The 57,671-nt window shown below is 50.7% G+C and carries 41 protein-coding genes and 1 pseudogene (2 of these 42 running past the window's edge); 13 read left to right on the top strand and 29 right to left on the bottom strand.

What is annotated here, in order from left to right; translation table 11 throughout:
• On the top strand, positions 1–3,318 hold the 3' portion of the coding sequence (locus MN202_RS10230; RefSeq protein WP_335736020.1) for a hybrid sensor histidine kinase/response regulator. Its footprint begins 87 nt before the window's first position; the window shows 3,318 of its 3,405 coding nt (coding positions 88–3,405); the start codon falls outside the window, past its left edge; the stop codon is at positions 3,316–3,318.
• 13 nt (positions 3,319–3,331) lie between these two features.
• Here the strand turns inward: MN202_RS10230 and MN202_RS10225 are convergent, their stop codons facing one another.
• The 6 genes from MN202_RS10225 to MN202_RS10200 all read right to left on the bottom strand — a co-directional run bounded on the left by MN202_RS10225 (position 3,332) and on the right by MN202_RS10200 (position 10,481).
• Complete coding sequence (locus tag MN202_RS10225) at positions 3,332–3,937, bottom strand: hypothetical protein (RefSeq protein WP_335736019.1); 606 nt, start codon at positions 3,935–3,937, stop codon at positions 3,332–3,334.
• Positions 3,938–3,970: 33 nt separating this feature from the next.
• Positions 3,971–5,803: a hypothetical protein gene (locus MN202_RS10220; protein WP_335736018.1), complete on the bottom strand. Its 1,833-nt coding sequence runs from the start codon at positions 5,801–5,803 to the stop codon at positions 3,971–3,973.
• Position 5,804: 1 nt separating this feature from the next.
• Positions 5,805–6,887 carry a TolB family protein gene (locus MN202_RS10215; protein WP_335736017.1) on the bottom strand — a complete coding sequence of 361 codons (1,083 nt, stop codon included), beginning with the start codon at positions 6,885–6,887 and terminating at the stop codon, positions 5,805–5,807.
• Positions 6,888–6,889: 2 nt separating this feature from the next.
• Positions 6,890–7,243, bottom strand: coding sequence for an IPT/TIG domain-containing protein (locus MN202_RS10210; RefSeq protein WP_335736016.1), 354 nt, complete (start codon positions 7,241–7,243; stop codon positions 6,890–6,892).
• A gap of 213 nt (positions 7,244–7,456) precedes the next feature.
• Positions 7,457–8,098, bottom strand: coding sequence for a response regulator transcription factor (locus MN202_RS10205; RefSeq protein WP_335736015.1), 642 nt, complete (start codon positions 8,096–8,098; stop codon positions 7,457–7,459).
• 67 nt (positions 8,099–8,165) lie between these two features.
• Positions 8,166–10,481 (bottom strand): TonB-dependent receptor, encoded by a 2,316-nt coding sequence (locus MN202_RS10200; RefSeq protein ID WP_335736014.1) that lies wholly within the window; start codon positions 10,479–10,481, stop codon positions 8,166–8,168.
• Positions 10,482–10,637: 156 nt separating this feature from the next.
• Here MN202_RS10200 and MN202_RS10195 point away from each other — a divergent pair, with 156 nt between their 5' ends.
• The 4 genes from MN202_RS10195 to MN202_RS10180 all read left to right on the top strand — a co-directional run bounded on the left by MN202_RS10195 (position 10,638) and on the right by MN202_RS10180 (position 16,010).
• Entirely contained in the window at positions 10,638–11,939 is a 1,302-nt protein-coding gene (locus tag MN202_RS10195; RefSeq protein ID WP_335736013.1) for a GntP family permease, read from the top strand.
• An 8-nt stretch (positions 11,940–11,947) separates the two neighbouring features.
• Positions 11,948–13,105: an E22 family MetX-like putative esterase gene (locus MN202_RS10190; protein WP_335736012.1), complete on the top strand. Its 1,158-nt coding sequence runs from the start codon at positions 11,948–11,950 to the stop codon at positions 13,103–13,105.
• Between the two features lie 180 nt (positions 13,106–13,285).
• Complete coding sequence (locus tag MN202_RS10185) at positions 13,286–15,163, top strand: hypothetical protein (protein ID WP_335736011.1); 1,878 nt, start codon at positions 13,286–13,288, stop codon at positions 15,161–15,163.
• 94 nt (positions 15,164–15,257) lie between these two features.
• A complete protein-coding gene (locus MN202_RS10180) occupies positions 15,258–16,010 on the top strand; it encodes a substrate-binding periplasmic protein (protein ID WP_335736010.1) in 753 nt (250 codons plus the stop codon).
• Between the two features lie 16 nt (positions 16,011–16,026).
• Here the strand turns inward: MN202_RS10180 and MN202_RS10175 are convergent, their stop codons facing one another.
• The 5 genes from MN202_RS10175 to MN202_RS10155 form a co-directional block, all read right to left on the bottom strand.
• A complete protein-coding gene (locus MN202_RS10175) occupies positions 16,027–17,067 on the bottom strand; it encodes an ABC transporter ATP-binding protein (RefSeq protein WP_335736009.1) in 1,041 nt (346 codons plus the stop codon).
• Complete coding sequence (locus MN202_RS10170; protein WP_335736008.1) at positions 17,067–18,707, bottom strand: ABC transporter permease; 1,641 nt, start codon at positions 18,705–18,707, stop codon at positions 17,067–17,069. Before MN202_RS10170 ends, MN202_RS10175 begins: the two co-directional genes overlap by 1 nt.
• Positions 18,708–18,745: 38 nt before the next feature.
• Positions 18,746–19,768, bottom strand: a complete 1,023-nt coding sequence (locus MN202_RS10165; protein ID WP_335736007.1) for a Fe(3+) ABC transporter substrate-binding protein — start codon at positions 19,766–19,768, stop codon at positions 18,746–18,748.
• Between the two features lie 148 nt (positions 19,769–19,916).
• The gene (locus MN202_RS10160; protein WP_335736006.1) at positions 19,917–21,284 is read right to left on the bottom strand and encodes a 5-methyltetrahydrofolate--homocysteine methyltransferase; all 1,368 of its coding nucleotides are present in this window, start codon (positions 21,282–21,284) and stop codon (positions 19,917–19,919) included.
• A 65-nt stretch (positions 21,285–21,349) separates the two neighbouring features.
• Complete coding sequence (locus MN202_RS10155; RefSeq protein ID WP_335736005.1) at positions 21,350–23,764, bottom strand: TonB-dependent receptor; 2,415 nt, start codon at positions 23,762–23,764, stop codon at positions 21,350–21,352.
• 200 nt (positions 23,765–23,964) lie between these two features.
• Between MN202_RS10155 and MN202_RS10150 the strand changes: the two genes are divergently transcribed.
• On the top strand, positions 23,965–24,339 hold the full coding sequence (locus MN202_RS10150; RefSeq protein WP_335736004.1) for a MerC domain-containing protein: 375 nt from the start codon (positions 23,965–23,967) through the stop codon (positions 24,337–24,339).
• A pseudogene (locus tag MN202_RS10145) lies at positions 24,326–24,442 on the top strand (GTP-binding protein); the annotation flags it as partial. The gene MN202_RS10150 and the pseudogene MN202_RS10145, both read left to right, overlap by 14 nt.
• Positions 24,443–24,545: 103 nt before the next feature.
• Here the strand turns inward: MN202_RS10145 and MN202_RS10140 are convergent.
• From MN202_RS10140 to pabC, 10 genes are all read right to left on the bottom strand, one after another.
• Positions 24,546–25,325: an aldolase gene (locus MN202_RS10140; protein WP_335736003.1), complete on the bottom strand. Its 780-nt coding sequence runs from the start codon at positions 25,323–25,325 to the stop codon at positions 24,546–24,548.
• Positions 25,326–25,339: 14 nt separating this feature from the next.
• Positions 25,340–26,053 carry a TenA family transcriptional regulator gene (locus MN202_RS10135; RefSeq protein WP_335736002.1) on the bottom strand — a complete coding sequence of 238 codons (714 nt, stop codon included), beginning with the start codon at positions 26,051–26,053 and terminating at the stop codon, positions 25,340–25,342.
• A gap of 95 nt (positions 26,054–26,148) precedes the next feature.
• Entirely contained in the window at positions 26,149–28,626 is a 2,478-nt protein-coding gene (locus MN202_RS10130) for an AMP-binding protein (protein WP_335736001.1), read from the bottom strand.
• 11 nt (positions 28,627–28,637) lie between these two features.
• Positions 28,638–30,860: an aminodeoxychorismate synthase component I gene (gene pabB / locus MN202_RS10125; RefSeq protein WP_335736000.1), complete on the bottom strand. Its 2,223-nt coding sequence runs from the start codon at positions 30,858–30,860 to the stop codon at positions 28,638–28,640.
• Positions 30,861–30,924: 64 nt separating this feature from the next.
• Positions 30,925–33,576, bottom strand: coding sequence for an aminotransferase class III-fold pyridoxal phosphate-dependent enzyme (locus MN202_RS10120; protein ID WP_335735999.1), 2,652 nt, complete (start codon positions 33,574–33,576; stop codon positions 30,925–30,927).
• A 127-nt stretch (positions 33,577–33,703) separates the two neighbouring features.
• A complete protein-coding gene (locus MN202_RS10115; protein ID WP_335735998.1) occupies positions 33,704–34,843 on the bottom strand; it encodes an acyl-CoA dehydrogenase family protein in 1,140 nt (379 codons plus the stop codon).
• A 42-nt stretch (positions 34,844–34,885) separates the two neighbouring features.
• Positions 34,886–35,215: a DMT family transporter gene (locus tag MN202_RS10110; protein ID WP_335735997.1), complete on the bottom strand. Its 330-nt coding sequence runs from the start codon at positions 35,213–35,215 to the stop codon at positions 34,886–34,888.
• Between the two features lie 90 nt (positions 35,216–35,305).
• Complete coding sequence (locus tag MN202_RS10105) at positions 35,306–36,625, bottom strand: condensation domain-containing protein (RefSeq protein ID WP_335735996.1); 1,320 nt, start codon at positions 36,623–36,625, stop codon at positions 35,306–35,308.
• Positions 36,626–36,713: 88 nt separating this feature from the next.
• Entirely contained in the window at positions 36,714–38,390 is a 1,677-nt protein-coding gene (locus MN202_RS10100; RefSeq protein ID WP_335735995.1) for a class I adenylate-forming enzyme family protein, read from the bottom strand.
• 108 nt (positions 38,391–38,498) lie between these two features.
• Positions 38,499–39,317, bottom strand: coding sequence for an aminodeoxychorismate lyase (pabC, locus tag MN202_RS10095; protein WP_335735994.1), 819 nt, complete (start codon positions 39,315–39,317; stop codon positions 38,499–38,501).
• Between the two features lie 1,036 nt (positions 39,318–40,353).
• On the opposite strand from pabC, the gene MN202_RS10090 reads away from it, so the two are divergent.
• Both MN202_RS10090 and MN202_RS10085 read left to right on the top strand, forming a co-directional pair.
• Positions 40,354–42,705 (top strand): efflux RND transporter permease subunit, encoded by a 2,352-nt coding sequence (locus MN202_RS10090; RefSeq protein WP_335735993.1) that lies wholly within the window; start codon positions 40,354–40,356, stop codon positions 42,703–42,705.
• Positions 42,699–43,502, top strand: a complete 804-nt coding sequence (locus MN202_RS10085) for an outer membrane lipoprotein-sorting protein (protein ID WP_335735992.1) — start codon at positions 42,699–42,701, stop codon at positions 43,500–43,502. Before MN202_RS10090 ends, MN202_RS10085 begins: the two co-directional genes overlap by 7 nt.
• Before the next feature lie 57 nt (positions 43,503–43,559).
• Here MN202_RS10085 and MN202_RS10080 read toward each other — a convergent pair whose 3' ends face one another.
• The 3 genes from MN202_RS10080 to MN202_RS10070 all read right to left on the bottom strand — a co-directional run bounded on the left by MN202_RS10080 (position 43,560) and on the right by MN202_RS10070 (position 46,507).
• Positions 43,560–44,654, bottom strand: a complete 1,095-nt coding sequence (locus MN202_RS10080; protein ID WP_335735991.1) for a hypothetical protein — start codon at positions 44,652–44,654, stop codon at positions 43,560–43,562.
• 459 nt (positions 44,655–45,113) lie between these two features.
• Entirely contained in the window at positions 45,114–46,214 is a 1,101-nt protein-coding gene (locus MN202_RS10075) for a hypothetical protein (RefSeq protein ID WP_335735990.1), read from the bottom strand.
• Positions 46,215–46,303: 89 nt separating this feature from the next.
• A complete protein-coding gene (locus tag MN202_RS10070; protein ID WP_335735989.1) occupies positions 46,304–46,507 on the bottom strand; it encodes a hypothetical protein in 204 nt (67 codons plus the stop codon).
• A 374-nt stretch (positions 46,508–46,881) separates the two neighbouring features.
• Here MN202_RS10070 and MN202_RS10065 point away from each other — a divergent pair, with 374 nt between their 5' ends.
• The gene (locus MN202_RS10065) at positions 46,882–49,035 is read left to right on the top strand and encodes a TonB-dependent receptor (protein WP_335735988.1); all 2,154 of its coding nucleotides are present in this window, start codon (positions 46,882–46,884) and stop codon (positions 49,033–49,035) included.
• 8 nt (positions 49,036–49,043) lie between these two features.
• Complete coding sequence (locus MN202_RS10060; protein WP_335735987.1) at positions 49,044–50,459, top strand: PepSY domain-containing protein; 1,416 nt, start codon at positions 49,044–49,046, stop codon at positions 50,457–50,459.
• Positions 50,460–50,655: 196 nt separating this feature from the next.
• On the opposite strand, the gene MN202_RS10055 is transcribed toward MN202_RS10060, so the two are convergent.
• Entirely contained in the window at positions 50,656–50,958 is a 303-nt protein-coding gene (locus MN202_RS10055) for a helix-turn-helix domain-containing protein (protein WP_335735986.1), read from the bottom strand.
• Positions 50,955–51,323, bottom strand: coding sequence for a type II toxin-antitoxin system RelE/ParE family toxin (locus MN202_RS10050; RefSeq protein WP_335735985.1), 369 nt, complete (start codon positions 51,321–51,323; stop codon positions 50,955–50,957). The genes MN202_RS10055 and MN202_RS10050 overlap by 4 nt, the downstream gene beginning before the upstream one ends.
• A gap of 273 nt (positions 51,324–51,596) precedes the next feature.
• Between MN202_RS10050 and MN202_RS10045 the strand changes: the two genes are divergently transcribed.
• A complete protein-coding gene (locus tag MN202_RS10045; protein WP_335735984.1) occupies positions 51,597–52,925 on the top strand; it encodes a sensor histidine kinase in 1,329 nt (442 codons plus the stop codon).
• Positions 52,922–53,443, top strand: coding sequence for a response regulator transcription factor (locus MN202_RS10040; RefSeq protein WP_335735983.1), 522 nt, complete (start codon positions 52,922–52,924; stop codon positions 53,441–53,443). Before MN202_RS10045 ends, MN202_RS10040 begins: the two co-directional genes overlap by 4 nt.
• Before the next feature lie 6 nt (positions 53,444–53,449).
• Here MN202_RS10040 and MN202_RS10035 read toward each other — a convergent pair whose 3' ends face one another.
• From MN202_RS10035 to MN202_RS10025, 3 genes are all read right to left on the bottom strand, one after another.
• Positions 53,450–54,499, bottom strand: coding sequence for a DUF4785 family immunoglobulin-like domain-containing protein (locus MN202_RS10035; RefSeq protein WP_335735982.1), 1,050 nt, complete (start codon positions 54,497–54,499; stop codon positions 53,450–53,452).
• 2 nt (positions 54,500–54,501) lie between these two features.
• Positions 54,502–55,551 carry a hypothetical protein gene (locus MN202_RS10030; protein WP_335735981.1) on the bottom strand — a complete coding sequence of 350 codons (1,050 nt, stop codon included), beginning with the start codon at positions 55,549–55,551 and terminating at the stop codon, positions 54,502–54,504.
• Between the two features lie 374 nt (positions 55,552–55,925).
• Positions 55,926–57,671, bottom strand: the 3' portion of a protein-coding gene (locus tag MN202_RS10025; RefSeq protein WP_335735980.1) for an insulinase family protein. It continues 1,134 nt past the right edge of the window; only the last 1,746 of its 2,880 coding nucleotides appear in the window; its start codon lies off the right edge, out of view; its stop codon occupies positions 55,926–55,928.

Below are 57,671 nucleotides of genomic sequence, written 5' to 3'. Positions count from 1 at the left end.
TTTGGCCGGCGGGTAAACAGCAAGCATCCGCTGGCGCCCTGGGTTTTCAGCTTTGCGCTGTCTATTTACTGCACCTCCTGGGCATTTTACGGCGTGTCAGCCCAGGCAGTGGTGAATGGCTGGTGGATGCCGCCCACCTATATTGGCTCTTTTTTATTATTTGGCTTCGGTTTTAAACTAATCGCCCGCATTGCAATTGCCTGCCGCCGTTACCGCATTACCTCTGTCGCCGACTTTATCGCTACCCGTTTTGGCCACTCGCGCACGCTGGCCGTGCTGACCACGCTGATCCTGTTAATGTCGACTATTCCGTACATTGCGCTGCAATTGCACGCCGTCTCCACCAGTATTAATACCTTGGTTGGGTCCGCACCCGGCAGCCAGTGGTTTAGCGATACCGGCTTTTATGTCAGCTTATGGATGGCGGTTTTTGCGCTGCTATTTGTCAGCAAAGGTGCCAAAGCGCATCAACCCAACCCCGGCCTGATGACCGCCATTGCTTTTGAATCACTGGTCAAACTGCTGGCATTACTGGCCATTGCCGCCTTTGTGTTTTGGGGCATGTACGATGGTATCGGTCAGATATTCCAATTAGCACAGCAACATCCGGCGGTAGCTCAGGTGCAGCAACAGGGCTTACCTACCCACGCTTACTGGCTGCATGTGTTGCTGGGTTTTGCCGCCACCCTGTGTCTGCCGCGCCAGTTTCATGTCAGCTTTGTTGAAAATCAGCATCTGGGCCACTTACGCAGCGCGCGTTGGATCTTCCCGCTGTACTTATTGTTAATGGGTATCTGCACTTTACCGCTGGCATTGGCCGGCGTGATGCTGCTTGGCGGCAACGCTAATATCGATCTGGTGGTGTTGCAACTGCCATTGGCAGCGCAGCGCACCGACATTGCCCTGCTGGCTTACCTCGGCGGTTTTTCTGCTGCTACCAGTATGGTAGTGGTAGCCACTGTGGTGCTGGGCATAATGATCACCAATGAACTGCTGGCGCCACTGATTTACCGTGCACCGGCCAGCCAGCTGCATAGCGTCAACAGGGTAAAAGTAGCAACCTTGCGCCGCATTACCATGCTAATAGTGATGGCACTGGGATATCTGTATTACCGCTGGATTGGCACCGACACCGGCTTAGCCCAACTCGGCCTGATGGCCTTTGCGCTGGTAGCCCAGCTTGCGCCGGCGCTGATCCTTGGCTTGCTAAGCCGTGACATTAACCGCCAGGGCGCAATTGCCGGTTTAACCGGCGGTGCACTGATCTGGGCCTATGTTATTTTACTGCCCGAGCTAAACCGCGCCGGGCTTATCAGCTTGCCGCTGCCGTCTATACAAGGCTGGCTGCAAACCGAGCTGGACGCCATTACGCTGGGGGTACTATTAAGCCTTAGCATTAACTGCGCGCTGGTGTTGTTAATCAGCCGCTTTAGCAACACCCGGGTGGCGGAATGGCTGGAAAGCGGCCGTTTTTTACGCACTCAGTTATCGCAACACAGTACCAGGCCACTTAATCTCAGCGTGCAGGATTGCTATTTATTAGTAAAACGCTTTGCCGGTGAAAAAGAAGCCCGCCGCTTGTTGCAGCGCAACCTGAAAGAGCCACATGAGGTACAGCAGCTGGCACCAGCCAACTTGCTACAGGCCGCCGAGCGCAGCTTAGCGGCCGTAGTCGGCGGGGCTTCTATGCGGCTGATTATGGATGCCAGCAGCCGCCACGCCGCACTGCCGCTGGAATCGGTGGCCCGCTTTGTTGACGAAGCCAGTCAGGTATTTCAGTTTAATCAGGCACTACTACGCGCCACTATCGACAACATCAGCCAGGGCATTAGCGTGGTGGATGCCGACTTACGGTTGATTGCCTGGAACCAGCGTTATATCGATATGTTCAGCTACCCGCCGGCACTGGTAGAAGTGGGCCGGCCGGTCGCCGATGTGATCCGCTTTAATCTTAAACGCGGTTTAATTGACAGCGAAAACATCGAAGCCGAAATAAACAAACGCCTGAGCTATCTGCGCCAGGGTAGTGCTTATAAGTTTCAGCGCCGCCAGCAAGATGGCCGGGTACTGGAAATGCAGGGCAACCCGCTACCGGGCGGTGGCTTTGTTACTACCTATACCGATGTCAGCGCCTTTATCGACACCCAACAACAGCTGGAGCAACGCGTAGCCGAACGCACCGCTGCGTTACAGCAATTAAACCAGCAACTGCAACTGGCCCAACAAAAAATAGAAGCCAGTACCCAGGCAAAAACCCGCTTTTTTGCCGCCGCCAGCCATGACTTAATGCAGCCCTTTAATGCCTCAGCGCTGTTTGCCAGCTTGTTGCGCGACAAGCAAAGCACGCCAGAGCTGAAACAGTTAAGCCAGAATCTGATTAACTCGTTAAACTCAGCCGAAGAGCTGCTCGGTGCCATACTGGAGCTGACCAAACTGGATTCGGGCGTTATCAAAGCAGTGCCACAGGCAGTAGCGGTCAGCAGCCTGTTAGACGATTTAGCGCGGGATGCCGGCGTACTGGCGCAGGAAAAAGGCGTGCAATTTCATTATCTGCCAAGCAATGCGGTAATTGATACCGACCGTAAATTGCTAAAACGGGTAATCCAAAACCTGTTGGCCAATGCTATCCGTTACACCGGCTCAGGCCGCATAGTGCTGGGGGTGAAACGCCGCGGCAGTAGCTTGCAAATTTGCGTGCTGGACAGCGGATGCGGCATAGCGATCGAGGATCAACAGCGTATTTTTGAAGAGTTCCAGCAAGGGCCACAGCAAGACCAGCGGGGCCTGGGGCTGGGGCTGGCAATTGCCAGTCGTATCAGTACTATTTTGGGGCATCCGTTGCAGCTGCATTCTGTACCGGGTAAAGGCAGCTGCTTTAGTGTCAGCGTACCGAAATCATCGGCAACCTGCCGCTTACAGCCGGGCTTAAACAATGATATCAGCGCCAGCTTCAGCGGTAAAAAAGTACTGCTGCTAGACAACGAACCGCAATTGCGCACCGCTGTTGCCGAGTTACTGCGCAGCTGGCAAATATTGGTGGTGGCCGTCGGCCAACCGGCTGAAGCGCTGCAAGCCTTACAACAGGGCTTTGTACCTGACGCCTTGTTATTTGACTATCATCTGGATAATGGCGCTACCGGTATTGACGTGGCGCGGCAGTTGGCAGAGCATTTTGCGGTCTCGGCACCGGTAGTGATCCACTCAGCCGATCACAACGAGCAAACCCGCGAAGCGGCGCTCAGCGCGGGTTATTATTTTTTGCTAAAGCCATTAAAAGCAGTGGCGCTGAAAAAGCTGTTTCAGCGCCTGCTACGTTAATCTGGCTTGCCGGTTAACACCGCCTGCTAAAGCGCCGGCTTAGCGGCAGTAGCACTGCCAGTGCAAATAACCACAATGTTGACGGTGCCGGAATATCAGTCGCGCACTGCCCCTGTCCAACGCCGACACAGGCACCCCGGGCCGATAAATCCAGACTCAGCCCGTCACGCCCTGTGACATTAAGCTCAAAGTCCGGGTCGGTACCGAAATTAAGCAGGCTAACACCGTCCGTCAACGCCAGAAAACTGACCGTAAACAACCGCACCGGCTCGGTTTGTCGTAACGCCAGCTCAGCATCACTGAGGAAAGACACCATAAAAGTGCTAACGTCACCAACGCTAACAGTGGCGTCATAAAGCGCATCTGCTATCGGATCATCGGCAAAGTTCGCCAAATCAAAAAACACATCTGTGGCTTGTAGGATGCTGCCATCAAATAACAATAACAAATCCCAACCCGATACCACTTCGCCAGCCAGACCAGACACATAGATATCCACCGACAGGGTGTCGGCCACCGCCACTTGTTGCTGTACCGGTGAGATATAAATCAGGGCGGCTCTGGCCGGCACTGCAACGAGCAGCAGTGCTAGCATTGCCGGAAGCAGAAACTTAGTCATAATAGTATCCTTCTATTTATGTTACACATCGGTTTAGGGCGCTACGGCGCAGCGCGGTAGGCTACACTTCAACGCACATAAACGGGCGTCGTTTACCGTGATCTTTCCGTCGTCGTTTTGATCACGCACATCATCTGGCAGCGGCACCTGACCAATACCTGCACGTACCAGTGCTACGTCAGCAGAATCAGTAGCGCCATTGCCATCAACATCGCAACCGGCGTCTACCGCTGCAATCGTCAGATCAAACAGTATCGGGCTATCTCCCTGCTCATTACCATTAAGACGGCTTTGCACCTGAATAAAGCGGCCACTGCTTGCCAAAGCTGTGCCTTTAGTGGTTGGCTGATAACTGACTAACGCCAGGCCGGCCTGGCTTTCGGCCGTGCGAAACGCCACCTGCACCCCGGTATCAGCTGGTGCTAGATCGTTCCAGTTTATATTGTCCCAGGCGGTGCCGCTGCTGCCACTGTCATATACCACTGTCCAGGTGCCAGTAGGATTAGTTACGTTACGCGCCACCAGACCGGTGGCATCGCTGTAGGTATAGGGCATATTGCCGACAGGAAACACACCAAGCGGTGCGCCGTCGCTGCCACGGTACTTCTGGATACGGCCGGCACTGGTAAAACCGATTTGCAGCACATCATTGTTGGCATCTACCTGAATACCGACAGAGCTGCTGCCACCTGCCTGCAACGGCGCCTGCCACAACAAAGTGCCGTCAGGTGCAACTTTACGCACTGTTGAGGTGCCCGCAATAATATTGCCACCACCATCTACTACTATGCCTGCAGTACCAACCGTCATATTCGGAATAGCGATATTGGTATCGGTGGCCGGATCAAACTGGCGATTACCGCTGCCCAGGTAAACCTTGCCATTACCCAGTGCGATACCATAATTGGACATGCCACCAAACGACGAAATAGTATAGGGCCCGGTGTTACTCTGCGTATTGGTAATTTTACCCAGCACACTGGATAACGATGCACTCCATAAGGTGCCACTGGCATCGATCAGGCAGCCGTATGGCGTCCAGGAACCTGCAGTCGGCTGACCGTCAGTGGGCGTTGTAGATACCGGGCCAAAAATGGTAGAACCATCTGCCGAACTGATTTTGTAGTAAGTACGATCGTTAAACAGCCCAACCCATAAGTTGCCATCGGTGCCAATACACATGGCCCGGCCCAACCTGCCAGTTGGCCGCAGGGGCGCAGCTACACCGTCAGGCACCCGTTTCGCCCAGGCAATCCGCTCATCCTGAATTTCATCGTCATCAATAATACCGTTGCCATTAGTGTCAGCCATAGGCTGCATTTCACTGGCATCAATAATCCCATCATCATTGGCATCTACCGAGGTGTCCATCACGCCGTTGCCATTACGGTCAACAAAGCCCTCCGCCAGTATTTTTAATACGACACCGGCACTAGTGGTACCCTGGTTAAAGTGGCGGTTAAGTACGTAGGCGTTACCATTAATATCAACCGCAGTACGCGATGGGGCTGGCCCGCTATAAGCATTACCCAGATGGTTGAAATGGCCTGGCTGGCCCGCCGGGCCAAACCAGGTACGGTAACGGGCTACTTCTTTGTTTAAATTGGTGTCAAACTTAGACACCGTATCTTCACCGGCATTGGCTATCCAGGCTACCGGGAAAGTAGTGCCTACCGCATTCAGTTGTAGCTGATCGCCGTTGGGTGCATCATAGTTAACGCCATCGAGTGCACCCTGGGCAAAATCAGCGTCCAGCGTGTAGGTTTTATTGGCTGCCAGCGCGGCGCTGCTGTAGCTGCAAAGTGCTGCCAGCAGCAACGGATAGACTACTCCCTTGCCAGCCGGCCTGATCAGTTTAGTGTTCATATTACAGGCCTCCTGTTAATCCAGACGCTACAGTTTGCGACGTGCGCACTGCAGCAGGCTGGGGTACCTGATCCATATCATGTGATTGATTTTCGGTAAGCCGTACTGCGCGTTTGGCTACTAAATCGTAAATATAAAGTTGTGCAGTACCACTGCGTAAGCTGGTGAAAACGACGTTTTTACCATCTGCTGACCAATGTGGGTTGTAATCTTCATGCGGATGCCGGCTCAGATTAGTTACCGCTGAGCCATCAGCATTCATTACAAAGATATCCATCCGGGTTAATCCGGGGTCATCACGGCTGCTGGCAAACACTATCTGACGGCCATCTGCAGACCAGCGCGGGGTTTCATAGGCAGCGGGTGTATCGGCGGTTAGATTCTCCGACTTCCCGCTGTGTAAATCGGTTCGAAACAACGCCAGATGGCCACGCATATCAGCAACATAAACCACATAGCGGCCATCTGGTGAAATTGCCGGATGAGCCTTATGCCGCTTAGACACCTGATGACTGATATTTTTCAGGCCAGTACCGTTTCGCTGCACTAACCAAACATCAGTTTTACCGTCGTCATTGGCACCGACAAAAACCAGTTGCTCGGCATCGGCAGACCACAGCGGTGCATCGGGGCCCTTTTCCAGGCCGTTGGCCGCTATTACCTGCACTGAGGCCTCACCCAGTCGCTGAATATGCAGCTCGACCCCGGCTTTGCTGTTGTCGCGGGCCAGATAGGCGATAGCGCTGCCATCAGGAGCCCAGGACGGTGCAGTTTGCCACAGAGCACTTTGGTTTAACCGGCGTAAGTTTTGGCCATCAGCATCTATCAGATAAATAGCCGACTGACCATCCCGTACCGAGCTAAACGCTAATTGGCGGCCGTCCGCAGACCAGGCTGGCTGGGTATTAACAGAGTTGCCATGGGTTAACGCCCGTTCGCTATTACCCTGGCTGATATAAATATGGGCATTGCCGTCCCTGATAGAGACAAATGCCAGCCCCTGCTGCACTGCAGCGGCAAGAGCAGAACTGCCCCACAACGCCAGCACAACAGCAGCACCGCGCAGATAATGAATGTATGCCATGACTAATCTCCCGCCGGATGTACCAGCACGAAAGATGTGACAACCAGCTGATTATCACTGTCATGTACCCGTACTTCATATTTTCCCGGGCTGGCTGTAACTAATTGATAGGATAAGCTGCCATCGTTGGCAGCAGTTACCAGCTCCTCACTGCTATTACTGTCTCGTATCGTTACCACAGTAAAAGTAGCGCCAGCTTCGAAGTGCTGACCGTTCAATGTCACCAGATCACCGGCTACAGCTTGTGATGGTCCGGAAAGCACCGCTTTGGCTGCGGCTAAAGCATTAGCAGTCACCAGTAACATTAAGCATAGTGTCGCTGCGCAGATGCGCTGTTTTGTGCAGGGGTTTTCCATTGCTAGCTTCTCCTCTTGTACCAAGCAGAAACCCGCATCACACCTTGATATGCAGGGAATACAACGATACTAGGCAATGCATAGTTCGAGCCAGCATTAGAAGATGCTGTTTTATTTAAAATTAATTTAGCAATGGCGGCTATATACGTAATCAAATGTAAAGCCAACTGACAAAATCAGTGTAAATAGCAGCGTAATAAAGAGGGTGCAACCCTATTGCGGCAGGCGCAGTTTTTCAAACAGTATGCCGGCCAGGGTACGGTTGTTAACATTCAGCTTGCGTAAAATCGCTGACACATGCTGTTTGATGGTGGTTTCCTGCACATTCATTTCAAAAGCTATCTGCTTATTCAGCAAGCCATCAGCAATCATTTTTAACACCCGAAACTGCTGCGGGGTAAGTTGTTCCAGCCGGCTGGCAAAATCATCATCTATCAGGGCTTTGGCGCTATGTACATCCTGTACCAGACCGGCAGGCAGCCAGCTGTCGCCGTTTAACACCGCCGCTATAGCCTCTGATAATAATTCCAGCGGTGCCGATTTCGGGATATAGGCTGCAGCGCCCAGGGTTAGCGCTTGTTTAATAATAACCGGGTCTTCTTCCGCCGATACCATAATAACCGGCACGTCCGGGTATTCTGTACGCAGCGCGGTTAAGCCGGTAAAGCCGTCAGAGCCGGGCATACGCAAATCAAGGAAGATAAAGCTGGTGTCGGGGTGCGCACGTAGCAAGGGCCACAGCTGCTGCATATTCTGCGCTTGCAACAGTTTTGCATCGTTGCCGAGAATATTGGCACAGGCTTGTGATAAAGCCACCCGAAACAGCGGGTGGTCGTCAGCAATTAAAACTATCATAGATCCGGTTCTGAGCCTTTTGGCTCATAATGTACCGGGGCTTTCGCCCCGGCAAGTGTTTTGTTAATCAGAAACGGTAACCGACACTCAGACTAACAGTGCGTGGCGCACCGTAGTAGCCAATCAGCGTATTGTCGCCACCCAGGCCTGGTATATATTGGCCAGGATTTGCTGGATCCGGCGCGATAAAAGCATAGTTTCCAACCAGATATTCTTCATCAGTCAGGTTTTTACCATGCAACGCTATACTCCAGTGACCATCATTACTGAACCAGGTTACACCCAGATTTAATAAACCGTAACTATCCTGGGTTAGCAGGTTATCCAGCTCGACCAACGAATAGCTGCTGCGGTAATTGTAGTTACCGTTAATAATCACATCACCAAAGTCGGTCAGCATATTGTAGCTAAAGCCCACATTAGCCGTGGTTTCCGGGGTATTGGTTACCGAAAAGCGCTCTGAAATATCGACAGCACCAGTACCAGGTACAAAGGTAATGGCTTCTTCAAAACTGGCGTCAATTAAGCCCAGATTGGCGTATATCTCTAACTCGCGGCTGGCTTTCCAGGTTAATTCCAGCTCCAGGCCGGTAGCTTCTGAGCGGCCAACATTACCCAAACGCTGGTTTAATGCCGACGCGTCGTTTTCGTCTGGTATAACGGCAATGTACTGGCGGTCTTTGTGATCCAGCATAAACAAGGTGGCATTTATCCGCAGCCGATCGTTCCAGTCGCTTTTCATACCGATCTCAAACGAATTTACGTCTTCCGGATCGGCGGCTGGTTCAGCAACGGTTGCCCGAGGGTTAAAGGTGCCGGATTTAAAACCCTGACTGTAGCTGGCAAACAGCATTAAATCGTCAGAGTGCTGATATTCCACTCCCAGTTTTGGTGTAACCTTGCTCCAGCTTGCGCTGTCATCCAGTACCACTGGCGTGGTTAAGCCATCAGGGCGCACATAACCGGGGATCCAACCTGACTCAGGATATACAGTGGCAAAAATCAGGCCGTTGCGTACCACGGCATCTTTTTCATCTTTGGTATAGCGCAAGCCAGCGGTCACAGACCACTTGTCGTCAATATCGTAGCTGCCCTGAGCATATAACGCGGTACTGTCACCATTGCTGCAGCCACTGACCTCACGGGTTAGCCCCGGCGTGCCAAAAGCGTTTTTACCGAGTTCTTCTAAAATAGCGTCAAACACACCGCAAGAATCAGCCGTGTAGTAGTAGGCACCAGACACCATTTTAAAGCCATCTGTCTGATAGTTTAACTGGAATTCCTGAGTAAACTGTTCATCATCATAAATTGCCGGTACATCAAAGATACGAATAGACGTATTGTCAAAATCGATATTAGTCGGCGAGTAACTTTCGCGCTGCGAGGTGATGGACTTAAAGGTCCAGTTATCATTAATATTCCAGTTTACCGTCAGGCTTAAGCCATCCGTTTCCACTTTGTTCCAGGTCGGTAAGCTGGTGTACGAGTCATAGACGCTGTCGGGTACCGGCGCATCAGTCAGCAAACTGGGTAATAAGCGATAACCACCTTTAGAGTTAGAACTATCTTCAGTTTTATCGTAGTTCAGGCGGAAAAACAGTGCATCGGACGGCCGGTATTCCAGCGTCATCCGGTAGGCTTGCAAGTCTTTGTTATAGTTCTCGCCATCCTGTCCCGGCAATGCCGACGTCAGAAAGTTACCATAGCCATCGCGTTGTAAATTGGCATAGCCAAAACCAAAGTAAAGCTGGTTATCAATCAGCGGGATCTGGCCAGTCAGTTTTACATCGCCCTGTTTATAAGAGCCTGCGGTCAGATTAACAGCAAATTCAGTATCGCCGCTCATTTCTTTGGTCACGTACTTAACTGCACCACCGATGGTATTTTTGCCATACAGCGTACCTTGCGGACCACGCAGCACTTCAATGCGCTCTACGTTCAAAATGTCCAGTACCGCACCCTGAGGTCGCGCAACATAGACATCATCAATATAAATACCGACGCCCGGTTCATAGCCCCAGAGAGGATCTTCCTGACCTACACCACGGATAAAGGCGGTCAGGGTTGAGTTAGTGCCACGGCTTTGTTGCAAGGTGGTGTTGGGTGAGAATTGTTGTATTTCAACCACAGTAGATATACCACGCTCAGCAATATCTGCTGCGCCAATCGAAGTAACCGCCACTGGTACCTGCTGCAGGTTTTCAACCGTGCGCCGGGCGGTGACTTCAATCCGTTCCAGTTTAACGTCGTCTTGCTCTTTTGCGGTTTCCTGCGCCAGAGCTGATGCAGCAAAGCAGCTGCTGATAGCCAGTGCCACCAGGCTGGGCTTTAACAGGGTACGACTAAACTTGTGCTGAGCATCACTATTATTGTTATAGGCCATTATGGCTCTCCTGCTGTTGATTTGACTTCATCTGGTCATTATTGCTGTAGTCTTACTGTAGGCTTAAACGCAGAAATTTTAACCTGTACCTTAGTACTATGGTGATGACAGCTGTCCTGTATCAGACTAAACCAAAATGCGAATAAGGATAACAAGATGTTGAGTCTTCTGGGATTACTGGCCGGGTTAGGTCTGCTAATCATACTGACTATGCGTGGCTTTAACCTGTTTATCACTGCGCCGCTGTGTGCTTTGCTGGTAGCGGTAACCAATGGCATTCCGTTCTGGCAAGTCAGCGACAAGCTGGATTTTGTGCATGGCTATATGGCAGGCTTTTCCGGCTTTGTCGCCGCCTGGTTTTTAATGTTTTTGTTAGGCTCATTGTTCGGTAAGCTGATGGAACATACCGGCGCGGCCGATGCGGTGGCGCTGGCCATCGTTAACAAGCTGGGGCAAGGTAAAGCGGTATTGGCAGTGGTGCTGGCCTGTGCGGTACTGACTTATGGCGGCGTCAGTGTGTTTGTGGTGGCGTTTTCGGCCTACCCGATGGCAGTCAGCTTATTTAAAGGTGCCAATTTACCACGGCGTTTTATTCCGGCGGCGCTGGCACTTGGCTCGGTGACCTTTACCATGACGTCGGCCGGCTCGCCGGAAATTCAAAACTGGATCCCAATCCCCTATTTAGGCACCACGCCTTATGCCGGCTGGCAGGTTAGTATAGTGGTAGCTATTTTTATGGCGATTGCCGGCTATGCCGCGCTGATGTGGATGCTAAAACGCGCTATTGCCAAGGGTGAACACTTTAGCCAGCGCAGCAGCGATCCGGTACTTAGCGAGCGCGCCTTGCCACATCCGTTAATGGGCATTATTCCGCTTGGTGTTGTGCTGTTACTGTCTTTCTTACTGCATGACAGACTGCAGCAGGCAGCACTGATTGTCGCATTGTCCGGCGGTGTGGTAAGTCTCTATTTACTTAACTTCCGCTTTTTGCACAACCCAGCCGCAGCCACCAATGAAGGTGTGCTGGGTGCGCTACTGGCCATCGGTAATACCGCCGCTGTAGTCGGTTTTGGCTCAGTGGCAAAACTGACTCCGGCCTTTAGCAGCGTAGTGGATTATATGACGCACCTGCCCGGGCCTGAGCTTTTGGGTGCCGCAGTGGCAGTAAGCGCCATTGCCGGCTTAACCGGCTCAGCCTCGGGTGGCCAGGCCATTGCACTACCTGAACTGGCACCGCATTATTTGGATCGTGGCGTTGATGCCGAGCAACTACACCGTGTGGTTGCTATCTCGTCCGGCGCGTTAGATTCGTTGCCGCATAACGGCTATGTAGTCACCACTATCCGTGCTATTTGTGGTGAGAGTCATCAAAATGCTTACTGGCCGGTGGCCGTGGTCAGTGTGTTGGTGCCGCTACTTGGCACGGCACTGGCTATCTTGTTATTTCAATGGTTTTAGGAGCGGTTATGCGCTGGCTTTCAGCTTTACTCATCTGCGTTACTGTTACCCTATCAGCTGAGCCGTTACTGGTAGAAAAACAGCGCTTTACGCTGGATAAATTTACCACCGAAAATGGCCAGCTTATTGCCCCGGTTAATATCGGCTGGGAAGCCTACGGCAAACTGAACAGCGATAAATCCAATGCGATTTTAATTACGCATTTTTTTTCCGGCAGCAGCCATGCTGCCGGTAAATACCAGCCGGATGATGCAACGCCCGGCTACTGGGACGCCATTATCGGCCCGGGCAAAGCGATAGATACCAATAAGTTCTATGTCATTAGCAGCGACACCCTGGTCAATGCCAATGTATTTGATAAAAACGTCATCACCACGGGCCCGGCAACGAACAATCCGGCCAGCGGCAAACCTTATGGTTTAAGCTTTCCGGTTGTGACCATCGGCGATTTTGTCGAGGTGCAAAAAGCCCTGCTCGACAGTTTAGGCATAACTAAGCTACATGCTGTAATAGGCCCGTCGATGGGCTCATTTCAGGCCATTGAATGGGCGGTGCGCTACCCGGACAAGGTAGAGCGCTTGATCCCGGTGATTGGCAGCGCCTATATCGATAATTACAGCGCGATAAAGCTGCAGCGCTGGGCCTACCCAATTTTACAGGACCCGGCCTGGCATAACGGTGACTACTACGCTAAAGGCCAACCCTGGCAAGGCTTAACTACAGCTTTGGCCTATATAACTCAGGACGCACTGCACCCGGATGGATTTAATCCGCGTTATCCGCCCATCAGCAGTGATACCGCCATACATCAACGTATTGAAGCGCTGCCGCTGGCCTGGCAGCAGTTACTGGCACAAGCGCGGCTGCGGGCCGAAAAGCAAGACGCTAACCATATATTGTATTTAGTGCGTGCCTCACAACTGTGGCGAGCCGGCATGGGCGATAACTGGCAGCAGGCGCTAAACCGGATAACCGCCAAAACGCTGTTTTTACCGGCCAGCGGCGATTTACTACTGCCACCGGCGCTGAGTAAACACAGCGCTGGCGCCATGTCTGCCGCCGGTCGCCAGGTGCAATATGCCGAAATTCCCGGCAGCTTTGGCCACCTTGACGGTGTGCTGGGCATAAGCGCTGTGGCGCAACAGATTGAAGCCTTACTTAACTAAGCTCGCGCAGTTTTTCCTGACGGGTGCTGCAGGTATTGAGCGCCCTTTTTTACCTGCAATTAATTTATTCGCCAACTGGTCAATTTTCCGCTAAAACTATCCAACCGGGCATTGCAAAATGGCCGCAGTCAGGCAAGATAGCATCAATTACAACAACCTGATTTTTAAAAGGAAGTAATCATGGCCTATGATTATGGCAGTGAGTCGTTAGGGATCCGCAACCCGTTTAAAATTGAAGGCCTGCTACGGGCAGTGCGCGGTTTGCTGGTTAGCCTGTTGGGTATTTACCCGTTATTACAGGTCGTCACTTTGGTACAGCAGGATAAAACCCTGGCCTGGATTTACGCCGCAGTTGGCTTTGCCTTACTGGCCGGCGGGCTGCGCGCCTTGGGTGGCGGTATTTTTCAGATGCTGCGTTTTTTTGTTGGCCGCAGTGTGCCTACCTCACTGGCGGAAAACTTCAGTAAATCCGAGCGCGAAACGGCCAAATTTGAACAGCCGCATTATAAAAGTACCGACTTGGAAGAAATGCTGATGGGGCGTAAAAACAAAACCTTTGTCGAACCCGTCGGCTTTATTTCGCGCCTGGTGCATACCTTAGTACCCAAACTGATTTTTCTGCCTTATCCGTTACGTAATCTGGCGCAACGCTTTGCCGGTGCCCTTATAGCTACTGTCGTGGCTTTAGTGGCCTATGCATTAACGGCCTTTGTTTGCCTGACCGGCCTGGCCGGCAATACCGGTGATATCCTGTTGCCGTTTTTCTCCTTCTTGCTGATGGTGTATCTGGTCCTAAGCTGGCGCAATGCCAGTACCGTTTACCGCCAGGCTGAGCGGCGCATTGAAACCCAGGGTAACCTGCAATTGGCCAAAATAATGGCCTTTGCCATACTGGCACCGGTAGTGCTTGGGCTGATAATCAGTTATTTACTGCAACAGCGCGATATCGCACTCTTTGTCGTTGATATGCAAGACAGCGAGCTGCAAACCTTTGCCGTTATGCCGCAATTGCTGCTGGTATTACTGTTTAGCGCGCTCAGTGGCGCACTGATTTTTTTGCTGTTAAAACAGCGTACTGCGCTGGTACAGGCGCAAACTAAGGTATCGGAATATCGTGCCAACTGGCAGGAAAACATTCACCCACGCGAGTTGTTTGTTAATATCGACAACATAGTAATGGCCAACCGGCGTTATAAGGAAATACCCAACCGGCTGTATCGCGAGCTTAACCCCAACCTGAATGAACAATCTGAAAGTAAGGGTAATTTCAGCGGCGAAGTAATGATTGAAACCCAGCCAGCCTATGCGCCACTGCAACACACCGCTTTGTTTAAGCAGTTGCGGCTGTGGGCCACCCTTGCAGCCCAGCTGTTGCTGTTAATCGGGCCTTTTATTTTGTTTTACCTGCTGGGCGAAGCACAATTAATACTGCAAATAGTACGCGATTTCAGTGCCATACAGCGGCCTGGCGATGCTGCAGTATCACAGTTTGTTGTGGCACTGTTCAATGAAAGCCAGTTTATTATCAGCTTGGTGTTCAGCTGGTTAATTTGTCACAGCTTTGGCCGCCTGCTGCAAAACTACAGCCATACCTTCTGGGCCGAGCTTAATTTTGACTCTCTGCTGGTCTATTTAAAATGCGAAGGCACCTATACCCAAAGCAAACTGACCACCGGCAAAGGCATTTACGACTCAACCTCGTCAGAAAACTATGTGATGCGTTCATCACTGACGCCCTGGATCATCAGTTCCCGCATTATGAGCAGCACCTTCGCTGATAGCGGAGCGAAAAACGTTGAGCACCCACGGCATATTCTGGAAATGCACGACAACCCGCAGGAGATGCAAGCCATACTGGATGACATTCAAAGCTTCCTGTCGGAGCGTGAAACCATTGCCAATATTAAAAATGCGCAGGATATATCCAATACTGAGCAAATTTACCAGATTAATCAGCAGTCACGCGCCATGCCGTTAACACCGGATCAGGCCACCCTGGCCAGCCCGCAGCAAGATGCGGATGCCAGCACAAGCTTGCAACCACCGGCCAAAGAGTAACATTAGTGGGATCAGCCCTGGCTGATCCCACTTTTCATTAGCATTTTTATAACTTCATGCCACACTTAGCAGTAGCGAAATTAAGGACTACTGCATGAAAACCTTAGCGTTAATCTGGCTGTTGTTTTTCGTATTTGTTAACCGGCCTGCACCGGCACACGGCGAAACACTGTTGCTGGCCAGCAGCAATTATTATCCGCATTATGCCGCCGATATACCACAGCAAGGCGCGGTAAGTGAAGTTGTACGGCAAGCCTTTTTATTGCAGGGCATTGATATACAGATAGAATTTATGCCCTTTGCCCGCGCTCTACGACAAAGTCAGCAGGCCGACTACATTGGCCTGGTGGCCGCCTGGTACGACGATGCCCGCGCCCGGCATTTTTACTATTCGCAGCCGTTATATGCCAATCAGATCGTATTTTTTAAACGCAAGCAGCAAAGCATTGGCTATCAACATTATGCCGATCTGGCGGCTCAGGGCTTACGGCTGGGCTTGGTACAGGGGTATTTACAACCTCAGGGGTTATTGCAAAGCCAGCCTAATCTGGTGCAGGTGGCAACCGACGAGCAGGCATTTATGATGCTGGCTAAAGGCCGGGTAGATTTAGTGCCGGCCGATAAACTTAACGGGTTATATTTGCTGGAAAACAAGTTGCCGCAGTACGCCGGGCAATTAGACTGGCTGACACCGGCACTGGAACTGCGGCCGATGTATTTACTGTTATCAAAACAGGATCCGCGCGCCGAAACCCTGATGCAGCAGTTTAATACCGGCCTGACCGAGCTGCGTCAATCGGGCCAGTATCAGCGCATTCTCGATACCCTGTTGCCCGAAGGCTACTAAATTTGCCGGCCTGTGGTTAACTTAAAAGCGGAAATAACACTAAGTGATCTAAATCCAGCCGGATGCCAATTTGCTCACCTATCGCATGGTTATGATGGCTAAGCGCCAGACATTGCACCTGTTCACCGGTTTGCAGCTTTAGCTGATACAAAATATGCGAACCGCGAAAGGCCTTGTCCAGCACTTGCGCTGTTACACCGCTGTTATCGTCATGCACTATATCATCCGGCCGGATCAGCACATCCACGCTGTCGCCCACCGCTAAATCTGCGTTGTAGCGCTGCTGAAAAATACCCAGGTTAGTGGCAACCTGCGCACCATCGACCACTGTCCCCGGCAGCAATACCCCACGGCCGATAAAGTCGGCCACAAAACGGTTGGCCGGCTTATGATACAACTCATAGGGCGTGGCCCATTGCTGCAGCCGGCCATGTTGCATCACACCTATCATATCGGCCATAGCAAAAGCTTCGTTTTGATCGTGCGTCACCAGCACTGCAGTAATATGTAACTGCTGTAATATTTGCCGGATCTCACGCGCTAAGCCCTCGCGCAGCTCGGTATCCAGGCTGGAGAAAGGCTCATCCAGCAGTAATACCTTAGGCTGTGGTGCCAGTGCCCGCGCCAGAGCGACCCGCTGTTGCTGACCACCGGATAACTGATGGATATAACGCTGGCCCAGATCAGGCAAGCCAACCAGCTGCAACAGCTCTCTGACCTTGTTGAGCTTATTGGCTTTGGTTAACCCTTGCAGGCCAAAAGCAATATTGTCCGCTACCGACAGATGCGGAAACAGCGCGAAGTCCTGAAACACCATACCGACATGTCGCCGCTCCGGCACCTGCTGCACCGTGCTACTGCTGACGATTTGTTGCTGCAGCCTGATGCAGCCCTGCGCCACGGCCTCAAAACCGGCAATAGCCCGCAGTAAGGTCGTTTTGCCGCAGCCCGACGGGCCGACTAGACAGCCAATCTGACCCTGCGCCAACGATAAACTGATGTCTTTCACTACCGTATGGCCACTGTAGGCCACGGCCAGCTGTTGTAATTCCAGCATCAGGTGGGTCCTTTTTCAGGTGATTCAACCGAGCGCGCCAGCAAGATCACCGGCAGTAAACTGACTAATACTATTGCCAGTGCCGGTAAGGCGGCATCGGCCAGACGCTCATCAGAAGCCAGCTCGTAAGTGCGTACCGCCAACGTATTAAAGTTAAACGGCCGCAATAGTAAGGTAGCGGGCAGCTCTTTTAATACATCGACAAATACCAACAGTAACGCCGTCAGCACACTGGAGCGCAGCAAGGGTACGTGCACCTTGCGCAATACCTGTGCCGGCGAATAGCCTAACGAGCGGGCAGCGTTATCCATACTGGGTTTTATCCGTTGCAGGCCAGCTTCAACGCTGTGTAACGACACCGCCAGAAACCGCACACTGTAGGCCAGCACTAACGCAAATAAAGTACCGGAGAAAATCAGCCCGGTGCGCAGCCCAAACCAGCGCTCTGCCAGCAGGTCAATCTGGCCATCCAGCCAGGCCAGCGGCAGCATGACACCAATGGCGATAACAGTACCCGGCACCGCATAACCCAGCGCAGCAACCCGCACCGGTGCCCGCACCAAAATATCCTGCCGTAAGCGCTGGCCATAGCCAAACAACAACGCCAGCACGACCGATATCAGCGCAGCCATAGCGGCCAGTTTAAAGCTGTTCCACACTAACCCAGTAAACTGGCTGTTTAAGCTAACCTGATAATTACTTAGCGCCCAGCTCAGCAACTGCATGGCCGGAATTAAAAAGCCAAACAGCAGCGGCAACAGGCACAAGCTAAAAAACAGCCATTGTTTAGGCCGGCCTGGCTTACGCCTGGCAGTACTATGCGGGCGCAGGCCCTGATGATAGTAGCGGATTTTGCGTCTGGACCATTGCTCTAGCAGCAACAACACCAGTACAAAGCCGGTTAACAAAGCCGCCAGCTGAGCCGCAGCGGCCTGGCTGCCCATACCAAACCAGGTACGGAAAATACCGGTAGTAAAGGTTGGCACACCAAAATATTGCACAGTGCCGTAATCAGCAAACGCTTCCATCATTGCCAGCGCCGTGCCGGTAATAATGGCAGGCCGGGCCAGCGGCAAGGCCACTTGCCAGAAATGCTGGCGTGGCGTTAAACCCAGTGTACGGCTGGCCTCCAGTAATGAGGATGACTGCTCACGAAAGGCGGTACGTGCCAGCATATAAACATAAGGATACAGCACCAGAGTCAGCATCAGGATGGCGCCGCCTAACGAGCGGATTTGCGGAAACCAGTAGTCGCCATAGCGCCAGCCGGTTAGCTCGCGCAACAGGCTTTGCACCGGCCCGGCAAAATCCAGCATACCGGTGTAGGTGTAGGCAATAATATAAGCCGGCATAGCCAGAGGTAGTAGCAGCAACCACTCCAGATAACGGCGGCCAACAAATTGGTATTGGCTAATTAACCAGGCGGTGCCGGTGCCAACCGCTAAAGCGCCGGCACCGGTGCCAAACGCCAGCAGCAGCGAGTTAGTGACATAGTCGGCCAGTACGGTCTGGCGTAAATGCAGCCAGATCTCGGTTTGTGGCGATAGCAAACTGGCAAAAACCATCAGCACCGGCAATGCCAGTACCGCTGCAGGCAGCAATACAGCCCAGCGCCAGATATCTGTCCAACCCGACTTCATCCGGCGCTTAGTCCTTTACAACATATTGACTTCAAATATTATTTCCAGCCAGCGCGATCCATTACCCGGATTGCCTCGGCGTTTAATTCGCCCAATTTGTCCAATTGTAACTGGTCTGCTTTAAATTCACCAAAACCTTGTAAAATGGCACTGGCTTTAACACCGGCACGCACCGGATATTCATGGTTGGTTTCAGCATACCATTGCTGCGCATCAGCGGTTGTCATGTATTCCAGCAGCTGAATGGCTGCGGTTTTGTTAGGCGCATATTTTGCTACGCCAGCGCCGGAAATATTGATATGAGCGCCACGATCAGCCTGATTTGGCCAAAATACCTTAACTTTTTTTGCAATGGCTTTTTGCGCCGGATCAGCCAGCATGCCGCCTAAGTAATAGGTATTGGCAATGGCGATATCACAGACACCGGCCGCAGCCGCTTTAATCTGGTCACGGTCGCCGCCTTTGGGTGGCATGGCAAAGTTGGCCACCAGGCCTTTAGCCCAGCTCTCTGCCTTTTCGGCACCGTCATGGGCAATCAGGCTGGCCGTCATCGACTGGTTATAGATATTGTCTGATGAACGGATACAAATACGGCCTTTCCACTGCGGGCTGGTTAACGCTTCATAAGTCGATAAGTCTTTCGGGTCCACCTTGCCCGGCACATATAAAATTGGCCGCGCGCGCATGGTCAGGCCAAACCACTGGCCGCTAGGGTCGCGCATCTCCGCCGGTATGGTGCTGCTTAACACATCAGACGTTATTGCCTGTAACACGCCCTGCTGCTTGGCACGATATAAACGACCGACATCAGTACTAATTAATAAATCGGCCGGGCTGTTACGACCTTCGCTGGCCATGCGGCTAATCAGCTCGTCCGGCTTACCGGTAATCAGGTTAACTTTAATGCCGGTTTGCGCGCTGAACTTGTCCAGCAGCGGCTTAATCAGCTCTTCCTGCCGCGCTGAGTAAATATTCACTTCGCTGGCTTGTGCTGCAGCCAGATTACACAATGCGGTTACCACGGCCGCGCCGACTAAACTTAATGCCTTAACTGATTTCATCACCAAACTCCTGAAGGAAAGGGGAAACGCAAAAGATGGGCTATCTAAGCATAAATACGAATAATTCTCAACGAGATTGAGATTAGTCTAATAAAAAAAGCCGTTAAACTTTCTTAACGGCTTTTCATTTGCAACTAATGCAGGGTTTTTAGTGATCGTGCGCTTCGGCAGCTTCTGCGATACCTAACCACACCAGCTTGTGCGGGATAAAGTTCAGCTGTTTTGTCGCGACCACTTCAGCATCGGCAATATCGACAGTCAGCAGGGTGCTGTCGATTGGGTTAGTCACATAGACTTTGTCATCACTGGCTGAGATCGCCAGTTCAAAGCGGCTGCCATTTGGCATAGTGCTGACATCAGCGCTGGTTAGCTGTACTTTAGCGGCAAACTCAAACGCCGGCTCTGCTGCTGCCCCTTCGTGCTCGTGGCCATGATAGTTAAGAATGGTTAAATAGCCCTGATTATCCAGCAGCACAAACTTTTCGCCTTTATCGGCAAAACCGTAGCCAATAATGCCGGCACCTTCGCCGCCCTGCCAGTCTACCAGCTCCATTTCGCCATCTTCTGCATGAATAGCAAACATGCTGCTACCGGCAAAACCGACCAGATGTTCGGCATGCTCAGCACCCACCAAAGTACCAATGCGCATGGTGTCGCTAAAATCATCGGTGTTGGCAATTTTACTGGCGGTAAAGGTTTCACCTTCCTGCGCTATGACCAACACGCCGTCAGTACAGCCAAAAGCAATCACATGCTCGTTCTGCGCACTGCCATGCAACCCCGGGCAAGTCTCGGTAAACACCATTTCTTCATGGAAATGATCATCATGCGCATGATACAGCCCTACTTTATCAGGCAAAGTGGTAGCACTATTGGCATCGCGGATAGTCGACAGTACGTATTCGCCACGGGCCTGGGCAGCACCATGCATATGCGTCGTGTAATGCAGTACCGGGTAGCCGTTGCTGTCGGTGGTGATATCGGCATCGGTAATAACTGCCACTGCCGCCGGCGTGCTGCTATTGCCATCGCCGTCAAAAAATACTGCGGTCTGGCTGTCGGTGCTGGTAATGTGGGTAGGCCGGCTTTCAGATAACACAAAGCTGCTTAATGCCGGTGCTTGCTGGTAGTCGTGCAGGTGATCAACATGATCTTCCTGGAATAAACCACCGTCAACAAACTCGACCCGATCTGTGGTGCGTTGCACCACCAGCGCGTAGCGCTTACCGGCTGAAGCTGCCAGCGCAGAAGGCGTGTCAGCTACCGCAAAGCTGTCCAGCAGGCTGCCATCTTCCATCTCATACACTGATACCAGGTTGGAATCTTTGGCGGAAATTACCAGCCGGCCGACGCTGCTAATCTCATCATGATCGTGATCATGGTCGTCACCATCATCGCCAGCGATAGGCTCTTTTTCGACAATATTCGTTGTGCTATCACCGCAGGCGCTAAGTAGCGAGCTGGCAACCAGCAGCGCAACCAGACTTAATTTATTTTGTAACTTGGGCTGAAACATGAAAATCTCCATATTAAATAAAAAATTGCCGCAGGCCAGGAACCAGGCTTCCTACGGCAAAAAACTTAAAAACTGCCGCGCAAACCCAGTGCCACAGAGCGGCCAGGCAACGGCGTTAAATCCTTTAAGAATGAGGTGTGCACCCGCGCCTCTTCGTCGGTCAGGTTTTGCCCTTTCAGATAGGCGGTTAGCAGCTGGCCGCCGAGGGTAAAGCGGTAACTCGCACTGGCATCAAGCAGGGTGTAACCGTCGGTCGCGCTTTCCAATGCAGCCGTTCGATCCTGTTTAAAGTAGCGGGTGGCGCGCAGATCAGCACTGTAAGCATCCTGCTCAAAGGCCAGCTCGGCACTGATACGCAGCGGTGGCGTACGCGGTAACTCGCCGCCCTGCTTTAAACGGGCACGGATATAGTCGCCCTGCAGGGTTAACTTAAACGGCTCATTGATTTGCCAGATATACTGGGCTTCAAAACCATGTAGCCTGACGTCGGCAGCAGTAAACAGATATACCGGCAACTCGCCGCCATGGTCATGGCCATCTTCCTCAGCATGGTCGTGGCTATGGCCAGACTCAGCAAACAAGCCGGTATTATGCTGGTAATAGTAGTTATCTATCTGATTATAGAAGGCATTTAGCACAAAGCCGGTATCACCGTTGAACTTACGCAGCGTAATATCCAGGTTATTCGCCGTTTCCAGTTTCACCGGCTGGCTATTTAATACAAACTCGTCGTCGTCCAGAGTAAACAGTGCGCCGACTTCATAAGATTGCGTACCAATATGCGCACCAAACGACAGCAATTCAGAGGCTGACGGTGCCCGCTGAGAGCGTGATAGTGACATGCCGAGGTTATAACCTTCAGCAAAATCCCACACTGTGCCAGCCGATAAGCTGTATGGCGTAAACTTCTGGCTGACATCAAATACCCGGATCATTCCATCTGCGTGATCATGGTCATGGTCGTGATCATGCTCTGCTTCGTCATGGCCATGCGCAGCAATATCCGGTAGACGCATATCAGTGGCGTCAATAGTGACGCGTTCAACCCTGGCCCCCAACTGCACCAGCCAGTGGCCAAAATGACGCTCTTCCACCCAGGCCAGCGCCAGCGTTTTGCTTTCAGATGGCGGGGTAAAGGCTTCTTCGCCAATGGCTTCGAAGTCGCTGAATTTATAGTGAAGGCTTAAACCGCCACGCCAATCGTTAATGGTGCGGTGTAACAGCTCAATACGCGCTTCATAGCTGTCATTGGCGAAGGTGGTGCCAACAACACCGTTTTCAATTTCAGCATGCAGATAGTCGGTATAGGCTAAACGGGTATTAACGGCGCGGATCAGGCTATTGTCGAAGTTAAGTTCGCTCAGTAACTGCCAGCGGTTTTGCGTTAAGTCGGCAAATACCTGCTCTGCGTCGTGTGCTTCGCCCTCTTCTTCTTCATGCGCATGCTCTTCATGGTCATGCCCGCCGTGAGAGTGGCCAGGTATGCCGTACTCGCGCTCTAAGCGACCGTAAGACATACCAACATAGCCATTATCCAGCAGCCAACTGCCGCCGATAGTCGCACCTTTGGCGGTTTGGCCTGAGTTTTCAACTTTGCCTTTTTCAGCGCCTTGCTCCGGCATACTTTCGGCAAAGCCCGGAATACTGTAGTTGTCACTGTCGCGCCAGAAGCCATCAACATAAACCGCAAACATATCTGTTCCGTTAACAGCTGATCCCGCTACCAGTTTTTCATTATTTACCGACTCACGCTGCAGCATCCACTCAGCACGAGGTGCACTGTTGGTTGGCACCCGCTCATCAACCACATTCACCACACCACCTATGGCGCCGCTGCCATAAAATAATGTCGCCGGGCCACGCAGTACTTCAATCTGGGTCGCGGTGCTGGCTTCGCTGGCAACACCATGATCGGGGCCAACCCGTGACGCATCACCGGCATCCAGGCCATTTTGTGTGATCAGCACGCGCGGGCCATCTAAACCACGGATGATCGGGCTACTTGATACACCGCCATAAAAGTTTGAGTGCACGCCAACTTCATTTTTTAGCGTATCGCCCAGCGTCGCCGCCTGACGCATTTTCAGTGCATCACCAGCCAGCACGTTTACCGGCATCGAAGACTCGGTAGCTGAGGCATGAAACGGACTGGCTTTAATGTCGATGGTTTCAATGGTAGTAGAAAGCAGCACCACGCTGAGGTTATCCAGCCCGGCTGCCGGCACATCTACATGCACATTGCGATGGGCAAAGCGGCTCGCTTCAATATGCAGCTCTGCTTCACCGGCGTTGATATTGGCCAGCACAAAACGGCCATTGTCATCAGTGCGGGTTTCGCCATTGCTGCCCATCAGCTGTACCCGGGCATTCGCCACCGGTTTACCGGCAGCATCCGTTACTGTGCCTGTAATACTGTCGGCATAAGCCGTTGATGTTAAAGCAGCAAACACTGCTGCGGTTAACAGAGTCGGTTTAAACATTGTCACTCCATGTTAGCCATTTACTGTTACAACCTGATCAGTCGATTTGACGACTTAAGTGTTACGTTATAACATATTTCGAATGTTGTGATGTTATAACATTTTCATGGCAGGCTGCAATGCTTACGATAAGAAAACCACTACACACGGTGAATAACATAAACGGCAGAGATGCCCTCTGCGCTATTAAGCGAGGTTGTATGAAAGATCTGATAGCGGCCACTTTATCCGGCCTCTGTGTTGTGCATTGCCTGGCCACACCGCTGCTACTGGCGCTGGGAAGTTCCGGTTTGCTACTCGGGTTATTTAGCTCTGAGTGGTTTCATTATCTGATGCTGTTACCCATCAGTGTGTTACTGGCCTGGAGCCTGCCCGGCGGCTGGTGTGTACACCAGCGTAAAGCTCCTTTTATGTTGGGTTTAAGCGGGTTTTTACTGTTAGCCGCGGCACTGTTTGCTCCGCATGACGCCGAAACAGCGCTATCCGTTAGCGGTGGCTTACTGCTGGTGAGCGCGCATTTGTATAACCGTAAACTGCTGCATAAACTGCAAGGGCTTCAGCATGCTGCCAACTAACACTGCCTCTGACACACGTCTGCCGGTTACGGTGCTATCCGGCTTTTTAGGTGCCGGTAAAACCACCTTACTAATCCATGTGCTGAATAACCGCGACGGCTTAACTGGCACTTGGTGAAGCGCAGTGGCAACAGTTGCCTAATCCCTTTATGCAGGAGCAACTGGCATGACTGCGTTAGCCGGTAAGCTAGCGCAATCGTGCCAGATTAAATATGCAGATTTAGCATGCGGGCGGTACGTCGTGCATAGTAAGCAAAGCCTGCTTTAGAGCGTTTGTCTTGTAAAATCCAGTCATGCGCTTCTTTAGCTAAAGCCGGGTCAATGTCTTTTATCGGTGCTACTGCTTCGGCCAATAACTGCAGTCGTGCCGCCCTTTCACACTGGATCGCCAGCATACAGGCTTCTTCAATTGACTTACCAGCCACCACCAGGCCATGGTGACACAGCAGTGCGGCACGCTTATCAGCCAGCACAGCCGTTATAATTTCGCCCTCTTCATTACCTACCGGCACACCGGGCCAGTTGGCTAAAAAGGCCACATCGTCATACAGCATACAGCTGTCCATATGCGATATTTTTAGTGGTACCCCGAGCATTGATAGCGCTGAGATATGCGGCGGATGGGTATGAATCACGCAGCGGACATCCGGCCTGGCGCGATATATCCAGGAATGAAACCGGTTAGCCGGGTTGGCCATACCCTCGCCTTCGATAACCTGCAGATCCTCATCTACTGTTAGTAAATTGTCGGTGCTGATCTCATCAAAACCAAAGCCAAAAGGTTGGGTATAGTATTGCGCCGGGTTTTCACATCTTGCCGTGATCTGTCCCGCTAAACCAGAATCATGGCCCTGTGCAAACAGGATCCGACAGGTCAGTGCAACTTTTTGCTTGTCACTCCATAAACCTTCAGGCAAGTTTTGCGCTATATCTGCCCGGCTTTTGGCCATAATCGATTGCTTATCCATACTCAGGGTACTGTTCATTGCGGTCCGGCTCTTTAAGAAAACTCAATATTAGCAGCATTTAGTTTGGCGACGCTGCCAGCTTGTTGCTCAATAGCAGTAAAGAAATCCAGCCGCGCATTTATCAAGGCTTCACCCGCCTGGATCATATTCTCCAGCTGAAACTCATTCGACCCGGCTATTTCCAGCATAATGTCGTTCAGTGTTTCAGCATGCCCGTCGTCACATTCAATATGCAGGATAAAGAAATGGATTTGTTCATCGGCAATGCCATGATGTCTGAAACCCGACACCAGGCTACTGTACAGCACCGGCACTATAGCTTCAGCACCAATGCACAAAGCACCCAGCCCAAAGGCCGGATTAGGCTCGCGGCAATGGGCAAACATAACATCAACCAATGCCTGGGTTTGCTGGTTAATTTTGCTCGAATCGACTTCAATGTCAAAAGACTGCAGCATGTCTTTATAAATTACATGATGTGGTGTCGGGCTATCCGGCGCCAGACCAAGTTCTTCAAAAAGGTTCTCTGCCAGCGTAAGCACCTGATTATTATTAGGAAGATTTGACATCATCGCACAAAGATAACGGGTAAAATAAGCGCTGTAAAAGCCGTGTTGCAATAAAAAGCTTTTCAGCTCGGCCAGTGAAACCGAGCCGTCACGACAGCGCTTTAAGAATGAGTGCTGATATAACTTATCAGATAGCCGTTTAATAGCTAAGCTGAGCTTTTCGATACTTTGAGCCATTTACTCTCTCCATTCATTTTTAATCTGTTTAATTGGCGATCTAACCAGCAAACACTACGCTGCTGATATAAAGCACATTTTTCCATTTACTGCGGCTAAACTGCATTAATATCGGCACTGACATCCAGCCATAGGGCTTTTAGTTGCTGCCGTTGCAATTTACCTGTTACTGTTCTTGGCAAGGCTGCGACATACTGAAACAAATGCGGGTATTTCCAGCGTTCCAGGTGTTGCTTGGCGTACTGCTTTAGCTCGTCGGTAAATTGGGCATGGTCTGTGCGCTGTGTTACCACAAAGGCTTTGGTGCGGGTGGTGGTTTCATGGTCGCCAACGGCTATTACTGCAATTTCTGTCACATCAGGATGGCGGATCAATACCGCTTCAATATCCTGTGGCGACACCCATTGTCCCGACACTTTAACGACGTCATCAGCGCGGCCAAAGAAGCGAAAATAGCCGTCGTTATCGCGTACAAACATGTCATTGGTGCAATACCAGCCGTTACTAAAGCGCAACCTGGTGGCTTCGGTGTTGTTTTCATACCGGCTGGGTAACGTCGGGCCTTTTAGCCATAACGTGCCGATATCGCCCGGCGCGCAGATAACGCCGCGTTCATTAATTATTTTGGCGGTAAAACCCGGTACTATTTTACCGGTGTCACCAAATTGCCGGTTAGCGCCGGGTATGTTAGTAAGATAGGTACTGAATGCTTCTGTCGAGCCTAAACTGTCTAAAATAGTGGCGTTGAATTTTGCCTGCCATTTTCTGTTTAACTCAACGGGCATCCGATCACCGGCCGATACAAAACAGCGTACAGCGCGAAAATCATCATCATGGATACCGGCGTGATTTAACAGAAACTGATAAACCGTTGGTACCGCATAAATAATTGTCGGTTGATACAATTTAATGGCCGCGACAATTTCATCCATCGAAAGCGTAGCCGGTGATATAACAGCCGTGGCGCAATTAAACAGCGCGTTAAAGCAGTTATGCAGCCCGAAAGCGAAGCTCATCTTCGACACCGAAAATGCCCGGTCACTGCTATTAATATGCAGCACCTGGGCAGCATAACGCTCTGCTGCCACGACAAAATCCTGCTGCCGGTGCAGTATTAACTTCGGTACCCCTGTGGTGCCCGATGTAAACATACCAATGGCGTAATCAAAAGGGCTTGTCCGCGCCGGCAACCATGACGTTGTCATGCTGGTGCTAAGCTGCAGCGGAGCAATGGCGGTCAGTTCCGAGACAATCGTTGTCTGCTCGGTAAATTGCCCGGCATGGGCCTGAAACTGCCGGATAAACTCCTGGTCGGCAAACACATGCGTCACCGCTGCCGACTCCAGAGCATGGCTAATGGTCTCTTGTTTAAACAGCGGATTAACAATGATGGCAATGCAACCGGCATAGATTAACGACAGTACTGCTACGGCAAAATTCGGGCTGTCGTTGGCAATAATGGCAACACGGCTGCCAGGGGTAATATTAAGCCGGGCAATGTTGCTAACGCAGTTCAACACTGAAGCTGGCAGATCGCCATACTGCAGCTGAGCATCGGCATGACAGATCGCAATTTTATCGGCATTGATTTCGCTGGCGACAGTACAGATTTTGTCAGCAAAATTAAAAAACGAGACATTGTCTTTTTCTTTGGCAAACAACATAGCATCTTCGGTAATGTCATCACGCCAGGCCGACGCTTTAGCTATATCGCTGTGTAGCATAGTGAGAAAATTACGCCGCTGTTCAAACTCGTCAGCTGTGTCTTTACTGGCAAGCGATATCTCTGCAGTCACCAGGCCTGCATTTGCAATCAGTTTGGCAAAAAGCTGCTCCTGGCTGTTTAACTCTTCTGCAGTGCTATCTATAAAGGCAACATCGATATTCAATGCAGTAGCAACAGTTGCAATAAACTGTTTCAGCGGGATCTTGTACTGGTATTGCCGGCTATTAGCAGCCTTATCGGACAGCATTGCGTTCAGATCAGCGGCAAAAGTTGAGAAAAACAGATAGCTGGTATCAGCAACAAACAAGCGGACTTTTCTGCCGTTTAGCGCCGCAGCAAAATCTACCATAGCAAAAATATAGCGATTCAACGCCGTATCAATGCTGTTTAAGGCGTTGCCAACCGGGCTTAGCAGGTTGGCAAACGCCACTTCCTTAACATCGATATCCTGGCTGGCCGCGCCCGGCTGCGCTGTGCCATAGCGGTAATTGATTATGTTGCCCGCGCCGGCTGCGTCAAACCCGCCGCTCGGGTTAGCTGCAACCAGCCAACTCATCGTCTGCGTTAACGGCAGCTGCAACCCTGCCACTTTTGGCCCCAGCTGCGATAGCGGCTCGCCAGGTTCAAGTAGGCTATCATGTTGACAAATAGCCAGTTTTTCTAGCTGTTGCTGGTTTATCAGCTGGCCGTTCTTGGTGGCAATCTCCTGCAGACAGCGCTGAATGTCTGGCAGTTGCAGAGGGTCGGCCGTGGGCTGCGCCAGCATTAACGTCAGCTGCTGCGTGGTGTTATCCGTTAGCAAGGCTAACAGCAGCCTGGCAGACAGGTAATGTAGTTCTGTAAACACGAAATGATGTTTTAGCACGCCTCTACCCCTTGTTGTTGTTGCTGACTTTGCTGGTCAAAAGCAGGCGATAGCACGGCAACGTTATCCTGTACAGGCGCTACCACAGGTGGTCTGGTCTCGGCACCAACAATGTTGTAACGGTTTTCATCACCGGTGGCGTATTTTGCAATGGTGCGCAGCAGGGCCCGCGCCTTGATCAGTATTTCTTCAAACTCTTCATCGGCATTCGACAGCCAGGTAATAGCACCGCCAACACCAATTTCGAGGTTGCTGCCCTGCACAACCAGAGTTCTTATCGCAACATTAAGTTCAGCCGCACCATTTAACGACATATAGCCAATAGCACCGGAATAAATGCCGCGCGCGGACGATTCCAGTTCATCTAATATTTCTAATGTTCGGGTTTTGGGTGCCCCTGTCATAGAGCCGGGCGGAAAGGTGGCAGCGAATAAACTTGCCAGCGATTCATGCTCATTTAGTCTGCCCCGCACCGTTGAAACCAGCTGGTGCACAGAGGCATAAGTTTCAATTTGCATCAGCTTGGGTACCCAAACCGAACCGGCTTCACAAACCCGGTTTAGATCATTGCGCAGTAAATCCACAATCATCAGATTTTCAGCATGATCTTTTTCGCTCTGTGCCAAATCGGTTATCAGTGCCGCATCCTCAGCCGCCGTGGCGCCGCGCTTTCGGGTTCCTTTAATCGGCTTGGCTTCAACCACCGCATTACGGCCAACACTGACAAATTTTTCCGGCGAAGAGCACAGGATGGCAAAGTCCGGGCTATGTAAGTAAACCGACCGTGGCGCCGGGTTAACCTGGCGTAGAACAGTGTAAAGGGCCAGGGGCTCGACATCGAGCGTAGCGCGCAGCCGGTTTGTTAAACAGATTTCGTAACTTTCTCCCCGCCGGATATAGTCCATGCAGCGGCTGATTTTGCTGGTGTATTGCTGATAGTCATCCTCAAGATAAAAGCGGATGTCCTGCTGCGACCGCGCCGTGTTGACGGCTGACACAGTACCCTTTTCAGCTGCAGGCATAGTCGCCAGACATTGGCTAACTGTGCTCAGCCATTGCTCAGATGCCGCAGCCGCATGGTGCGGGCTGTGTTCTTTTTCGAGAATAACGGCGTAAACCAGTCCGGTTTTATGATCAAATGCAATAAATCTGTCGACAAAGATACCAGCGGCGTCCGGCTGTTTTGCAGCGTATTTATTGCTTACAGCTTCCGTCTCGGCTTTCAGTTCGTACCCCTGAAAGCCAACCAGACCGCCACAAAAATCAAATGGCAGCTCTTCTGCCCCGGCCACGGTTGCGGCTAGTGTCTGCTTAACAAAAGCGCAGTAGTCACTGTGCAGTTCATGTTGTTTGCCATGGGCATTGAGCAACACGGTTTGCTTTTTCATATCGTATGAAAACCAGAACGACTCCGGACCGCTTGCATCGCCGATAAAAGAAAACCTGGCCTCGGCATTGTTAACAGAGCTGGAGTCGAGCCAAAAGCTGTACTGCGAATCACCGTACAGCCGTTGAAACACTTCCGCCGGCTGCAATGTGCTGTTTAACTGCTGATAACGACAGCGCCAGGCCACAGGCGGAACGGTGACTTGCGGCAGGTCAAGCTGCTCAGTTGACGCCCGCTGCAAACTGCTGCGGTTTACATTATGCTGCTGCACCAAGGTCTTAAAGTTTTCGATCAGCTGGCGACCACAATCAGTAGAGATCGATTCAGGATGAAATTGCACCCCCCACATCGGCCGGTGCCGGTGTTCTATCGCCATGATCATGCCATCTTCGGTAAAGGCAGTGGCAATTAACTCTGCGGGTAACGGTTGACAGGCGATCAGCGAATGATAGCGCACCACCGTTAAAGGATTGGGTAAATTGCTAAAAACACCGCTGCCACCGTGTAATATCTTACTGCTTCGGCCATGGTAAGGCATGCCGGAAAGCTCAACGGTCCCGCCCAGACTCGCCACAATAGATTGATGGCCTAAACAGATCCCCAACAGCGGTTTGCTGGTGTGTTTTATGATCTGCTCACAGATGCCAATATCACTCTTGTTATTGGGCGTGCCAGGTCCGGGTGAGATCACTATGGCGTCGTAGTCTTCAAAATCGACATGGGTATCATCGTTTCTTACCACCACCGGCAAGACGGCAAAAACTTCACTAACATACTGATACAGGTTAAATGTGAAGCTATCATAGTTATCTACAATAAGAATTTTCACAGCACCTCCTTAAACAATAAGTTAAAACAAAAATGGTGAACAACGGCGTCGTCAATACACAGGCTTAACTGAGCTCTGCTATTCGTTTTTCGTTTGCAATGACTTCGCGGTTGTTACTTTGCGCCGGTGCAGGCATTGGATAGCCCAAAGGCGTGAACCCCTGCTTACGTGCTATCTCGGTAACGTAGCGGGCCTGTGAATATTCAATGGATTTGCCAACACTAAAGTAGCCGTCACAACCTTCGATTGCCAACGCAATGGTCTCTGACAAGCAGGCCAAATTGATGCCCGGTGGCAACCCAACCATATTACAATCGCCGTAGCGCAGCACCTCAGGTTGCACCACCAGGCCACCTTCAAGTACCTGCACGCGTTGCCCTGGCTGCACCATAAAGTCGAACGGGCGGGCGGTATCAATTGCCACAGCGCCGGCTTTTAAAAATTCAGTGCTGAGAAATGGTTTGCCTTCACTGGTTGCCGACACTACATAATCAGATTGCTCCAGCGCGGTTTTGTAACAATCGCATGTGCTGATACCAAGCGAACTGATAAGGTTGTCCAGCAATAAGGCATCCGCTACGGTGCTGAGTATTTCGGCCGGCACCGCGACAGCGCCGCCGATATACCGTGCTAGCTCTGGCATCGATTGCTGTACATAGTGGCGTATATTGTGGATAACAGAACCCGGTTGCACTTGCTGCTCAGTACTGAATGCCAGCTGGCATAAGGTGGGGGTCAGCTCCTGCAGCAGGTGTTTTTCGGTACCCGGGCGCCCCATCAGAATGATGTTGTCACCCCAGTGCGCCAGCTCACTGACCATCAGCTTGCCAACAGCACCGCGGGCACCGATCACACTGATCACAGAACCAACCAGATTATATCCCGCCGCCTCGATAACGGTTGCCGTAGTGCTCATTGCCGTTAAACTGTTCCCTGTGGTGAACGACAACCCCTCGATGTCATCTAACATTTTCTCACCGCCGCGGGTGATCACCGAGGTGTAGGCACCCAGCCCAAAAAACTCGACGCCTTCACGCCGGGCTACGGCAATGTAGTCTTTAATCAGGTTTTCTTTTTCAGCGGCAGGTAAGTCCATCATATCGCGCGGTGCCATGGTGCTCATGATCATAATGCCGTCAGCAAAGGAGTGTTCATTACTGACACAGAATTTCAGCGCCACCCCCGGGCTTGGGTCTACCGCACCAACTTCCATCACTAATTGACATAAATGCTGTTTTTCGTCGTCGCTGAAATTAGCGTGAAAACACTGTGGTAACATGCGCACACAATCATCTATCACGGTAAAGTGCATTAAAAAGGCGAATTTTTTGCCGCGCTTTTTGCCTTGCTGCACATAGTGCGTCGGTACTGTTTGCCCGGCAATTGGCACCGGAAACGCTTGCTCCAGCGCGGGTAACTCGGTATAGGGTTTTTCAATAAGCCCGGCCATCAGGATGTCGTACCGACCATTTTGAATTATGCGGCACAGCTGCTCTACTGCAGTAAAAAAGTCGGTAATGTCGTCGGCGCTGGTATTTAGTGGTGGTTCAAAGCGGATCGAGCATTTATCTGACAACAGCGGCATTACCAGCATCTTGTGCCGGTTAAGCAAGTAGCTGCACAGCAACCAGGCTAAAGAGCCGCTATTTTGCAGATAGGTGACAAAGTAATTGCTATCGGCAGTAACATCATTAAATTGAAACGCCCGCATTAAACCGGCGCCACGCCAGGAAAAAATACCGCCATATTGCCCGGCCAGCCGTTCGCAGCACTCGTCAACCTGAGCAGAAATGTTTTTGACGTGTTGCAGTGCCTCACCATTGTTATGGCGCAGCTGTTTAATAACCGCACGGCCAACACAGGTGGCTAAACCATTGTTAGCGAAAGTGGAGCTGTGTTTGCGATCAAACTCTGCCGTGGCGACCCAATTGGAATAAATGGCCGCACCGGTTGGTATTAAACCGCCACTGAGTGATTTTGCCAGCAGTAAAATATCCGGTATTACACCAATATCCATTGCCACACACATAGCACCAGAGCGGCCCAGGCCGGTTTGCACTTCATCAAAGATCAGCACTGTACGGGTTTTAGCGCATAATTCCCGCGCCCGCGCCAGCCAGGCAACATCTGCGACATGCATGCCGCCTTCGCCCTGGATCGGTTCGACAATAAAGGCGGCATATTGCTGCGTTTCCAGCTCGGCTTCCAGCGCGGCAAAATCGTTCAGCACAACCTTATTAAAGTTTTTGTCATCATTGCGCAGATGATCAATGTTGTGCCGGCGTGAATTGGTAGCCAGCAGTGCCGAATAGGTTTTGCCATGAAAAGAGCGGTCAACCGACAATATTTTCTTGCGGCCAGTTTTGATCCGCGCCAGCTTAAAGCCCACCTCAACTGTCTCAGCGCCGCTGTTGGCAAAGGTTACATTGCTGGCCCAGCCGCCAACGGCCTCAATCAGCTCTTGTGCAAAGGCTTCGGTAGCCTGCTGGAATATTGGCTGAGTAAACACCGGTGCTTTATTTTGCAGGTGTTCTACAACGGCATTAACACAAAATTCCGGGTTATGGCCAAAGGGCAAAGCACCATACTGCGATAAGTAATCACGGACAACGCCGCCGTCTTCAGTATAAATTTTATTGTCTTCACATCGGGCGATGGCGATATCCAAATCAAGTTTGCCCATTAAAAACTTGCGATAGTTATTGATCAGAGACACGTGTTTTCCCCTTAATTTTTGAACACCAGAGTGCAATTAGGTACAGCCCGGGCTAACTGCGTACATTTCAATTCACCTTAACTGTCAGCGGCTCAAACGAGACAGCGCTGACTAAAGGCGTGTGCTATCAGACAGCTGGCTGACACAATTCATGCTGAATTAACTCCACGGTCTCATTGCGTGACAGCGGATGAAAATTCAGACATTGGCTAACTTGTAACAGGTATCTTAGATCTTCCGTAGCCAGGTACTTCATGCCACCCAGGCCAATCAACGCCAGGCGGTTGGCACGGTCAATACATTGGGCAACCAGGGTGCGCACACAAATCGCCAGCGCCACTAACTCCCCGCTCGGAGGCTGGGCGTCAAGCAAAGCGGCAGCGCCCTCTAATGCCAATGCCGCCGACTCCAGCTCTATGGCCAACTGGCTAACATCGGTGGCATTGCCAGGTCTGGCAGCGAAACAACTGGCAGCCAGGCGTGACGCCACCCCCAGATAAGATGCGGCGATTAGCAGCTGAAAACTGCTCAGGCCACACAGCTCAGTTGTTTCAATGGCTTGTTTCGCCTGTGACGGTGCATTGCCTGCCTCCATCAATACCACGTTGTCTTTTGCCACGGCAAAATCGGTAAATACTAATTCATTGCTACTGGTTGCTTTTAAGATGGACGCGGGCCAAAACGGCACTTTGCGGATGTTTTCCGCGCGCATATCCTCAACAATCAGCAGGCCTCTGGCAGTGGCGTCATCCGCTAACGGGTTGGCGATACCAATCAAAGCGATATCGGCATAGTCCGCCATAGTGCACGGCTTCTTACTGCCATTAATAACAAAGCCGGCTGAGCCAGGTACACAACTTACCGACGAACTAAGAATATTGGCGCCGGGGCGGGCTTCGGCAAAACCACTGCAAAACACCAGCTTATCTGTAGCGACATGGCTCAACACCCGGTCTTTTACTGCCAGCGACGCGTCCATCGCAGTTGAAAGGCAATAGGTTGTGTGGTTGTGCATCGTCATCATTATCGCCAACGACGGCGACAAACTACCGACGTAACGATGTATGCGCACGGCGGCGGTCAGCCCGGCGGCTGCGCCCCCCCACTGGGTTCCGACTAACAGGCCGGGGTTGGCATAGTGTTTAAAATACTGCACAAGCTCACGGCCATCACCCGATTCAAGCTGCGACAGCGATTTTTGCTGTAATATGGCAGACAGCCCGGGTAACAGCTTATCTGTGGTATATTTTTCTTTATCTAAAAACATAACAACACCTTATTTAAGCACGCCTGGCGCCAGACATTGGCCTTAGTGCGTAACCGTTTTTGAAAATACGTTGATAACAAAGACACCAAGGATGATCATTAACAACCCCAGCATCGCGGGCAGATCCGGTACTTCTTTAAACGCCACAGCACCAATCAGGGTAATCAGCACTATGCCTAAGCCAGCCCAGATGGCGTAAGCAACGCCAACCTGAATAGACGACAACGCCAATGACAAAAAGTAAAATGCGGCGGCATAACCCAACACCACAAATATCGACGGTGTAAGCTTGGTAAACTCCCCCGACATTTTTAACGCTGTGGTACCGATAACCTCAGAAATTATCGCCAGCCCCAAAAACAAATAATGCATTGCTCATTCCTCTTTAAAAAATACTAAGTGATTAAAAAAATTTACGGTTAATTACGCTTCAGGCTACACAAGCAACGTTATTGCCAGCCGTTAAGCCGTTTTATCAAAATGGCGGCCAATGCTGCCATTAATCTTATGGCTGCCGGCAACAGCACATATTTCTTCCAGCACACTAACAAAAGGCGCCATTACCGACTCCTGCACCGGCTTAGCAAAGCATCTGTCGTCATAAACCAGCGTTAACTTTAACCGACCACGGAATGTACAGAAGAAAAAGCCCAACCGCAGCGGGCCGCCAACATTAGGGAAACTGAAGAAATCTGTTACTTCTGCCGCGCCAAACTGATAAGAGTCAAAGTTGAATACGCCAAGATTAGAAATCAGCATGTTGCTTCTGAGCTTATCGTCCAACACTTTGGCGACATATTGCTTTTTGAAGCGTTCCGGAAGCAGTAAAAACACCGACACCCAAATCTTTTGCTGGTACCAGTCTTCAAATATTTTTCCGTGTTTCAGCCCCGCGATGTAAGAGGTAATATCATCAATAACCTGTTCATCCGGCTTGTTGGTATAAAAGTCTTTAAAATGATTAATGCTGTAGGCGTCATAGGACATTGATACATCTTCATCAGAAAACTGCCGTAAGGTCAGTACATCCAGCAACTGAAAGCCGGGTATATCTTTAGCGCCATTAAATTTTTGTTTAAATTTAATCATCGCCAAAACAAACAACACATGCACCGAGGTGTTGTAGTGTTTAGCGGTTTGTTTCAGTTTGGCCAGTAAATTTTCCGGTAAGGCGTCAGTGTATATCGAGCGCATAGCATCTGCCGCCGGATCCGGAATATTCAGACCCGACACAGCAAAATCCGGTTTGCTCAGAAAAGCTTTGATACCGCGGCAAAATATCGCGACCCGCTGCATAAATGACTGTTTATTTAAGCAAACACGGCCGACGTCGCGGTTTTGGATATAGTGCTCATCACTGTACACCGGCGTACCTTGCGTTAAGGCCGTGTATATTTTGGCGATGTCTTTAAACAGAATAAAGCCGGATTGTGCATCGGCGGCCGCATGGTGCGACACGCTTTGCAAATAGCTGACGTTATTGCCGGCATCAATCAGGTAAAACCTGATTAACCGCTCCTGCGTATAGTCGGCCTGCCGGCACCAGGTGTGACTGGCTATCTGCTGTTTTAATGCCTCGTCTGACAGCGTCGAGTAATCGCAATGCTGAACCGAAATTGGTGTATCAGCCGGCAGTGGCTGCCAGTGGTAAGCAAACCGGCCGGGCTTAATACAGCACTGTAAAACAGGTTGCTTATTCACCGCTATGCTAATGGCTTGCTTGAGTAAGCCAAAATCGATGTCTCCGCTAAGCTGGATAATTTCGGCAGAGTGGGAGTTCATTAACTTGCCCCACAAAATATAATTTAAGTTTAGATGCGTCAGCTTCATTTTATCGGCCTTGTATAGTGGTAAACCTCTGATGCAGACATCAGATCACGCTAAAATTGTGTACAATTTCGTCGCCGCGCTGCTGCAATAGCAAAGCAACCTCAGACTTTAATTGCCGCTTTAGCACTTTGCCGGTTAAACCACGCGGGAAATCGCTGAGGGTAAAGACAAAATGCTTAATATCCCTGGCCAATTCGCATTCCTTGATAGCCGAAACGATACTGGCATAGGCATCTGCCCGCACATTGGACTGTATAACGCAGGTAACCGCCTGGCTGTCGGCATCGTTTAATTTGACCCCCAGCACGCAGGCGTTTAACACGCCGGCCACTTTAATAATTTGCTCTTCCAGCGCCAGTGACGACACCTGCCCGCTGTTTGTCTGAATCAAATTTACCCCGCGATCCAGATGATAAAAGCGTCCGCGTTTATCTTTGTAAACGATGTCTCCTGTCCACCAGCAGTTATCGTGAAACACGCCAAGCATTTTTTCACTGTTGTTCCAGTAACCTTTGAACACCGTCGGCCCGCTAACCACAAGCCGGCCTGGCTGATTAACCGCAACTTCGTTGCCATATTCATCCACAACATTAACCTGCAAACTATTGTTAATCGGCTTGCCAAGATAACGGCCAAAGCGGTTGCTATAAGATGAAATACTGCGCATCAAAGCCGGCACGCCGGTTTCTGACGACCCCAATAAGTCAATAAACAGCGATTTCACTATCACTTTGCCAAACACCCGCAGTAATGCGCCCTTTTGCACAAAGGCGCGCTGGTGCACTTCGTAGCTGACATCCGCCACTGACACCCACATCTTGATACTGTCCAGCCGGTAGTTATCCAGACCTTCGTTATACATCCGCGCATAGTTGCCGGCAAAACTGACAAAACTGGTGATGTTGTATTGATCAATATTGCTTAAAATAAATTTTGCACTGTACTGCTTCACCAGCCACCAGGTTTGATCACTCGACACCAAGGTCACAATAAAAGCACAATGCGAAATCCAGTGATTACACGGCATTACCAGCATCATGCGTTCATCTTTTGAGGTAAAGACGGCTTTTGAGTTAGATAACAGCACGGCAACTAAGGTTGAATCGGTATGGATCACTGGCTTGGGCAGGCCGGTGGTACCGGAGGTATGCACTATTAAAACAACATCATCCGGGCTTAGCTTTACCGCGCTAAACTCATCAGTCTCGTTTTTGGCCGCATCTGCCAGATAACAGCCGCGCGCATCAAGGTTTTTGTTGTCGAGGCTGATGTAGTTATCGATATATTGTGACGGCGCTTCGCCTTGCCAGATACAGGATTCGGTGATCAGCAGTTTGACACCGGTTTGCGCCAGATATTCGTCGAGTTCTGTTTTATCAAAGCCCCCATTCATCGGCACAGCTATGCCTCCGGCCCTGACTATAGCCTGAAACCACAGGTGGTATTCCATGCTATTGCTTAACAAAATACCGACGCGCTGGTAGCGGCTTATCCGATACTTATTTTTTAGAATGTTACTGCGTATATTAACCTGACGTTTTAACGACAGCGCTGACCAGGCGGCAGTAGATTCAAGCTGTTGTTCTGATAACTGGAAAAATATGCTCTTGTCACCATGCAGCTCAGCCGTTACGTCCAGCAAGCTGGAGACACTAAGCCTTTCGTTCTGGTTGGCCAGCAGCTTTTTTAACGCTGCTAAATTGCTATGATAGGACATTACGCCTCCGATATATCAACATATCTGTGGTTAAAATAAGTTAAGTTGTCTAAACAGGCTGTGCTTTTACAGACTGTGTTTTTAGCTGTTTGCCAAATGCTGTGCTGCTTATACGTCTGAGTCCTGCAGGTTTCGGCTGACAATATCCTGCATAACGGCGCCAATGGTAAAAATGCTATTATCAAGTTGTGACAAAGGCATTACGCCAAGTAAGGCGTTACAAATGGCCACTGAGTCGGCAGCCAGCAACTCCTGCAGCGTTATATCTTTAACCACTGCCGGCCTGTTTTCTGCTTGCAATATGGCAAGCACTTTTCTGCGCAGCACGCCGCACACGCCCGCCCGGTTAAGTTGCGGTGTATAGATCACCCCATCTTTCTCAACCAGGATATTTGACATAGTGCCTTCAATGACAAAACCTTGCGCATCCAGCATCAGGCCTTCTTTAATCGCCGGATCATGCCATTCCGCTCTGGCCATGACCTGCTCCAGCCGGTTCAGATGCTTAATACCCGCTAAGTTAACATTGTCAGACAACCTGGTTTTACAGGTAATAGCTCTGACTCCAGTAATATAGGCGTTGGCATCCTGTGTATATTCAGGCGCAGACATCACAATAACACTGGGCTTTTCGTCACCGCTAAAGGCGTAACCTCTTTGCCCGACTCCCCGGGTGACGATGATTTTCAGCACCATATTGCTGCCGGTAGCACTAATTACTCTATCAACATCGCGTTGCAAGGCAGCTAAATCCGGTAGCGGTATTTTTAACGCCTTGCAACCGCTTACCAGCCGGTCCAGATGCAGACGCCACAGCTTTGGCTGCGAATGCTTAACTTTTACCGTTTCGAACAAGCCATCGCCATAGCACAGACCACGGTCTTTAACGCTAATCTCGGAGTTTTGCTGTCCATTTACAATAATCATCAAATGTCTCTGCAAATCAGTTGTTGTCGGACTGCCTGATCCAAACACACCACAGCACAGTATTGCAGTACAGCCGTACTGTATAACCAGGAACTTGCTGTAGCGGCAGCAGAGTCTGCTGCAAGCAAATGGCGTCTTGCCGGCCAACTTGTTAACTATTTTGGGTTGTTGTGTCTTTTTTGCGCATGGTGCGACGGTTTTCGATAGTAGGCGGTTAAATTTGGCAAGTCAATAATTAGTTTTGCAGTTATTTTTGCCTGTCAGACAAAGTAGAAACCGGCCTGCGCTGGCCACTATTACGCCGCCATAGTTAGCTGTAACCTCTGATAACAGCTGAAATTGTCTCACGTGTGAGATGGTTGCACCGCTATAGCATGTCTCACACGTGAGACGATGGCCGCGGCCATTTTTGACAAACAGAGGTTGCGCAGCAGTCATGGATTTCGCCAACAGGTGTTTACATTAACTTAACGCCTGATGTAGCATAAGCCCACCTGATTAACATTTTAGGCAGCCTTTGACATGGACATCAATAACAAATATGAAACAATCAACACCCATAACCTGGTAAGATTTGAGCATACTGCGTTGCTGTTAATTATGGCGTGGCTTGCGTTTATTCACTATGAAGAAATTAATTGGTACTTATTTAACGCACTTTTCTGGGGCATTGATATTTTAGGCTTCTACCCTGGCATACTATATTATAAATACGTCAGTAAAAACGTCCCTAAAATATTCTACTTAATCTATAACATATCGCACAGTTACTTAACCTGGATTGTTTTTTCTTTGGTCTGGGTATATTGCTACGGCCTGGACTACGTGTTACTGGCTCCCTGGATACATCTGATGGCCGATCGGGGCATCTTCGGCAACACGCTTAAGGCTTATCATGTCGCATTCAATATTGAAAAGAACAAACACTTCGAGCAGTTTGAAAACATTATATACAAATGACCGCAGCATTTAATTGTATATATCAGATTTTCAAAACCGAATCACCAGTTACTGTTATATATGGAGAAAAGTAAAGATGCGCGATTTTATACTGAAAAGCGGGGTCTACCGACCTATAACCACCTTGTTGCTATGTCTGGCGCTAATTATTGCGACCAGCTGGGGAGCCGGCCTGCTGGTTTTCAAAAGTGATAACCGGGTTTTCTTTGCACCGGACAATCCACAACTGCAGGCGTTTGATCAGATGGAGGCGGTTTATGCCAAAAGCGATAATGTCGCCTTTTTGGTTGTACCAAAAAACGGCGATATATTTACCCGGGAAAATCTGACAGCAATTCAACAACTAACCAAAAGCGCCTGGCAAACTCCGTACTCCAGTCGTGTTGACTCTATTAGCAATTACCAGCACACCTATGCCACAGATGACGAACTGGTCGTCGGTGATTTAGTGCTAGACCCGCAGGCGCTTGATGCAACAGAACTGGAGCAACTGCGGACTATAGCACTGAACGAACCTCTACTGGTAAAACGCCTGATCTCGACACAGGGCCATGTCAGCCTGGTTAATGTCACGCTGCAAAAACCCGGGCTTGACGCTGAAAAGGAACTCGCTGAGATCAGCCAGTTTGCCCGGCAATTGCGCGATGACTTGATGGCCAGCTATCCGCAGATTGATATTTACCTGACCGGCCTGGTGATGATGGATGTCGCCTTTGCCGAAGCCGCGCTGGCAGATAACGAGACGTTAGTGCCATTGATGTTTTTAGTGGTGTTTCTCGCCGTAGGCCTGCTGCTAAAAACCATAACCGGTACCCTGGCTACCGTATTTATTGCTGTCGTTTCCATTGCCGTCACTTTAGGTGCCGCCGGCTGGCTTGGCATTGCTCTGACACCGCCGTCGGCCGCAGCGCCTATTATGATCCTGACTATTGTGGTAGCAGATTGCGTGCATATTCTTGCCGGGCTGTTTCAGGAAATGCGTCAGGGCGTGGAACGACGCCAGGCTTTGTATAACAGCCTGCAGCATAACGTTAAAGCCATATTTCTGACCAGTGTTACAACAGCGCTGGGATTTTTGAGCATGAACTTTTCCGATGTACCGCCGTTTCAGGATCTGGGCAATATGGTCGCCTTTGGCGTGATGACGGCGTTTCTGCTGTCTGTTACCTTGTTTCCTGCCCTGCTATCGATTTTGCCTATTAAACCGTTTAAACAAGGCGTACGGCAAAACTCAAGGCTGATGTCTGCTATCAGCCAATTTGTGGTAACACATTACCGCCGGCTGTTGCCTGGCAGCGTGCTGGTGATGGCGGCGATGCTGCTGTTTATTCCGCAAAACGAATTAAACGATAAGTATGTCGAATTTTTTGACCAAAGTGTGCCCTTTCGTGCAGCGACTGAACTGATGGAACAACAGCTCAGCGGTGTCGATACACTGGAATTTTCGATTGAAACGGCAACGCCGAATGGTATTAATAAACCTGAGGTGATTGCAGCCATCGAGCAGTTCAGTAACTGGCTGCGTAGCCTGCCCGAAGTTGACCATGTTAATACGCTAAGCGATACCTTTAAGCGGCTGAATAAAAACATGCATGGCGACGATCCGGCCTGGTACAAGTTGCCCGATAACCCGCAGTTAGCGGCGCAGTATTTACTGCTGTATGAAATGTCGTTACCGATAGGGCTGGATTTAAATAACCAAATCAATGTTGATAAATCAGCAACCCGGCTGATTGTCACGCTGAAAAACCTGCCCACTTACCAGTTGCTTGAGTTTGAACAGCGCGCCTCCAGCTGGTTTGCCGGGCAATATCCGGAATTAGAGCTAAAAGCCGCCAGCATCTCGTTAATGTTTGCCCATGTCAGCAAAAAGAACATCGATAGCATGTTGCTCGGTTCAATAGTGGCATTAATCCTGATATCGCCTATCCTCGGCTTTGCTATGCGTTCAACCAAGTACGGCTTTATCAGCTTGCTGCCCAACCTGTTGCCGGCCGGTATTGCATTCGGTATCTGGGGTTTATTATCCGGTGAGGTTGGCCTGGGTTTATCGGTGGTTATCGGCACCACGCTTGGCATTGTCGTCGACGATACCGTGCATTTTATCAGCAAATACCTGTACGCCCGCCGTGAGCGCAAGATGGCCCCCAATGCTGCCATTCATTACACCTTTCAAACTGTCGGCCCGGCGCTGTGGTTTACCTCGTTAATCCTGATAGCCGGCTTTGCCATTATGGCGTTATCAACTTACCGGGTAAATGCCGAGATGGGCCTGATGACTGCCATTACCATTGCTATAGCGCTGATAGTGGACTTCCTATTCCTGCCATCGTTACTGATGGCTACCGACAAGGCTGATGCCGTTACGCAGCCGGTCGATGAAAACGCTAACCTTTCAGAAAAAATTGAGGAGCAATCAGTATGTTAAATCTCAAGCTTCAGCATCTGTTGTTGGTCGGCTTACTGCTTGGCAGTAACGGGCTTAGCGCCAACAGCAATGACACCACAGTACAGGACAAAGGCCTGAGTATTGCCAAAAAGGCCAAGCAGCTCGACAGTGGCTGGGGCGACAGCCAGTCAGAAGTGGAAATGATCCTGAGCAATAAAAATGGCCAGGAAAGCCGGCGGGTCATTCGTAATAAAAACCTGGAAGTACAGGGCGATGGCGACAAAAATCTGGTTATCTTTGACGAGCCGCTTGATGTTCAGGGCACCGCCTTTCTTAACTATTCTCATCCGGTCGGTGCCGATGACCAATGGCTCTATCTGCCAGCGTTAAAGCGGGTTAAGCGTATTTCATCACGGAATAAATCCGGCTCCTTTATGGGCAGCGAGTTTGCCTATGAAGATATGTCTTCCTTTGAAGTAGAGAAATACAGCTACAAATATCTGCGCGATGAGCAACTTAACGGCCAGGATTGCTATGTGTTGGAATATTATCCGGTAGATGAGTTTTCCGGTTACACCCGTCAGGTTGTCTGGCTGGATAAAACCATGTACCAGCCAGTGAAAATAGAATTTTATGATCGACGCGACAGCTTGCTTAAAACTCTGCTGTCAAAGGAGTATCAGTTGTATGAAGGCAAATACTGGCGGCCCGGCATCATGGAAATGACCAATAACCTTAACGGTAAAGGCACAACCCTGCTGATGAAGAACTACCGTTTTCGCAACGGTATGACAGAGCAGGATTTTAATCAGAACGTACTAAGACGGGCCCGTTAAGCCTAAACCCCAGGCTGTGTTTGCAACAACGCCCTGCTTTAGCAGGGCGTTACATCCTTAGAAAAAATACTCCAGCGTGACAGCAGCATAATCGTCGTGGCGGATACCATACAGCAGTTCATTGCTGTTGCTACTGGCGAAGGTTCTGATATCAACCACTAATTTCCAGTTGCTGCCCAGACGGCGGCTACCTTCAATAAACGCGGTGGCAGAGCTGCTGTTGCTCAGGTCCTGTACATAACCGAGCAATAATTCTGTACTCTGCACGTCGTTAAAACCCCATCTGATCCCCAGAAAAAGATCATTCTGAAACAACGAAGTTGATCTGCTATTGCGGCTATCACGGCTGTATTCTGCTAACAGGCCGACATCAACATCAGTGCCCGCCCACCCCACCAGGGTGTACTCAAAGCCGGCAGCAAAAGCAGCAAACTGCGTTAAAGAGTCCTGCCGGCGGATAACTTCAACTTTTAGCAGCCAGTCAGCCAGGGTGGCTTGCATATCCAGGCTGAGCTGTTGCATTTGATCATAGTAAGGCCGGGCGCTAACCATGTCGCTGTCTGCCGCCGTCGCAAGCGGAATAATAATCGGCTCTCTGTTGGTACCTTTAAACCAACCAATGCCAAAGTCGAAAACATCTACCGTATGGCTGTAGCGCAAGGCAAGGTCGATATGATCTTGCTTGTGCGGGTGCTCGAATAAAGCATTGTCGCTGTCGATTATCACGCCGCCGTGTAGTCTGCCATTTTTGCCAGCAAAGGTACGCTGACGAAAGCCCGGCAATACAAAGGCATCAACTATGCCCCAATCGCGGATCATCGTAGCGTGTAACATAGCCTGGCCTAACTTTTGTTTACCATCTACCGCTTCAACTAAGTCAGTTTGGTTAATGACATCAACCAGTTGGTTCGACTCAGTTACCCCCCAAAACACTTTCGCAATGCCTGCTCTGAATTCCCAACCATCCGCCACGTGCAACCAAAGTGCTTCCTGAATATCAATATGGCTACGTTCAGCATCCAGATCGTCATAGCGGCCAAAGGCTTTTAACAGAAAACTGTTTTGTTGCCCGGCATCGGCCCAGTACCATTCCGGCTCCAGCATCACCGAATTCTGAAAACTACCGTCATCGCTGAATAGTCGGCTCTGCATGCCAACTTTACCAGATATATCAACAGCTTGTACAAAAGCTGGCCATGCCATTAGCATGGCAGCCGTTACTATATTCTTTGCCTTGTTCATATTATTACAACGAGGTCCCTGCTAGTAACTCAACATTTTTCAATCTAATGACAACATCAAGACAGAGTGTCATTTGCGCAGAACTCGGCCATGCCGATGGCTTAAGCTGACGGCATGACAGCACAGGCCGACTGCCTGGCTGAGCATCAATCAGATTAAACGCAGGCCATGTTTACACTGCAAACCCTAAACGTCAACCTTAAATACTCATTTAGTTAACATTATTTATTCTTGGCGGGATAGCGGGATAGCGGGATAGCGGGATAGCGGGATAGCGGATAGTGCACAAGCTACGACTGGCGCAAGCAATAGCCCAGGTTGGAGTGTGGTGAGTTGGTTTACCACCGCAGAGCGACGCGGTGATACAGGTTACTGCGCCAGGTTTCTGCTGCTGGTTAAAAAGCTCAGCACCCGCTCAAAGGCGTCATTCACGGCTTTGGGTTGCGCCCAGTCGACTGTTGTCCAGTCCACACCGCTGTCCAGCTCGAGTAAATTTTCAGTCAGGATCACCTTCATCAACTCGGCAGATTCAATGGTACCTAACCGATAGCGCTTTTTCTTGCTGGGGCTTTCCTCTACCGCGGTATTGCTGAGGATATTGGCCAGGCGCTTATTCAGGCTGCGTTTTTGTTCAACGTCGAGCACGCTCTGGCCTGTTTTTTTTCTGACGAGCGCTTCTTCACGTACCACGATCTTTTTCATAGCGATAAAGGACGTCGAGTTGCCGTTTTGATAGGCCTCCACCACTGCCGGGTATCGGGTTAGCACGTTGTAGTTGTCAAACGCCCCCATCGAAATACCCAGCAAGCTGGAAATTTCACGCACGGTCAGGTTTTTGCCTTCGGCCCTTTGCCGCATAGCGCTTAAGGTTTCCAGCTCCAGCCTGGCTTCCTGGAAAGCCTGCAACTTGCCATATTGCGGCAAATCTTCTCTGCTGGCATTTTCCTGAAACTGCTTGGTGCGTGGTAATGATGGTTTATTCCGGTACACCTTAAAATGGGCAGCGCCATCAATTCCATTACTATAAAGCATGGCGAAGAAACGCCGGTGGCCAGTGAGGATTTGGTAGTTGCTATCATCCAGCGGGTAGATGGTTGGTACCTGAATTAGCTCGGAAACTGACACATTTGCGGCCAGCTCTATAATCGATGCTATCGATACGTTGGCTTTTTTCCACTCTACGCTGCCGCGATTGAAGCAATTGACAATACAGGACTTACCAATGACCACTCTGTCGACACAATCAAGGCGTTTAATTAACTGGGCTTTGCTTAAACGTTTTGTTGCGATTTGGTACGCCAGCTGGTCAGAAACTATCACTGCCGGGAAAAAACGGGCATTTTTGCTATCCGGCTGAATACGATTCAAAAAAATAGACTGGTATTCATAAGGCTGTTCAACCAGGATTTTAGAAAAATCCATCCGGTTTAGCTCAGCGCTTAATTGCTGCTCCAATGACGGAATACTCAATACTCATCTCCAAATGTTACAACTTAGTATCTTGATATAGTAGAGTTAATCTTGTTTAGCGGCAAGTGAGGTAACACAATGGCAGCCGCTCAATGCACGTCATTAGCTTTGCTGCAGCCAACTGGCGCGCTAAGAAAACCCATTTCTGACATTTTTATAAAAAAACCATTTTCACTCATATACTTATCAAGCACAAGCTGGGGCTCAATGTGAATTCCTTCCAAGCCATCTTCCCGCCCCTGCAGATAGGCATCTTTGTAAATTTCGTGCAGTAATTTTGCCAGCGCATCCATCTGAGCCACCCTTATATCGGATTGTCTGTTTTATCACCCGGCCAGCGTTTTACCTTCCCTGCATACTGCCGCATAGGTTTTTGTTTAACATCTGGCCTTGCCTTACACGGGCAACAAGTCTATCCGCAGCAGGTTACTTTATGCGAACAATCAAGTGATAACAGCTTGATATATTTTTTATATCTTTTTGTTAATTCCAAGATGGGGACGGACCGGCCCCTTGTTGTCTGGATCTAAGAAACAGCGTCCGCCGTCGCAGTGTCAATAGCGGCGTTACTGCGACAATTTGTCGCATGCCTTGGCGCGCAGGGTTTTGATACCTTAGTTATTTGAATTCAAAACTAAATAAAATCAGATAACTTAGAGAAGTGCGCATGACAGTAAATACGCTTAGATTGGCAATGGTAACAGCAATGCTGGGGCCAATATTGCAACCTTTATCGCTGAAGGCAGAAGAAAAGCTAGTCGTTGCCGAGCAGGATATTGAAGTGATGGTGGTCACCAGCAGCCGCCAGGCGCAGGCGCGGGTTAATCTGGCTGAGTCGGTCGCGGTATTGGATGAAGACACCATTAAAAATGTCAGCCCCGGCCACCCGGCCGAGCTTTTAAACCGCGTATCTGGGGTGCATGTGAATGATTTAGGCGGCGAAGGCCATATGACGGCCATTCGCCAGCCCATTAGCACCGGCGGTGTTTATCTGTTTTTAGAAGATGGCCTGCCAACGCGGCCTACCGGCTTTTTTAACCATAATGGCCTGTATGAAATTGATATCCCCAACGCCGGCCGGGTAGAAGTGACCAAAGGCCCGGGCTCGGCGCTGTATGGCAGCGATGCCATAGGCGGTATTTTTAATATTTTAACGCCAGAGCCTGCAACGCAGTTTGGCCGCCGGGTACAGGCAGAACTTGGCAGCGACGGCTGGCAACGTGGTTTGCTTAGTGTCAGCGGACCAGTGGCCGACAAACACAGTGCCTTCTGGCAGCTTAATAGCACTAAAAGTGATGGCGCGCGCGAACAGGCCGATTACCAGCGTTTTTCCACTAACCTGCGCCTTGATAGTGAACTGGGTGAGCACACCCGGCTTAAAACCCTAATGAGCTTTGGCAAGGTAGATCAAAGCGGCACGTCAGGCTTATCATTTGCAGATTACACGCTTAACCCTGAGCGCAATTACTATCACGGTGACATGGGCGCGCGCGATGTGCAGGCACTACGTTTATCAGCCGAGCTGCGTCATCAGCTGTCGGATAACAGCGAACTGATGCTGATGCCGTTTTTCCGCGATAACCGCTCCGATATGATGCCAAGCTGGATGCTAAGCTACGATCCGGTGCTGCAGCAAACCCGGTTTAAATCCTATGGCCTGTTGGCGCAGTACAGCCAGCAGTTAAGCGACCAGTTTAACTGGACTACCGGTCTGGATATCGATTACACCCCCGCTAACTTTACCGAGCAGCAAATTACTGTAAGCCGCGACGGCAATGTTTATACTGATTACGCCATGACCGGGCGCACTAACTACCACTATGATGCCGACCAAACGGTGCTTTCGCCCTATGCGCAGTTGCAGTGGTTTGCCAGCGAGCAGCTGATTATCAGCCTGGGCGCGCGTTATGATTATTTCAGTGACGACTACACTGATCTTTTGCCGCAGGATGTGCCAGAGCAAATCGGCCGCACTAGCTGGTTCAGACCCGACTCGCAAAAAATCAGCTACCGCCAGCTTAGCCCCAAGGCCGGTATCGTGTGGAAATTCGCTGCCAATCAGCAGCTGTATGCCAACCGGCGCCACGCCTTCAGGGTGCCGTCTGTCGGCCAGGTGTTCCGCCCAGGTAGCAGCAGCGACACAACTGAACTGGAGCCGGTAACCGCAGTAAACCATGAGCTGGGCTGGCGCGGTCAGTTTGACAGCCCGCTGTTTAAACGACTGCAGCTTGACGCCAATATCTATGATTTAGCCATTAAAGATGACGTCGTAACCTATATCGACGGCAATACCCGTAAAGTGACCAATGCCGGCGAAACCAGCCATCGCGGCATCGAGCTGATGCTGCAGCTGGCACTCAATGAGCAGTGGCAGTGGCAGGCCAGCGGCAGCTATAGCCGGCAGAAGTATGACGATTTTCAGTATCTGTACAGCTGCTTCCCTCCGGCCTGTGTGCCGCCGGTGTCAGAAACCCGCAACTTTGCCGGCTTTGATGTTGGCAAGGCCCCCAAACAGCTGTGGCAAAGCAGCCTGAGCTACCAGCCGGCGCAACTTGCCGGCCTGTGGCTGGAGCTGGAATGGCAAAAAGTAGGCCGCTATTTTACCGACGAAACCAATACCAACACTTACCCCGGCCATGATTTATGGCACCTGCGCGCCCGTTATCAGCTAACAGATAACATTACCCTGGCCGCACGGCTGATGAATATCAGCAATAAAACCTACTCGACCTATACCAGCAATCAGGTTGGCTCCAGTGCCATCGACTACCGCCCGGGTATGCCGCGCAGTGTCTTTGTCAGTGCCACGGTTAATTATTAGGGGCCCGCATGAAAACCTTCACCTTAGTAAAATGGCACCGCTTTCTGCTTTGGCTGGGTGGCGCCACCCTGCTGATTTTTGCCTTAACCGGGCTCACCCACCCGCTGATGAGCTGGACCGGGCCGCAAGCCGTCACCATGCGCCCGCCGGCACTGCAGCTTGACGGCGCTACCTTACAACAGGCGATGCAACGGCTAAACAACACTGCACTGCGGCCACAGGCTTTGGTTAAGCTGGTGCCCTATAAGGACAAGGTATTGCTGCAATTGACCAACAGCCTGAGTGTAGAGCGGCAGTATCTGACACTGGATGGCAGTGCACCGGCAAGCGATCAGGACGTCGCTATCTGGCTGGCCAGCCATTACAGCGGCTTACCGGCTGAGCAGGTTAGCAGCACGGCCTTGCTGACCCGCTTTAACAATGCTTATCCGTCGGTGAATCGGCTGTTGCCGGTGTATCAGGTCGATTATCAGAACGGTTTAAGCCTGTATATTCATACCGAAAGCCTGAGTATGGCCGGCATTAGCAACCCATACAAAACTGCAGTGCAGGCGGTGTTTCGCCAGCTGCATAGCTGGCAGTGGCTGGATAACACACCGCTGTTAAAAGTGGTGCTGATGACAGTGCTGCTTGGCAGCGCGCTGTTGCTGGTACTGAGCGGCATCTGGCTATTGCTAAAATTGCCCTTTGCCGCGCGCCGCCGTGGCCTGCGCCGCTGGCACTATGCACTGTCCTGGTTGCTGGCCCTGCCGGTGCTGCTGTATCTGCTGACCGGTATTTATCATTTTAGCTATAAGCGAGTTGCCGCCACCAATGCCGGTTTAACCCTGCCGCCAGCCAGGCCGCTGCCTGACAGCACTAACCTACCCCTGACTCAGCCGCTGGATAGCAATAGCCTGTACAACAGCGCCAGCCTGGTGCAGGCCACTGGCAACTGGTACTGGCGTTTGTCCGAATTTAACCCCCAGCTGCAGGCCGATCGTAATAGCCGTTTTAGCGGCCAGCAAAGTGAGCAAGGCGCACAGTTTTTAGCGCTAAACCCAGCGGAACCGGCGTTGGATGATGCGCAATATGCCCGTCTGCTGGCACACAGCTTTACCGGCTTAGCTGCAGAGCAGCTGACTAATCAGCAGCTTATCAGCCGCTTCGGCCCGGATTATGATTTTCGCAACAAACGCCTGCCGGTATGGCAGTTTGACACACCCGGCGGTCGGTTGTTTGTTGATGCTGTCAGCGGCCAGTTAATCGAGCAGCAAAGCCAGGCCAGTCGCATTGAGCGCTACAGTTTCTCGTTTGTGCATAAGTGGGGCCTGTTACAACCGCTATTAGGCCGGGAAGGCCGCGATATGGTGGTCGTTGGCATAATGCTGTTAGTGCTGTTAATGGCAGGCCTGGGTTTTACCATGCGCCTGCGGCGTAAATAGCCTGGTAAAACACTGCGACAATTTGCCACAGCGACATAAGCTGCTGTTGGCGTTACACTTAACACACTCAGAATGACATTACCGCTGCAAAGGGATAGCACTGCTTTTCGGCGGGTTATTACACTATCAGTGTTAGATGAACTGATGAATGCTTGCAGTTTTTGCTATTGGGATGAAGGCTTACTTCAGCAGTAACTTATGCAATTGCTTCAAGGCCTTTCTTTTCTGCCAGGGATAGCATTTTTAATGCGGCACCTTTAGGCTTGCTTTCGCCTTGCTCCCATTTTTTTATTAGTTTGTCACTCACATTAAAATAGCGAGCAAATACAGGTTGTGAAAGATTATATTTAAGCCTCAAAGTACGCACTTGCTCTGGTGTAAATTCATGCACACTGGTTAAACACAGCGCGTCAAATTTGCGCATAGTAGTTTTGTCGATAACACCTGATTTATGTAAGCCTTTAGCAGTGTTGTGTACCGCTTTTAAAATATCACTCATATACTACCTACCTTAATGAGCTCACCGTCTTCGACAAGCTGGTTCAGCTCATCCTCACTAAACGCTAAAAATTCTTTGGCTAATTCTTTCAACGCTAATTTCTCCTTGGCGTTGATATTAGCCCTATCGCTTTTGGCAAAAGCATAGAGGAAAAAATACCTGTTGCCGATAACAGCGCCAACGATAGTGCGATAGCCGCCACTTTTTCCTTTATTACCGGATGCAATGCGCTTTTTATAAACATTGCCGCCTAAATCTGCATCAAACAGCCCTTCGCTCAATTCCTTACAGGCTTTGATAAGATCAGAGTCAGATAACGGCTCTTTCTTCGTTAAAGTTGCAAACACCTTGGTTTTATAAATCAAAGTATACTCCAGCAGGGTACATTATCAACATTTAAAAAAATTGAAATAGATCCTTCGGCTAGGCTCTCACACTATAGTTCTGGCATGCTGTTTGGTAAAGCACGCTTAATACTGTAGCTACTGCGACAATTTGCCACAGCGACATAAGCTGCTGTTGGCGTTACACTTAACACACTCAGAATGACATTACCGCTGCAATGGTTTAGTCTCTTCTGACATTTTGCAAACGGCTGCCTGGCAGCCGTATTTTTTCGTAGCAGGTAGTGCTTCGCTATGGCCAGACAACTTATTATTGCCACTGAACTTTCTGAGCAACATCAGCTTAAGCATTTTGTCCAGTTTCGCTGGGGCCTGATTGGCTTTGAAGCGATAGCGCTTGGCGCAGGCTGGTTGTTGCATTATGCAGTCAGCTCCTGGGCGCTACTTGGCCTGTTGCTACTAACTCACCTTTGTACCAATTTACTACCCTACTGGCTGGCTGCCAGCAAAGTGCCGCTAAAGCTGATTTACCTGCTGTGCTGTACACTGGATATTCTGCTGCTAACCTGTTTACTGGCCTTAAGCGGCGGCGTTAGCAATGGCCTGGTGGCTATGCTGTTGCTGCCGGTGGCAGTGGCTGCAGTGATGTTGCCCGGACGCAGCGGCTATCTGGTTGCGATGCTGGCGATACTGGGTTACAGCCTGCTGCTGCAGGTTGGCGATTTACATATTCCGGATATCGATACCTTGCTGGCGCAAACCACACAGCAGGCCAGCCATGACGACCACGCTGGCCACTCCATGCATGCCCAGCACGGCAGCGAAGCCGGCTTTGGTCAGCATATGCAGCAAATGTGGTGGGCTTTTGCCATTTCGGCGCTGCTAATCAGCTGGTTTATCAGTGCCCAGGCTAAATTAAACCGGATAAAATCAAAAAAGATCAGCGAGTTACAACAGCAGCAAATCCGCAATGAGCAAATGCTGGCTTTAGCCACTTTTGCCGCCAATGCAGCGCATGATTTAGCCAGCCCGCTGCAAACTATGCAACTGTTGGCCGACGAACTGGCCGCAGCAGAGCCCGCCGCTCAAGAGTTAAAGCAACAGCTGCAGCGCTGTCAGCAGATAGTACAGCAACTGCGTAGCGATGCCGGCAGTCTGCGCGAAGAAAACAGCACCGCACCGCTGTGCCAGCAAACCGAACAAGCGGTAGCGCGCTGGCTAAACAGCCGGCCGGAGATCAGCCTTAGCATTCAGCGCAATTTACAGGCAGAAGATTTTAGCCTGGCAGACAGTCAGGGTTTTACCGCAGCACTGTTAAATATTCTCGATAATGCCGCCGACGCCAGCCTGGCGAACAACAGTGATCAGCTGGCGTTGCAGCTGAGCTTACAGGCTGAGGGTTTAACGCTGCAGGTGCGTGATTTTGGTGAAGGCCTATCCGACAGCCGGCTGGCTGAATTGGGTAAATTGCCACAGCAAAGCGAACAAGGCTTAGGCATAGGCCAGTTTCTGGCCAATATGTCGATAGAGCGCTTAGGCGGTACAGTGCGCCGGCAAAATGCCGGTAACGGCACCCTGACGCTGATTAGCATGCCGCGCCAGCAAGGTGAGCCACGCCCATGAAGCTGGTTATAGTGGATGATGATATTGCACTGTTAAATGCATTGTCGCGCCGTTTTAGCCAGCGTGGTTTTAATGTTATCGCCATTGCGGAACCCGTTAGTACACAACAGCTGGTTAACGAGAACGCCGACACTTACTTGCTCGACTTGCGCTTTGCCAGCCAGTCTGGTTTAAACTTTGTCGCGCCACTACGCCAGGGACTGCCGAAGTGTCGTATCGTGCTGCTTACCGGTTATGCCAGCATTGCCAATGCCGTACAGGCAGTAAAGCTGGGGGCAGATGATTATCTGACCAAGCCGGCTGATCTGCTGCAACTGGAGCAGGCGCTGCGAGGTGAACATCTGGCCATTGAGAGCGCTACGCAAGACACACCCGCTGTGTTATCACCAGACCAACTGGAATGGGAACATATTAACCGGGTGCTAGCCGAGCAGGATGGCAATATCAGCCGCACCGCTGAGCTGCTGGGCATGCACCGTCGCACCCTGCAGCGCAAACTGGCCAAACACCGGCCTTAATTCTGCTTACTGCTGCTCTGCCATCTGCTGCAAAAACTGCAGCCGTTGTAGCTCTTGCTCATCGGGTTGCCAGGGTTCATCGCTGAGTTGATTAAGCGAGAAACTATCTACCGGGTATTCGGCTTGCTCACTATCGCCATATTGCGTTTGCGCACCCGGTAGCGCCGGGCGCTTTTCCAGTACAAAACTGCCGAGAATATAGGGCCCACTGCTATTGCGCAGCACGGCTTTATAAGCACGCAGGGTAAGCTCCTGCTTGCCGCTGCCTAACTTTTCTGTTGCCGTTAATAAGGCCAGTGGCTGGCGCTGTGCCGTGTATAAATTGGCACGTATACGGTAGTAACCAGCTTGTTTAACCTCAAGTTTTACCGGTATTTGCATATCGGCACCAACGCCCAAACTATCGGCAACACCGACAATAGTGGCTACCGGGTTATGGTATTCAATGCCGGTTTTTAGTACCTGAGTGCCGCCATTAGCGCTAAAGCTTACCTGTACTTCAAAGGCACCGTTCCAGTCTGACTCCGGCTCGAGTACAGCGCTGTAACGTTCTGGCGTGCCGTGCATTTCAGCCGTTGCTACATTGTCAGCGCTGTTTTCATCTGCTAGCTGCACACTGACATCAAATATCTGTAAGCCGTTAATCTCCAGCGTTACCACTACTGGCTCGGGGTAACTAAAGCGATATTTCGGCAGCACTATAGTGGCACTGGCACCGCCTTCAAGCGGCACGCTTTGCGGAATATAGCGGTTGGGATTAAGTAAATGCTCATCATCTGCGCTTAGCGGCCGCGAATAAGCCGGCAGCTCAAGCTCAGCGGCATAGGCGCTGGCTAATAACTTAAAACTCTCAGTCACCGGCTCAGGGATTTTCTCTGTGACAGTTATCTGCTGCGGCTCGCTATCGGGCTTAGCAGCGACAGCTTTGTTATCAGGCGAAACCGCTACGCCTGACGTCTCCGCTTGTGTTGGCAATACCACTGATGGCTCTGGCCAAAAATAGCCTAAACCTGCCAGCAATGCTGACAGGCTCAGTACTAATAACCACTTTTTCATGTCTAGTTCGCGGCCTGATACACCAGTGCCGACATACTGGTGTTATTCGAGTTACGCACCACACGATAGCGCGAGCTGAAAATCCACCAGCCGCGCGTTTCGTCGTAGGTGTTAAACTGCAAGCGGTCGCCGTTAAGGTAATTTGCGCCATTGTTAGCGGCGGTAATTTCATCCTCAGCGCGGTTAGCTATAACATCGCTGTGGCTATAACCTTCACTCATCAGTAGTGGGTAGTGATATGGCATAAAACTGGCTGGGCCGCTTACCGAAGCCAGCTTGCCATCAAAAGCTACACTGCGTGAGCAACTGTTATAACTGGCGGCACTGGCTGCGCCACAGCTGGAATGACTGGCCACCACGCCGTCGTCTTCACCGGGTAAAAAGGCGCCGGTAGTCCCCAGGAAGTCGGACCCGGCACCAACAAAGCGTAACCGTGGCACCCGCTCATCCGGAAAAGCCGCTAACTGGCGGGCGGTATTGACCCGTAAATCATTCAGCACGCCAATATTTGCCGGCGACGGTATTTGCCCCAGCCATAGCGACAACGCCAACCGCAGCGCCCCGTCAATCAGCCCGGAGCCGCCGGCGACATTTACCGCTAAATCAGCCAGCTCTACCCCGCCACCGGCACCGGCAAAATCGAAGCTGGCGACAATATTCAGCGGTGGCAGGCCGGCATTTTGCAGCCACAGCGCCTGGTTGTCGATAATGTAACGGGTAACCAGATCACCGGTTGAATGCGAGACAAAAATACAGCCATTGGCGCAGGTGCCATTTTGTGACATTTGTTGCAGCTTGGGCCAGACATAATCGCTGGCAATTTTGCCGGCAATGCGCTCTTGTGATGGCCAGTCTATACGCACGTCGGCACGGTCACGCCAGTACTCGGCCCAGTAAGCTGCGCCATTGGCCGTTACCTGGCTACCGCTGGGCCGGCTGGCTAAATTATCCGGCTGAAAGCCGTGTACTAACACTACAGGGTAGCCACCAACCGCCGCTTGCGAGCCAAAGCTCAGCAAAGCTGCCAGTAGCAGCGAGCTAGATTTCTTCATTGGGTTGTCCTCGTCTTTTCTCTGCTGAATCAAAGTTCTTGCTGAGATTATCGTTATTATTTTTAGCGTCTCTTCCGTGTGACTGGTTACAACTCCACCAACAACATAGACCAGTTAAAGTTGATTGCAATACGCAGAATTAACGCTTTGACCGAGGTTTTTGCTGAAAAAAGCAGCGCGCTGTTTTAATTACCCAAAAATGTAAAACTTGTTAACGCCGTAAACTGGTCGCGGTAGTTAGCTGTGGTCTTTTTCGGTGCAGCAACACGACAAAACTGTTGTTTAAAGTGATTACTCAAACTATTTTGCAGAATTTTCGCCGGCCAATAAAAAACGCAGCCGAAGCTGCGTTTTATTAACAGAATGGCGCTGAGTTACTGGCGTTTCATCTGACGATGAAAGGCTGCCACATCGGTTACTTTAGTCTGGCCGGGTAAGTCAGCAAACGGCTGATCAGCAAACTTGGTACCGCGCATTTGCACCGAAATACGTGCGGCGTTAGGGTTTAACATGGTTTCACGGTAGAAGGCTTTCACATCGGCCAGGCTAACCTGTTCTGTTGCCGCTATCAGCTGTTGCTCGCTGTCAAAGCTAAACTTTTCGCGATACCAATCAGTTATTAACGGGCCGACTTCTTCGCGTAGGTTTTTCGCCGGCTCTTTTAGCGTGATTAAAGTACTGGCTTTAAGTTTAGCGAAATCCTCTTCGGTCAGTTTATCCAACTCGGTTGCATACTGCTGTTTAAAGCTGTCGAAGCGCGCCTGTATCTCGGCGACACTTTTAACCGGTGTTTGAATATACATCGCAAAACCAACATAGTCTTCCAGCTGCATTGAAGTACCGCCAACGGCATAAGCCAGCTGCTCTTCAGTTCGCAGCTTATCAAAGGCAATATTGCTAAAATGGCTGCGCAATATGGTTGCGCGCGCCAATTGAGCGTAGGACGGCTCCGGGTGTACATGCACATCTACCAGCGCCACATCGGCAACATCGATATCTTTTTGTACTACCAGAGCTTCACCCGGTTTAGGTAACCAAAATGCCGTACGGCTGTATGGTTGGGTATTGCGCTTCGCCGGCAATGCTGCAGCAACGGTTTTAACTACCTGCTCAACTGCAGCTTTGTCATAGTTACCAAAGGCAAAAATACGCAGCTGATTATTCGCCAGTAAACTGGCTACCGCGGCATTTAGCTCTGCCAGTGTCAGGTTTTGCGCAGCTTGCACCAGTGCATCAGCTTCATAATTGCCAGAGCGTACCAGGCCGTTGTAGGCTAAAAACGCCTGTTGAAACGGGAATTGCTTACTTTGATTTTGTACGCCACGGATAAAGCGATCTTTAGCCTGAGCAAAGCCCTGCTCATCGGTTTTAATAGCTAAGCCTGCCAGCGCCTGCTGTAACAACTGCGGCTGTTTATCGGTAAAACCGGCGACACTAAGTGCCAGGCCATTGCCATCACGCAAGTTTAGCTGCATACCGGCAATATCGGCCTCAGTAGCCAGCGCACTTTGCTGCAGGTTATACAGATCACGCCACAGCGACAGCGCAACCTTGGCCTTAACCTGTTGCTGCACGGTATCGCTGTTGATAAAGATCTCCAGCACGCCACGCGGCTGGCCGGCAAACTGCTGGCTGGGATACAACCAGGCACTGATGTTATGTTGCTGCACCACCAACTCTGGCTTGTCTTGTGCCTGAGGTGCTTTTAAGGCGAAGTTTTCTGGCAGCATGCGGTTTACCGTGGGCAAACTCAGCGCCAGTTGTGGTGTTTTTTGCCAGCTTAGTTGCTCTTCCTGGCTGATATCAGCAATTTTGTACTTACCGTCATAAAAATGCAGGCTGCTGTCGTGCGGCTCCTGCTTGCTGATATACCACACCCGTAAACGCTGCGGCGTTAACTGCGCCAGTACATCTTTCACAGCTTTAGCATCAAACTGCTGATAGTAGAAAGGCGCATTAATGGCGTTACGCGATGGTACTTTTTGCATCGCATCAGCCAGGTTAGCTACATAACCAAATTCGTCGCCTTTCTCCAGGAAACGGAACTGGTTGTTCAGACTGGTTTGTATTTCACTAAAGTACTTGCTGTCAACGCCCTGCTGTTTAACCAGGTCGATATA

Origin of the sequence: Rheinheimera muenzenbergensis (genome assembly GCF_036984005.1) — a bacterium.
GTDB classification, from domain to species: domain Bacteria; phylum Pseudomonadota; class Gammaproteobacteria; order Enterobacterales; family Alteromonadaceae; genus Alishewanella; species Alishewanella muenzenbergensis.
This window is presented reverse-complemented; position numbering and strand designations above follow the sequence as displayed.

Excerpts from the sequence above, each read along its gene's own strand:
- MN202_RS10220 (WP_335736018.1), bottom strand. The coding sequence starts at position 5,803 with ATGAACACTAAACTGATCAGGCCGGCTGGCAAGGGAGTAGTCTATCCG.
- MN202_RS10215 (WP_335736017.1), bottom strand. The coding sequence starts at position 6,887 with ATGGCATACATTCATTATCTGCGCGGTGCTGCTGTTGTGCTGGCGTTG.
- MN202_RS10080 (WP_335735991.1), bottom strand. The coding sequence starts at position 44,654 with ATGCAGAGCCGACTATTCAGCGATGACGGTAGTTTTCAGAATTCGGTG.
- pabC (WP_335735994.1), bottom strand. The coding sequence starts at position 39,317 with ATGATTATTGTAAATGGACAGCAAAACTCCGAGATTAGCGTTAAAGAC.
- MN202_RS10085 (WP_335735992.1), top strand. The coding sequence starts at position 42,699 with ATGTTAAATCTCAAGCTTCAGCATCTGTTGTTGGTCGGCTTACTGCTT.
- MN202_RS10210 (WP_335736016.1), bottom strand. The coding sequence starts at position 7,243 with ATGGAAAACCCCTGCACAAAACAGCGCATCTGCGCAGCGACACTATGC.
- MN202_RS10195 (WP_335736013.1), top strand. The coding sequence starts at position 10,638 with ATGTTGAGTCTTCTGGGATTACTGGCCGGGTTAGGTCTGCTAATCATA.
- MN202_RS10045 (WP_335735984.1), top strand. The coding sequence starts at position 51,597 with ATGGCCAGACAACTTATTATTGCCACTGAACTTTCTGAGCAACATCAG.
- MN202_RS10185 (WP_335736011.1), top strand. The coding sequence starts at position 13,286 with ATGGCCTATGATTATGGCAGTGAGTCGTTAGGGATCCGCAACCCGTTT.
- MN202_RS10150 (WP_335736004.1), top strand. The coding sequence starts at position 23,965 with ATGAAAGATCTGATAGCGGCCACTTTATCCGGCCTCTGTGTTGTGCAT.
- MN202_RS10030 (WP_335735981.1), bottom strand. The coding sequence starts at position 55,551 with ATGAAGAAATCTAGCTCGCTGCTACTGGCAGCTTTGCTGAGCTTTGGC.
- MN202_RS10135 (WP_335736002.1), bottom strand. The coding sequence starts at position 26,053 with ATGGCTCAAAGTATCGAAAAGCTCAGCTTAGCTATTAAACGGCTATCT.
- MN202_RS10155 (WP_335736005.1), bottom strand. The coding sequence starts at position 23,764 with ATGTTTAAACCGACTCTGTTAACCGCAGCAGTGTTTGCTGCTTTAACA.
- MN202_RS10035 (WP_335735982.1), bottom strand. The coding sequence starts at position 54,499 with ATGAAAAAGTGGTTATTAGTACTGAGCCTGTCAGCATTGCTGGCAGGT.
- MN202_RS10115 (WP_335735998.1), bottom strand. The coding sequence starts at position 34,843 with ATGTTTTTAGATAAAGAAAAATATACCACAGATAAGCTGTTACCCGGG.
- MN202_RS10165 (WP_335736007.1), bottom strand. The coding sequence starts at position 19,768 with ATGAAATCAGTTAAGGCATTAAGTTTAGTCGGCGCGGCCGTGGTAACC.
- MN202_RS10175 (WP_335736009.1), bottom strand. The coding sequence starts at position 17,067 with ATGCTGGAATTACAACAGCTGGCCGTGGCCTACAGTGGCCATACGGTA.
- MN202_RS10200 (WP_335736014.1), bottom strand. The coding sequence starts at position 10,481 with ATGGCCTATAACAATAATAGTGATGCTCAGCACAAGTTTAGTCGTACC.
- MN202_RS10100 (WP_335735995.1), bottom strand. The coding sequence starts at position 38,390 with ATGTCCTATCATAGCAATTTAGCAGCGTTAAAAAAGCTGCTGGCCAAC.
- MN202_RS10070 (WP_335735989.1), bottom strand. The coding sequence starts at position 46,507 with ATGGATGCGCTGGCAAAATTACTGCACGAAATTTACAAAGATGCCTAT.
- MN202_RS10040 (WP_335735983.1), top strand. The coding sequence starts at position 52,922 with ATGAAGCTGGTTATAGTGGATGATGATATTGCACTGTTAAATGCATTG.
- MN202_RS10060 (WP_335735987.1), top strand. The coding sequence starts at position 49,044 with ATGAAAACCTTCACCTTAGTAAAATGGCACCGCTTTCTGCTTTGGCTG.
- MN202_RS10225 (WP_335736019.1), bottom strand. The coding sequence starts at position 3,937 with ATGACTAAGTTTCTGCTTCCGGCAATGCTAGCACTGCTGCTCGTTGCA.
- MN202_RS10065 (WP_335735988.1), top strand. The coding sequence starts at position 46,882 with ATGACAGTAAATACGCTTAGATTGGCAATGGTAACAGCAATGCTGGGG.
- MN202_RS10105 (WP_335735996.1), bottom strand. The coding sequence starts at position 36,625 with ATGAACTCCCACTCTGCCGAAATTATCCAGCTTAGCGGAGACATCGAT.
- MN202_RS10190 (WP_335736012.1), top strand. The coding sequence starts at position 11,948 with ATGCGCTGGCTTTCAGCTTTACTCATCTGCGTTACTGTTACCCTATCA.
- MN202_RS10055 (WP_335735986.1), bottom strand. The coding sequence starts at position 50,958 with ATGAGTGATATTTTAAAAGCGGTACACAACACTGCTAAAGGCTTACAT.
- MN202_RS10110 (WP_335735997.1), bottom strand. The coding sequence starts at position 35,215 with ATGCATTATTTGTTTTTGGGGCTGGCGATAATTTCTGAGGTTATCGGT.
- MN202_RS10205 (WP_335736015.1), bottom strand. The coding sequence starts at position 8,098 with ATGATAGTTTTAATTGCTGACGACCACCCGCTGTTTCGGGTGGCTTTA.
- MN202_RS10180 (WP_335736010.1), top strand. The coding sequence starts at position 15,258 with ATGAAAACCTTAGCGTTAATCTGGCTGTTGTTTTTCGTATTTGTTAAC.
- MN202_RS10090 (WP_335735993.1), top strand. The coding sequence starts at position 40,354 with ATGCGCGATTTTATACTGAAAAGCGGGGTCTACCGACCTATAACCACC.
- MN202_RS10140 (WP_335736003.1), bottom strand. The coding sequence starts at position 25,325 with ATGAACAGTACCCTGAGTATGGATAAGCAATCGATTATGGCCAAAAGC.
- MN202_RS10170 (WP_335736008.1), bottom strand. The coding sequence starts at position 18,707 with ATGAAGTCGGGTTGGACAGATATCTGGCGCTGGGCTGTATTGCTGCCT.
- MN202_RS10160 (WP_335736006.1), bottom strand. The coding sequence starts at position 21,284 with ATGTTTCAGCCCAAGTTACAAAATAAATTAAGTCTGGTTGCGCTGCTG.